The 57,069-nt window shown below is 71.2% G+C and carries 50 protein-coding genes, 3 tRNA genes and 1 pseudogene (1 of these 54 running past the window's edge); 23 read left to right on the top strand and 31 right to left on the bottom strand.

The features are described 5' to 3' along the window. The first annotated feature begins 87 nt into the window (after positions 1–87). Positions 88–552 carry a MarR family winged helix-turn-helix transcriptional regulator gene (locus AB0E83_RS00790; RefSeq protein ID WP_362104003.1) on the top strand — a complete coding sequence of 155 codons (465 nt, stop codon included), beginning with the start codon at positions 88–90 and terminating at the stop codon, positions 550–552. A gap of 34 nt (positions 553–586) precedes the next feature. Here AB0E83_RS00790 and AB0E83_RS00785 read toward each other — a convergent pair whose 3' ends face one another. The 3 genes from AB0E83_RS00785 to AB0E83_RS00775 all read right to left on the bottom strand — a co-directional run bounded on the left by AB0E83_RS00785 (position 587) and on the right by AB0E83_RS00775 (position 3,385). Further along, complete coding sequence (locus tag AB0E83_RS00785; RefSeq protein ID WP_362104001.1) at positions 587–1,267, bottom strand: response regulator transcription factor; 681 nt, start codon at positions 1,265–1,267, stop codon at positions 587–589. Positions 1,268–1,310: 43 nt separating this feature from the next. Continuing rightward, positions 1,311–3,080: a histidine kinase gene (locus tag AB0E83_RS00780; protein ID WP_362104268.1), complete on the bottom strand. Its 1,770-nt coding sequence runs from the start codon at positions 3,078–3,080 to the stop codon at positions 1,311–1,313. A gap of 218 nt (positions 3,081–3,298) precedes the next feature. After that, a tRNA-Leu gene (locus AB0E83_RS00775) sits at positions 3,299–3,385 on the bottom strand. A gap of 633 nt (positions 3,386–4,018) precedes the next feature. On the opposite strand from AB0E83_RS00775, the gene AB0E83_RS00770 reads away from it, so the two are divergent. The 6 genes from AB0E83_RS00770 (at position 4,019) to pknB (ending at position 12,092) form a co-directional block, all read left to right on the top strand. Further along, positions 4,019–4,849 carry a DUF3662 and FHA domain-containing protein gene (locus AB0E83_RS00770; RefSeq protein ID WP_362104000.1) on the top strand — a complete coding sequence of 277 codons (831 nt, stop codon included), beginning with the start codon at positions 4,019–4,021 and terminating at the stop codon, positions 4,847–4,849. 10 nt (positions 4,850–4,859) lie between these two features. Continuing rightward, positions 4,860–5,384: an FHA domain-containing protein gene (locus tag AB0E83_RS00765; protein WP_362103998.1), complete on the top strand. Its 525-nt coding sequence runs from the start codon at positions 4,860–4,862 to the stop codon at positions 5,382–5,384. 96 nt (positions 5,385–5,480) lie between these two features. Then, a complete protein-coding gene (locus AB0E83_RS00760) occupies positions 5,481–6,977 on the top strand; it encodes a Stp1/IreP family PP2C-type Ser/Thr phosphatase (RefSeq protein WP_362103996.1) in 1,497 nt (498 codons plus the stop codon). A 26-nt stretch (positions 6,978–7,003) separates the two neighbouring features. Further along, positions 7,004–8,443, top strand: a complete 1,440-nt coding sequence (locus AB0E83_RS00755) for an FtsW/RodA/SpoVE family cell cycle protein (protein WP_362103994.1) — start codon at positions 7,004–7,006, stop codon at positions 8,441–8,443. After that, on the top strand, positions 8,440–9,900 hold the full coding sequence (locus AB0E83_RS00750) for a penicillin-binding transpeptidase domain-containing protein (RefSeq protein WP_362103992.1): 1,461 nt from the start codon (positions 8,440–8,442) through the stop codon (positions 9,898–9,900). The genes AB0E83_RS00755 and AB0E83_RS00750 overlap by 4 nt, the downstream gene beginning before the upstream one ends. Positions 9,901–10,058: 158 nt before the next feature. Beyond that, complete coding sequence (pknB, locus tag AB0E83_RS00745) at positions 10,059–12,092, top strand: Stk1 family PASTA domain-containing Ser/Thr kinase (protein ID WP_362103991.1); 2,034 nt, start codon at positions 10,059–10,061, stop codon at positions 12,090–12,092. Between the two features lie 79 nt (positions 12,093–12,171). Here the strand turns inward: pknB and AB0E83_RS00740 are convergent, their stop codons facing one another. The 5 genes from AB0E83_RS00740 to AB0E83_RS00720 form a co-directional block, all read right to left on the bottom strand. Then, a complete protein-coding gene (locus tag AB0E83_RS00740; protein ID WP_362103989.1) occupies positions 12,172–12,849 on the bottom strand; it encodes a class E sortase in 678 nt (225 codons plus the stop codon). A 36-nt stretch (positions 12,850–12,885) separates the two neighbouring features. Next, positions 12,886–14,220 (bottom strand): class E sortase, encoded by a 1,335-nt coding sequence (locus AB0E83_RS00735; protein ID WP_362103987.1) that lies wholly within the window; start codon positions 14,218–14,220, stop codon positions 12,886–12,888. Further along, complete coding sequence (locus tag AB0E83_RS00730) at positions 14,217–14,855, bottom strand: aminodeoxychorismate/anthranilate synthase component II (RefSeq protein WP_362103985.1); 639 nt, start codon at positions 14,853–14,855, stop codon at positions 14,217–14,219. Before AB0E83_RS00730 ends, AB0E83_RS00735 begins: the two co-directional genes overlap by 4 nt. Beyond that, positions 14,852–15,013, bottom strand: a complete 162-nt coding sequence (locus tag AB0E83_RS00725) for a hypothetical protein (RefSeq protein WP_030493741.1) — start codon at positions 15,011–15,013, stop codon at positions 14,852–14,854. The genes AB0E83_RS00730 and AB0E83_RS00725 overlap by 4 nt, the downstream gene beginning before the upstream one ends. Before the next feature lie 105 nt (positions 15,014–15,118). Continuing rightward, positions 15,119–15,898, bottom strand: a complete 780-nt coding sequence (locus AB0E83_RS00720; RefSeq protein WP_362103983.1) for a DUF881 domain-containing protein — start codon at positions 15,896–15,898, stop codon at positions 15,119–15,121. Positions 15,899–16,038: 140 nt separating this feature from the next. On the opposite strand from AB0E83_RS00720, the gene crgA reads away from it, so the two are divergent. Next, positions 16,039–16,293, top strand: coding sequence for a cell division protein CrgA (gene crgA / locus AB0E83_RS00715; RefSeq protein ID WP_362103981.1), 255 nt, complete (start codon positions 16,039–16,041; stop codon positions 16,291–16,293). Between the two features lie 302 nt (positions 16,294–16,595). Here the strand turns inward: crgA and AB0E83_RS00710 are convergent, their stop codons facing one another. Together AB0E83_RS00710 and AB0E83_RS00705 are read right to left on the bottom strand one after the other, a co-directional pair. Next, positions 16,596–17,462 carry a rhomboid family intramembrane serine protease gene (locus AB0E83_RS00710; RefSeq protein ID WP_362103979.1) on the bottom strand — a complete coding sequence of 289 codons (867 nt, stop codon included), beginning with the start codon at positions 17,460–17,462 and terminating at the stop codon, positions 16,596–16,598. A gap of 22 nt (positions 17,463–17,484) precedes the next feature. Next, on the bottom strand, positions 17,485–18,003 hold the full coding sequence (locus AB0E83_RS00705) for a peptidylprolyl isomerase (protein WP_362104266.1): 519 nt from the start codon (positions 18,001–18,003) through the stop codon (positions 17,485–17,487). A gap of 252 nt (positions 18,004–18,255) precedes the next feature. Between AB0E83_RS00705 and AB0E83_RS00700 the strand changes: the two genes are divergently transcribed. Next, a complete protein-coding gene (locus AB0E83_RS00700; protein WP_362103977.1) occupies positions 18,256–19,008 on the top strand; it encodes a DUF5324 family protein in 753 nt (250 codons plus the stop codon). 201 nt (positions 19,009–19,209) lie between these two features. On the opposite strand, the gene AB0E83_RS00695 is transcribed toward AB0E83_RS00700, so the two are convergent. Further along, positions 19,210–19,584, bottom strand: a complete 375-nt coding sequence (locus tag AB0E83_RS00695; protein ID WP_362103975.1) for a DUF6344 domain-containing protein — start codon at positions 19,582–19,584, stop codon at positions 19,210–19,212. Between the two features lie 261 nt (positions 19,585–19,845). Between AB0E83_RS00695 and AB0E83_RS00690 the strand changes: the two are divergent. The 3 genes and pseudogenes from AB0E83_RS00690 to AB0E83_RS00680 form a co-directional block, all read left to right on the top strand. Next, positions 19,846–20,232, top strand: a pseudogene (locus AB0E83_RS00690) (FAD-dependent oxidoreductase); the annotation flags it as partial. Between the two features lie 453 nt (positions 20,233–20,685). Then, positions 20,686–21,585, top strand: a complete 900-nt coding sequence (locus AB0E83_RS00685; protein WP_362104264.1) for an RNA polymerase sigma-70 factor — start codon at positions 20,686–20,688, stop codon at positions 21,583–21,585. 28 nt (positions 21,586–21,613) lie between these two features. Beyond that, complete coding sequence (locus tag AB0E83_RS00680) at positions 21,614–22,018, top strand: hypothetical protein (protein WP_362103973.1); 405 nt, start codon at positions 21,614–21,616, stop codon at positions 22,016–22,018. A 68-nt stretch (positions 22,019–22,086) separates the two neighbouring features. On the opposite strand, the gene AB0E83_RS00675 is transcribed toward AB0E83_RS00680, so the two are convergent. After that, a tRNA-Ala gene (locus tag AB0E83_RS00675) sits at positions 22,087–22,159 on the bottom strand. A gap of 128 nt (positions 22,160–22,287) precedes the next feature. Here AB0E83_RS00675 and AB0E83_RS00670 point away from each other — a divergent pair. Together AB0E83_RS00670 and AB0E83_RS00665 are read left to right on the top strand one after the other, a co-directional pair. Then, on the top strand, positions 22,288–22,839 hold the full coding sequence (locus tag AB0E83_RS00670; RefSeq protein ID WP_200424982.1) for a DNA-binding protein: 552 nt from the start codon (positions 22,288–22,290) through the stop codon (positions 22,837–22,839). A 52-nt stretch (positions 22,840–22,891) separates the two neighbouring features. Next, the gene (locus tag AB0E83_RS00665; protein ID WP_362103971.1) at positions 22,892–24,208 is read left to right on the top strand and encodes a serine/threonine-protein kinase; all 1,317 of its coding nucleotides are present in this window, start codon (positions 22,892–22,894) and stop codon (positions 24,206–24,208) included. Between the two features lie 4 nt (positions 24,209–24,212). Here AB0E83_RS00665 and AB0E83_RS00660 read toward each other — a convergent pair whose 3' ends face one another. The 12 genes from AB0E83_RS00660 to dnaA form a co-directional block, all read right to left on the bottom strand. Continuing rightward, a complete protein-coding gene (locus AB0E83_RS00660) occupies positions 24,213–25,544 on the bottom strand; it encodes a hypothetical protein (RefSeq protein ID WP_362103969.1) in 1,332 nt (443 codons plus the stop codon). A gap of 22 nt (positions 25,545–25,566) precedes the next feature. Further along, positions 25,567–27,474: a VWA domain-containing protein gene (locus AB0E83_RS00655; protein WP_362103967.1), complete on the bottom strand. Its 1,908-nt coding sequence runs from the start codon at positions 27,472–27,474 to the stop codon at positions 25,567–25,569. Between the two features lie 232 nt (positions 27,475–27,706). Further along, complete coding sequence (locus AB0E83_RS00650) at positions 27,707–27,841, bottom strand: DLW-39 family protein (protein WP_208809277.1); 135 nt, start codon at positions 27,839–27,841, stop codon at positions 27,707–27,709. A 147-nt stretch (positions 27,842–27,988) separates the two neighbouring features. Further along, a tRNA-Ile gene (locus AB0E83_RS00645) sits at positions 27,989–28,062 on the bottom strand. 101 nt (positions 28,063–28,163) lie between these two features. Next, positions 28,164–28,733 carry a DUF3566 domain-containing protein gene (locus AB0E83_RS00640; RefSeq protein WP_362103965.1) on the bottom strand — a complete coding sequence of 190 codons (570 nt, stop codon included), beginning with the start codon at positions 28,731–28,733 and terminating at the stop codon, positions 28,164–28,166. 105 nt (positions 28,734–28,838) lie between these two features. Next, complete coding sequence (gyrA, locus tag AB0E83_RS00635) at positions 28,839–31,454, bottom strand: DNA gyrase subunit A (RefSeq protein WP_362103963.1); 2,616 nt, start codon at positions 31,452–31,454, stop codon at positions 28,839–28,841. 41 nt (positions 31,455–31,495) lie between these two features. Continuing rightward, positions 31,496–33,526, bottom strand: a complete 2,031-nt coding sequence (gyrB, locus tag AB0E83_RS00630; RefSeq protein ID WP_362103962.1) for a DNA topoisomerase (ATP-hydrolyzing) subunit B — start codon at positions 33,524–33,526, stop codon at positions 31,496–31,498. Between the two features lie 354 nt (positions 33,527–33,880). Continuing rightward, positions 33,881–34,441, bottom strand: a complete 561-nt coding sequence (locus AB0E83_RS00625; protein ID WP_362103960.1) for a DciA family protein — start codon at positions 34,439–34,441, stop codon at positions 33,881–33,883. After that, entirely contained in the window at positions 34,438–35,559 is a 1,122-nt protein-coding gene (recF, locus tag AB0E83_RS00620) for a DNA replication/repair protein RecF (RefSeq protein WP_362103958.1), read from the bottom strand. The genes AB0E83_RS00625 and recF overlap by 4 nt, the downstream gene beginning before the upstream one ends. Before the next feature lie 59 nt (positions 35,560–35,618). Next, positions 35,619–36,494 (bottom strand): phosphogluconate dehydrogenase (NAD(+)-dependent, decarboxylating), encoded by an 876-nt coding sequence (gene gnd / locus AB0E83_RS00615; RefSeq protein ID WP_362103956.1) that lies wholly within the window; start codon positions 36,492–36,494, stop codon positions 35,619–35,621. A gap of 182 nt (positions 36,495–36,676) precedes the next feature. Next, positions 36,677–37,807 (bottom strand): DNA polymerase III subunit beta, encoded by a 1,131-nt coding sequence (gene dnaN / locus AB0E83_RS00610; protein ID WP_189953483.1) that lies wholly within the window; start codon positions 37,805–37,807, stop codon positions 36,677–36,679. A 1,174-nt stretch (positions 37,808–38,981) separates the two neighbouring features. Then, positions 38,982–40,790 (bottom strand): chromosomal replication initiator protein DnaA, encoded by a 1,809-nt coding sequence (gene dnaA, locus AB0E83_RS00605; protein WP_362103954.1) that lies wholly within the window; start codon positions 40,788–40,790, stop codon positions 38,982–38,984. Between the two features lie 357 nt (positions 40,791–41,147). On the opposite strand from dnaA, the gene rpmH reads away from it, so the two are divergent. From rpmH to AB0E83_RS00560, 9 genes are all read left to right on the top strand, one after another. Next, positions 41,148–41,285 (top strand): 50S ribosomal protein L34, encoded by a 138-nt coding sequence (rpmH, locus tag AB0E83_RS00600; RefSeq protein ID WP_015659252.1) that lies wholly within the window; start codon positions 41,148–41,150, stop codon positions 41,283–41,285. Between the two features lie 20 nt (positions 41,286–41,305). After that, the gene (rnpA, locus tag AB0E83_RS00595; protein WP_362103952.1) at positions 41,306–41,677 is read left to right on the top strand and encodes a ribonuclease P protein component; all 372 of its coding nucleotides are present in this window, start codon (positions 41,306–41,308) and stop codon (positions 41,675–41,677) included. Continuing rightward, positions 41,674–42,000, top strand: coding sequence for a membrane protein insertion efficiency factor YidD (gene yidD / locus AB0E83_RS00590; RefSeq protein WP_282695017.1), 327 nt, complete (start codon positions 41,674–41,676; stop codon positions 41,998–42,000). The genes rnpA and yidD overlap by 4 nt, the downstream gene beginning before the upstream one ends. A 3-nt stretch (positions 42,001–42,003) precedes the next feature. Then, positions 42,004–43,290 carry a membrane protein insertase YidC gene (yidC, locus tag AB0E83_RS00585; RefSeq protein WP_362103950.1) on the top strand — a complete coding sequence of 429 codons (1,287 nt, stop codon included), beginning with the start codon at positions 42,004–42,006 and terminating at the stop codon, positions 43,288–43,290. Between the two features lie 29 nt (positions 43,291–43,319). After that, on the top strand, positions 43,320–43,829 hold the full coding sequence (locus AB0E83_RS00580; protein WP_282695015.1) for a R3H domain-containing nucleic acid-binding protein: 510 nt from the start codon (positions 43,320–43,322) through the stop codon (positions 43,827–43,829). 118 nt (positions 43,830–43,947) lie between these two features. Further along, complete coding sequence (gene rsmG, locus AB0E83_RS00575) at positions 43,948–44,664, top strand: 16S rRNA (guanine(527)-N(7))-methyltransferase RsmG (RefSeq protein WP_362103948.1); 717 nt, start codon at positions 43,948–43,950, stop codon at positions 44,662–44,664. Positions 44,665–44,902: 238 nt separating this feature from the next. Next, the gene (locus tag AB0E83_RS00570; protein WP_362103946.1) at positions 44,903–45,982 is read left to right on the top strand and encodes an AAA family ATPase; all 1,080 of its coding nucleotides are present in this window, start codon (positions 44,903–44,905) and stop codon (positions 45,980–45,982) included. After that, positions 45,979–47,043 carry a ParB/RepB/Spo0J family partition protein gene (locus AB0E83_RS00565; protein ID WP_362103944.1) on the top strand — a complete coding sequence of 355 codons (1,065 nt, stop codon included), beginning with the start codon at positions 45,979–45,981 and terminating at the stop codon, positions 47,041–47,043. Before AB0E83_RS00570 ends, AB0E83_RS00565 begins: the two co-directional genes overlap by 4 nt. 239 nt (positions 47,044–47,282) lie before the next feature. Further along, positions 47,283–47,900, top strand: coding sequence for a GNAT family N-acetyltransferase (locus AB0E83_RS00560; protein ID WP_362103943.1), 618 nt, complete (start codon positions 47,283–47,285; stop codon positions 47,898–47,900). Positions 47,901–47,966: 66 nt separating this feature from the next. Here AB0E83_RS00560 and trxA read toward each other — a convergent pair whose 3' ends face one another. The 7 genes from trxA to AB0E83_RS00525 form a co-directional block, all read right to left on the bottom strand. Next, on the bottom strand, positions 47,967–48,302 hold the full coding sequence (gene trxA / locus AB0E83_RS00555; RefSeq protein WP_362103941.1) for a thioredoxin: 336 nt from the start codon (positions 48,300–48,302) through the stop codon (positions 47,967–47,969). 44 nt (positions 48,303–48,346) lie between these two features. Further along, positions 48,347–49,312 (bottom strand): thioredoxin-disulfide reductase, encoded by a 966-nt coding sequence (gene trxB / locus AB0E83_RS00550; RefSeq protein WP_362103939.1) that lies wholly within the window; start codon positions 49,310–49,312, stop codon positions 48,347–48,349. A 162-nt stretch (positions 49,313–49,474) separates the two neighbouring features. Continuing rightward, positions 49,475–50,404, bottom strand: a complete 930-nt coding sequence (locus tag AB0E83_RS00545; RefSeq protein ID WP_362103938.1) for a hypothetical protein — start codon at positions 50,402–50,404, stop codon at positions 49,475–49,477. Continuing rightward, complete coding sequence (gene sigM / locus AB0E83_RS00540; RefSeq protein ID WP_362103936.1) at positions 50,401–51,102, bottom strand: RNA polymerase sigma factor SigM; 702 nt, start codon at positions 51,100–51,102, stop codon at positions 50,401–50,403. Before sigM ends, AB0E83_RS00545 begins: the two co-directional genes overlap by 4 nt. A gap of 25 nt (positions 51,103–51,127) precedes the next feature. Then, positions 51,128–52,819 carry a protein kinase family protein gene (locus tag AB0E83_RS00535; RefSeq protein ID WP_362103934.1) on the bottom strand — a complete coding sequence of 564 codons (1,692 nt, stop codon included), beginning with the start codon at positions 52,817–52,819 and terminating at the stop codon, positions 51,128–51,130. 117 nt (positions 52,820–52,936) lie between these two features. Next, positions 52,937–55,291, bottom strand: coding sequence for a murein biosynthesis integral membrane protein MurJ (gene murJ / locus AB0E83_RS00530; protein ID WP_362103932.1), 2,355 nt, complete (start codon positions 55,289–55,291; stop codon positions 52,937–52,939). Positions 55,292–55,336: 45 nt separating this feature from the next. Continuing rightward, positions 55,337–57,069: the 3' portion of a DUF6049 family protein gene (locus AB0E83_RS00525; RefSeq protein ID WP_362103930.1), read on the bottom strand. The gene runs 685 nt beyond the window's last position; 1,733 of the gene's 2,418 nt are visible here — the last part of the coding sequence; its start codon lies off the right edge, out of view — the gene reads right to left on this strand; the stop codon is at positions 55,337–55,339.

The raw sequence follows: 57,069 nt of genomic DNA, 5'->3' as shown, positions 1-57,069 counted from the left end.
AAGACAGTGGTTGGCATTTACAACTAAATAACCGTTGTACTATACAACCGAAATCCCGTGGGGGGCGAGCTCGGCAAGGGAGCCCACATGTCCGACGCCGGTACCGAGGCGCCGCGCGAGGCGTCCGTGGACGTCATCCAGCGCGAGCTGACGGCCTTCGCGCGCCGGGCCCGCGCCGCCGCGGCCCGCGTCCACCCGGAGATCCCGCTGGTCTCGTACACGCTCCTGTCCCACATCGAGGACCGGCGCGGCTGCCGTGCCACGGATCTCGCGGCGCACTACCTGCTGGACAAGTCCACGGTCAGCCGTCAGCTGGCGGGCCTGGAGAAGCTGGGCCTGGTGGAGCGCCGGCCCGCCCCCGAGGACCACCGGGTGCAGGTGCTGCACCCGACCGAGGCCGGTCTCGCGGTGCTCGCCACCGCCCAGGCCAACCGCCTCGCCGCCTACCGGGAACGCCTCCAGGACTGGTCGGACGAGGATCTGGCCCGCTTCGCCGGCTACCTCCTCCGCTACAACTCCGCAGGCCCCTCCCCCCTCCCCGACCCCAGCTGAGCCACCGCCCTCCGCCGCCCCGCAGTCCGCGCGCCTACAGCCCCGCGTCGCGGGCGAGGAGGGCCGCCTGGACGCGGTTCTCGCAGTTCAGCTTGGCGAGGATCCTGCTCACGTACGTCTTCACGGTGGCCTCGCTCATGTGCAGCCGACGGCCCGCGTCGGCGTTGGAGAGCCCTTCGCCGAGGAGGGCGAGGACCTCGCGCTCCTTCTCGCTGAGCGCCGCGATCCGCCTGCGGGCCTCTTCGGCGCGGGCGGCCTCGCGGCCGGAGGCGAGCCGTTCGACGACGTGCCGGGTCGCCGCCGGCGAGAGGTAGGCGTCGCCCGCGGCGGTGGCCCGGACCGCTCCGATGAGTTCGGCGGGCGCGGTGTCCTTCAGCAGGAAGCCGGCGCTGCCGTGCTCCAGCGCCCGGAGGACGTTCTCCCGCTCGCCGAACGTGGTGAGGACGATCACCCGGGCCGCCGGTGCGGCCCGGCGCAGCTCCGGGAGGGCGGAGAGCCCGTCGAGGAGCGGCATCTGGATGTCGAGCAGCACGACGTCGGGCGCGTGGGCGCGGGCCGCGTCGACGGCCTCCCGGCCGTTCGCGGCCTCCGCGACCACGTGGATGTCCGGATCGGAGTCGAGGATCATCCGGATCCCCATCCTGATCAGCGGTTCGTCGTCGGCGACGACGACCTTCACGGCCCGCCCGGACCGTCCCGCCTGCCCTGACAGCACTGCTCTCGTCCCCCCACGTTTCCGGTACGGGTCGGTCGTGACGCTACTGCCGCACCTCGTACGCCTTCTTCTCGATCAGCTTGCCGTCCTTGAAGCAGAACCGGAAAACGGGATCGACGTTGAAGTCGTCGCCCATCTCCGTGGAGAGCAGGGCGAGGCAGTCGGCGCCCCGCGGCTCGGGGGGCGCGCCCTCGCCCGTCGTGGCTATGTTCGCGAAGGAATCGCCGTCGGGCAGCATGGACCGGACCTCCTCCTCGTCCATGCCGACCTCGATCGACGCGTACTTGGCGGGTTCGACCATCGTGTCCTGAACGGATCCGACGAAGTAGGAGAGTCCGAAGCCGGCCGCGACGAGGAGGACGACGAGTGCCGCGAACGCGATGCCGCAGCCGATCGCGATCGATCCCCCGGTGCTCCGGGTCTTGCCCCCGCGCAGTGCCATCGCCAGCTCCCGTTCCGTGAAGGTCCAGTCGGGCTCTCCGACCGGTACGGAACGACCCTCGCCGCCGAAGGGCCCGGTGGACTGCTGCCGGAAGTCGTCGGCCGCGTCGACCAAAGGCGCCGCTTCGCCGGTCGGCGCGGAACCGTACGGCAGCATTCCGGCGACCCGGAAGCCTCCGCCGTCGGCCGGTCCCGCGTGGCACATGCCGCCGACGAGCCGGGCCCGTTCGGCGAGGCCGGCCAGTCCTTGGCCGCCGCTGACGACGTCCTTCGCGGGCCCTGTGGTCGGCTCCTCGTTGAAGATCTCGACGACGAAGGTGTCGGGCTCGTAGCGCAGTTCGACGCTGATGGGGGCGCCGGGCGCGTACTTGTAGGCGTTGGTGAGCGCTTCCTGGACCATGCGGTACGCGGCGTGCCCGGCGGCCGGTTCGAGTGGCCGCTCGTCTCCGATCTGCCGCAGTTCGACGCGGTTTCCGGCGGCGTGCGCGGAGGTGACGAGTCCTTCGATGCCGCGGATCCCCCGGGACGCCCGCCCGCTCTCGTCGCCGGCGGCCACCGGGCCGGTGTCGGGGTCGGGGGCCTCGGTGCCGTCCCGGAGTATGCCGACGACCTCCCGGAGTTCGTGCATGGCCGTCACGGACGCGTTCCGGAGCACACCGACGACCTCGCGCTGCCGGTCGTTCAGCTCGCGGTCGACCTCCAGGGCGCCGGTGTGCACGGCGATCAGGGCGAGTTGGTGGCCGAGGCTGTCGTGCATGTCCTGGGCGATGCGCTGCCGCTCCCGCAGCCGGGCGTTGCGGCCGATCATGGCCCGCTCGCGCACCAGCCGCAGGTTGCGCTCCTGGAGGGCGTGGAGGAGGGTGCGGCGCTGGGTCCAGTAGCGGTGGGCGAGTCCGGGGGCGAGGGTGGTGCCCAGGTAGTAGAGGGTCGCCATGAAGGCGAGGGTGAGCAGCCGCTGCTGGTCCCAGGTCTCGATCAGGGTGGCGCCGACGTTGAGGACGTAGGCGGCGATGAAGGCGTGCAGGGCCCGGCCGACGCCGACGATGTAGCCGCCGGCGGACCAGCCGAGGACGAGCATCAGAGGGCCGAGGCCGGGCACGAGGGGGGAGAGCGCGGCGGTGACGACGAGCACCGTGGCAGGAAGCCTCCGGCGCAGCAGCGACAGCACGGCCGAGGCGACGGCGACCGCGACGAGCTGCGCTCCCTCTCCGCCGAGCAGTTCCTCGGTGCCGGCGGCGAGCAGGGCGACGACGACGGCGAGGGCCGCCTCGCCGACGGTCCTGCGCCGTGACCATTCTCCGGCGGGCGCGAGCCATCTCCACGCGGCGGCCGTCCTGGCTCCGATCCCGCGCCCGGCCTCCGCCCCCGTCATGGTTTCCGCGCTCGTCGCGCTCGTCGCTTCCACCCTCGCACCCTAGGCAGCGCCGTCTCCCCCGGTCGTCCGCCTTTCGTCGCGGCCCTGCACGACGAAAGGAGCGGAGCGAGCCTCAGACCGAGGGCAGAAGCGAGAGCAGGAGTGGGAGTGGGAAGCGTCACATACGCCGGACAACGCGGAAGCCCCGTAGGTCTGGGACCTACGGGGCTTCCGTCTGGTGCGCGAGGGGGGAGTTGAACCCCCACGCCCTTGCGGGCACTGGAACCTGAATCCAGCGCGTCTGCCTATTCCGCCACCCGCGCATTGGGTGGTCTCCCGGTCTCTCACCTTTCGGTGGGAGCGCCTGGCGACATCTGAAGATTAGCACGTCGCGGACGGTGGATTCACATCCGTTGTTTCGGGCCCCCACGAGCAGAACAGGGAGAGGGGAGAGACCCGGCGGAAGGGGGAGGGAGACGGGGACCGAGAGGAGGACGGCCATGGCGACACCGAGCACCGAGCACCGACACCGACAAGGAGAAGCGGGCACCCCTCGGAAGAGTCCCCCACCGAAGAGCCCGCCCCACCGGAGACCCCAACCCTCCCCACCCACCCCTCCTCCCTCGCCTCCCCTCCCCCTCCCCGAGGGAGAAGTAAGGAGAAGAAGGAGAGAAGGGACACAGAGGAGAGAAGGGAGAGATCGGAGAGACGGGGGAGAAGCGGGAGGTTGCGGCGCCGGCCGCCCCGCTCGGCGCCCTCGCTCCCGCACTCCGCCCCTCCTGTCGGACAGCCGCGTGCGGGACACTGTCCACAGGCCCCCTCTACGATCCCTGGGGGGAGGGCCTGTGAGAGGTGACACTCGTCCACAGGGCAGAGAAGGGGAACCAGCCGATTTCCCGACGCGTGGATACGATCAGTAAGCAGTACCAGGACGGCAACGACGGAGGAGGTGCCCCATGGGAGTCCTGAAGCGTTTCGAGCAGCGTCTCGAAGGTCTGGTCAACGGCACCTTCGCCAAGGTGTTCAAGTCCGAGGTCCAGCCGGTCGAGATCGCCGGCGCGCTCCAGCGCGAGTGCGACAACAACGCGCAGATCTGGAACCGCGAGCGGACCGTCGTCCCCAACGACTTCATCGTGGAGCTGAGCGCGCCCGACTACGAGCGCCTGAGCCCCTACTCCGGCCAGCTGGGCGACGAGCTCGCCGGTCTGGTCCGGGACTACGCCAAGCAGCAGCGGTACACCTTCATGGGGCCGATCAAGGTCCACCTGGAGAAGGCCGACGACCTCGACACCGGCCTGTACCGGGTGCGCAGCCGTACGCTCGCGTCGAGCACGTCCCAGCCGCAGCCGCCGCACGGCGGGCAGCACCAGCAGCAGGGCCACGGCGGCGGTTACGGGTACCCGCAGGGGGCCCCGGCCGGCGCTCCGCCGATGCCGTCCTCCCCGCCGCCCGGTGCCGGCCCCCGGCCGCCCGCCGGCGGTCGCCCGCCCGTTCCCGGCGGCGCCCAGGTGCGCCGCTGGATCGAGATCAACGGCACGCGCCACCAGATCTCCCGCCCGACCCTGGTCCTCGGCCGCAGCACCGACGCGGACGTGAGGATCGACGATCCCGGCGTCTCCCGCCGGCACTGCGAGATCCGGACCGGAACGCCCTCGACGATCCAGGATCTCGGATCCACCAACGGCATCGTGGTGGACGGGCAGCACACCACCCGCGCTACGCTCCGCGACGGCTCGCGGATCGTCGTGGGCAGCACCACCATCGTTTACCGGCAAGCCGAAGGGTGAAGCGGGGGCAATGTCAGAGCTGACCCTGACGGTCATGCGGCTGGGTTTCCTGGCCGTTCTGTGGCTGTTCGTCATCGTGGCCGTCCAGGTCATCCGTAGCGACCTGTTCGGTACGCGGGTGACCCAGCGCGGTTCCCGCCGCCAGGAGGCGCGCCCCCAGCAGGGCGGTCGCCAGCAGGCCGCGCCGCCGCAGCAGCGCGGCCAGCAGCAGCCTTCGGGCGGCGGCCGGTCGCGCCGCGGCGCCCCCACCAAGCTGGTCGTCTCCGAGGGCACCCTCACCGGTACCACCGTGGCGCTCCAGGGCCAGACGATCACGCTGGGCCGGGCGCACGACTCGACGATCGTGCTCGACGACGACTACGCGTCGAGCCGGCACGCCCGGATCTACCCCGACCGGGACGGCCAGTGGATCGTCGAGGACCTCGGGTCCACGAACGGCACCTACCTGGACCGGACCCGCCTCACCACCGCAACGCCGATTCCGCTGGGGGCGCCGATCCGCATCGGCAAGACCGTCATCGAGCTGCGGAAGTAGTACGACAATGAGCGAGCTGACCGGAGCGACCGGAGGGCGGGCAGTGTGGGTCGAGACCGGCTGTACCCCGATGCAGCGGCGACAGGGCAGGTGGGCATGAGTCTCTCCCTGCGATTCGCCGCGGGCTCGCACAAGGGCATGATCCGCGAGGGCAACGAGGACTCGGGCTACGCCGGTCCCCGGCTGCTCGCGATCGCCGACGGCATGGGCGGCCAGGCCGCCGGCGAGGTCGCCTCCTCCGAGGTGATCTCCACGCTCGTCACGCTCGACGACGACATCCCCGGCTCCGACATCCTCACCTCGCTCGGTACGGCGGTGCAGCGCGCCAACGACCAGCTCCGGATGATGGTCGAGGAGGACCCGCAGCTGGAGGGCATGGGCACCACGCTCACCGCCCTGCTGTGGACCGGGCAGCGGCTCGGCCTCGTGCACGTCGGCGACTCGCGCGCGTACCTGCTGCGCGACGGCATCCTCACCCAGATCACCCAGGACCACACCTGGGTCCAGCGGCTCGTCGACGAGGGCCGGATCACCGAGGAGGAGGCCACCACCCACCCGCAGCGCTCGCTCCTCATGCGCGCGCTCGGCAGCGGCGACCACGTCGAGCCCGACCTCTCCATCCGGGAGGTCCGCGCCGGCGACCGGTACCTGATCTGCTCCGACGGCCTGTCCGGCGTGGTCTCGCACCAGACCCTCGAGGACACCCTCGCCAGCTACCAGGGCCCGCAGGAGACCGTGCAGGAGCTGATCCAGCTCGCGCTGCGCGGCGGCGGCCCCGACAACATCACGGTGATCGTCGCCGACGTCCTCGACGTCGACGGCGGCGACACCCTCGCCGGCCACCTCAGCGACACCCCGGTCGTCGTCGGCGCGGTCGCCGAGAACCAGGCGCAGCTGAACGACGGCGGCGCCATGCAGACCCCGGCCGGCCGCGCCTCCGGGCTCGGCCGCCCCTCGCACCACCAGCCGCCCGCGGGCGGCTTCGGCCCGCCCGGCAGCGGCGACGACCACGGCTACGGCGCCGTGCCGCCGCACGGCGCCTTCGACGCGTACACCGACGACGACTTCGTGAAGCCGCGGAAGAAGCGGCGGTGGATCGGGCGCACCCTGATCCTCGTCCTCGCGCTCGGCGTCCTCGCCGGCGGCGCGTACGGCGGCTGGCGCTGGACCCAGACCCAGTACTACGTGGGCTCCAAGGACGAGCACGTGGCGCTGTACCGGGGCATCAGCCAGGACCTCGCGTGGGTGAAGCTCTCGGAGGTCGAGAAGGACCACCCCGAGATCGAACTCAAGTACCTCCCCGCCTACCAGCGGAAGCAGGTCGAGGACACCATCGCGGGCGGCAGCCTCGCCAAGGCCCAGACGAAGATCTCCGAGCTGGCGGTCCAGGCCTCGGCCTGCAAGAAGACCGAGGAGCGCCGCGTGGCCAAGGAGAAGGCCGACAAGGAGAAGGCCGCCGCCGAAGCGGCCGAGAAGCCGGCCGACGGTGCCGAGCCCAAGCCCGATTCCAAGCCCACCACAGCCGCTCCGACCCCGGGTCCCACCCTCACCGCGGAGGAGCAGAAGCTGGCCTCGAACTGCGGCAAGCAGTAAGCACCCGTAGGGGGCCTTTCACCACCATGAGCGTTGTCACCAACACGACCACCATCGGCGCGATCGAAGCGCCGAGCCGCCGCAACACCGAGCTGGCGCTGCTCGGCTTCGCCGTCGCCATCCCGGTGTTCGCGTACCTCAACGTGGGCCTCGCGCTGGACGGCGAGGTCCCGTCCGGCATGCTCGGGTACGGACTCGGCCTGGCCCTGCTCGCGACCGTCGCCCACCTCGTGGTGCGCAAGTGGGCCCCGTACGCCGACCCGCTGCTGCTCCCGCTGGCGACCCTGCTCAACGGCATGGGCCTGGTGCTGATCTGGCGGCTGGACCAGTCGCCGCGGCTGATCGCCCAGTCGATGAACCGGTACGGCTCCTTCAGCCCCGACGCGCCCAGCCAGATGATGTACTCGGCGATCGGCATCGCCATGTTCGTCGGCGTGCTGCTGCTGCTCAAGGACCACCGGGTCCTCCAGCGCTACACGTACATCTCCATGGCCGCCGCCCTCGTCCTCCTGCTGCTGCCGCTCGTGCCGGGGCTCGGCACCGACAGCTTCGGCGCCAAGATCTGGATCCGCATCGGCGGCTTCTCGATCCAGCCCGGTGAGTTCGCCAAGATCGTCCTCGCCGTGTTCTTCTCCGGCTACCTGATGGTGAAGCGGGACGCGCTGGCGCTGGCCAGCCGCCGCTTCATGGGGCTCTACCTGCCGCGCGGCCGTGACCTCGGTCCGATCCTCACGATCTGGGGAGTCAGCCTCCTCATCCTGGTCTTCGAGAACGATCTCGGCACCTCGCTGCTGTTCTTCGGCATGTTCGTGATCATGCTGTACGTGGCGACCGAGCGGACCAGCTGGATCGTCATGGGTCTGCTGATGGCCGTCGCCGGCGCGGTGGCCGTCGGTTCCACGGCCGGCCACGTGAAGTCGCGTGTGGCGGCCTGGCTCGACCCCTTCGGCTGCCTGGAGACCGCCACCGACCAGAACATGCTGAACGCCTGCGACCAGATGACGCAGGTGCTCATGTCGTTCGGTTCCGGCGGCATCCTCGGCACCGGCCTCGGCCAGGGCAACTCGGACCTGATCCAGTTCGCCGCCAACTCCGACTTCATCTTCGCCACTGTCGGCGAGGAGCTCGGCCTGACCGGCGTCATGGTCTTCCTGCTGCTGTACGGCCTGATCATCGAGCGCGGCATCCGTACCGCCCTCGCCGCCCGGGACCCGTTCGGCAAGCTGCTCGCGATGGGCCTGTCCGGCGCCTTCGCGCTGCAGATCTTCGTCGTCGCCGGCGGTGTGATGGGCCTCATCCCGCTCACCGGCATGACGATGCCGTTCCTCGCGTACGGCGGTTCGTCCGTGATCGCCAACTGGGCCCTGATCGGCATCCTGATCCGGATCAGCGACACCGCGCGCCGTCCGGCGCCCTCCCCCGCCCCGAATCCCGACGCCGAGATGACCCAGGTGGTCCGTCCGTGAACAAGCCGCTGCGCCGGGTCGCGATCTTCTGCGGCCTGCTCGTCCTCGCCCTGCTCGTGCGCGACAACTGGCTCCAGTTCGTCCGCGCCGACGAGCTGAACGCGCACCCGAAGAACACGCGCGTCCGCATCGAGCGGTACGCCAACGAGCGCGGCAACATCATCGTCGACGGCAAGCCGATCACCGGCTCCGTCGACTCCGGGGGCAATTACTACAAGTACAAGCGGACCTATGTGAACGGCCCCATGTGGGCGCCGGTCACCGGCTACGCCTCGCAGGTGTACGACGCCAACTTCATCGAGAAGATCGAGGACGGCATCCTCACCGGCAACGACGACCGGCTCTTCTTCGACCGCACCCTCGCCATGTTCACCGGCGAGAAGAAGAAGGGCGGCGACGTCGTCACCACCCTCAACGGCGCCGCCCAGAAGGCCGCCTTCGAGGGCCTCGGCGGCAACACCGGCGCCGTCGTCGCCATCGAGCCGTCGACCGGCAAGATCCTGGCGCTGGCGTCCACGCCCTCGTACGACCCGTCGACCATCGCGGGCAGCAACGACGAGAAGGCCTGGGTCAAGCTCACCGAGGACAAGTCGAAGCCGATGCAGAACCGCGCGCTGCGCGAGATCTACCCGCCCGGCTCCGTCTTCAAGGTGGTGACGGCCGCCGCCGCGCTGGAGGCCGGCAAGGTCACGGACATCGACGCGGCGACGGACACCCCCGAGGGCTGGAAGATCCCGCTCTCCACGATCCCGATGAAGAACCACTCGGGCGGCTGTGCCAACGCCAGCCTCAACGAGGCGCTGCGGATCTCCTGCAACTCGGTCTTCGCCAAGCTCGGTGACGACGTCGGCGTCGAGAAGATGAACGAGATGGCGGAGAAGTTCGGCTTCAACGCCGAGCAGTTCACGCCGGTCCGTTCCTCCGCCTCGGTCTACGACAAGAAGGCCGACCGCGGCGGCAACGCGCTCTCCTCCATCGGCCAGTTCAACACCGCGACCACCCCGCTCCAGATGGCGATGGTCACGGCGGCGATCGCCAACGACGGCAAGCTGATGAAGCCGTACATGATCGACCAGCTGCGCGCGCCGAACCTGGACGTGATCAAGCAGAACGAGCCGGAGGAGATGAGCCAGCCGGTCTCCCCGGAGAACGCGCAGAAGCTCCAGGCCATGATGGAGAACGTCGTCTCCAACGGCACCGGCGGCAAGGCCGACCTGAACATGGACGGCGTGAAGGTCGGCGGCAAGACCGGTACCGCGCAGCACGGCGAGAAGAACGCCAAGCGTCCCTACGCGTGGTTCATCTCGTACGCCAAGACCGACCAGGGCTCGCCCGTCGCCGTCGCCGTGATCGTCGAGGACGCCGAGGGTGTCGGCCGTGAGGACATCAGCGGTGGCGGTCTCGCCGCGCCGATCGCGAAGGCGGTCATGAAGGCCGTTCTGAAGAGCCGCGGCTGATCTTGCAAAGGGCCGGTGCCCGCCAGGTACCGGTCAGGTATCAGCTGCCCCACGCGGGCGGTACGGCTCCCCGGGGCCGGTAGCGTATGCGCGGACAGCACACACCGCCGGACCACCCATGGGTGCGGTCGGGACAGACGGAGAGGGCTGGATTAGCTATGGAAGAGCCGCGTCGCCTCGGCGGCCGGTACGAGCTGGGCTCGGTGCTCGGCCGCGGTGGCATGGCCGAGGTGTACCTCGCCCAGGACACCCGGCTCGGCCGCACCGTCGCCGTGAAGACGCTGCGGGCCGACCTCGCCCGTGACCCGTCCTTCCAGGCCCGGTTCCGCCGTGAGGCACAGTCCGCCGCCTCCCTGAACCACCCGGCGATCGTCGCCGTCTACGACACCGGCGAGGACTACGTCGACGGGGTCTCCATCCCGTACATCGTGATGGAGTACGTGGACGGGTCGACGCTGCGCGAGCTGCTGCACTCCGGCCGCAAGCTGCTGCCCGAGCGCACCCTGGAGATGACCGTCGGCATCCTCCAGGCGCTGGAGTACTCGCACCGCGCCGGCATCGTGCACCGCGACATCAAGCCCGCGAACGTGATGCTGACCCGCACCGGCCAGGTCAAGGTCATGGACTTCGGCATCGCGCGCGCCATGGGCGACGCGGGCATGACCATGACGCAGACCGCCGCGGTCATCGGCACCGCCCAGTACCTCTCCCCCGAGCAGGCCAAGGGCGAGCAGGTCGACGCCCGCTCCGACCTGTACTCCACCGGCTGCCTGCTGTACGAACTGCTCACCGTCCGGCCGCCGTTCATCGGCGACTCCCCGGTGGCCGTCGCCTACCAGCACGTCCGGGAGGAGCCGCAGCCGCCGAGCAACTTCGACGCCGAGATCACGCCCGAGATGGACGCCATCGTCCTCAAGGCGCTGGTCAAGGACCCCGACTACCGCTACCAGTCCGCCGACGAGATGCGCGCGGACATCGAGGCGTGCCTCGACGGGCAGCCGGTCGCGGCCGCCGCCGCGATGGGCATGGCGGGCGCCCCGGCGTACAACGGCTACGGCTACCCGCCGGAGGACCAGCAGACGACGGCGCTGCGCCAGGCCGACCCGGTCGGCCAGACCTCGATGATGCCGCCGGTCCCGCCGGACGGCGGGGGCTACGGCGGGTACGACGGCTACGACGACCGTCCGGACCGCCGCCGCGGCAACCAGAAGAAGTCGAACGCCTCGACGATCCTGCTGGTGCTCTGCGGTGTCCTGGTGCTCGTCGGTGCGATCTTCATCGCCCAGTACCTCATGAACACCAACGACACCCCGCAGCAGACCACGGTGCCGCAGCTCGTCGGCCAGACCATGGACGAGGCGAAGCGGGCCGAGGCCAACGCGCAGGTGAAGGTGGTGGAGGCGGGCAGCGAGCGCTGCGAGCAGCCCACCGGCGCGATCTGCCGCCAGAACCCGGTCGCCGACGGCGTCTCCAAGATGGAGGTCGACGGCACCATCCAGGTGTGGGTCTCCGAGGGCGCTCCGCTCGTGGAGGTCCCGGACGTCCAGGAGCAGTCGCTCCAGCGGGCGAAGGAGACCCTGGAGGGCAAGGGCTTCAAGGTCAAGGTCGAGGAGGAGGAGTCCGACGAGGACCCGGGCACCGTCCTGCGGCAGAACCCGCAGAACGGCACCAAGGCCGAGAAGAACTCCGAGGTGACCCTCACCATCGCCAAGCAGAAGCTGACGAACCTGCCGCTGGTGACGGACCGCGACATCAGCCTGGCGCTCCAGCAGCTGAACGGCCTCGGCTTCGCCAACGTGAAGCAGGAGGAGGTCGACAGCGACAAGCCCAAGGGCACGGTCCTGGAGCAGAACCCGCCGGGCAACACCAACCAGCCGGTGAGCGTGGAGATCACCCTGAAGGTCTCCAAGGGCCCCGCGGTGCCGCAGATCACGATCCCGGCCGACATCATCGGCAAGACGCTCAAGGAGGTCCGGGACAACCTCCAGGGCCAGGGCGTCACGGTCGTCGTGGCCGGTGTCGACAAGGACGACGCCCGGGTCTTCCAGTCGAACCCGCCTGCCGGGTCGACGGTCAAGCCGGGCGACACGGTCACCTTGCTCACCGCGGAGGCGAACGGCGGCAACGGCGGCCAGCAGCCCGGTGGTGGCGACAACAACGGCGACGGCAACATCGGCGGCTGGTTCGACTAGCCGGCCCCCGCGCGAAGGGGAGAGCCCCGGAGTCCTGTCGAGGACTCCGGGGCTCTCCCCTTTCCGCCGGCCGCGTCCGTCAGCGGAGCTCGGCCGGCGGCGTGCGGTTCGCGTCGACCTTCTCGGTGCGGGCCAGTTCGCCCCAGACGATGTAGCGGTAGTCCGAGGTGTACATGGGGGTGCAGGTGGTGAGGGTGATGTACCGGCCGGGCTTCTTCTTCCCGGACTCCTCGGGGACCGGCTGGAGGACGTCCACGTTGTACTTCGTGGTCTCCGGGAGGGTCTTGTAGACCTTGTAGACGTACCAGGTGTCCTTGGACTCGAAGACGATCGGATCGCCGTTCTTCAACTTGTGGATGTTGTGGAACTTGGCGCCGTGGCCGTCGCGGTGGGCGGCGAGCGTGAAGTTGCCCTTCGCGTCCTGCGGGAGGGCCGACTTGACCGGCTCGGTGTAGTAGCCGGCGACCCCGTTGTTGAGGACGGAGCTCTCGGTGCCCCGCTTCACGAGGATCTCGTCGTCGCCGAAGGCGGGGACGTGGAGGAAGCCGAGCCCGCCCTTGGTGTCGAGAGCGCCGGGGCCCTGGTCGGCCCACTCGCCGCGGACCTGCGCGCCCTCCTTGTCGGCCGCGCGGTCGGCGAGGACGTTCGTCCACCACAGCGAGTAGACGACGAAGAGCCCGAGCACGAGGCCGGCTGTGATGAGGAGTTCGCCGAAGACGCTGATGAGCCCGGCGATCCGGTTGCGCGCGCGTGACACTGGGTCGGCCCTCGTCCCTTCTGGAGGTGTGGGGTCTCAGCCTACGAGCGCCGTCGGCTTTCCCTTGCTGCGCGGGCGTTCCTCGACCAGCTTTCCCCAGACGATCATCCGGTAGGTGCTGGTGAACTCGGGGGTGCAGGTGGTCAGCGTGATGTACCGGCCGGGCTCGGTGAAGCCGGAGCCCTTGGGGATCGGGTCGATGACGGCGATGTTCGAGGGCGCGGTCTGCGGCAGGATGCTCGCCATCTCGTAGGTGTAGTAGGCGTCCTGGGTCTCGACCACGATGGGGTCGCCGGGCTTGAGGCGGTTGATGTAGCGGAACGGTTCGCCGTGGGTGTTGCGGTGGCCGGCGACCGCGAAGTTGCCCTCCTTGTCGGAGGGCATGGCGGTCTTGAGCCTCCCCTCGGCGTAGTGGCCGACCATGCCCTTGTCGAGGACCTTGGTCTTGTCGATGCCCTCGGCGACGGGGACGACGACGTCCAGCTTGGGGATGTACATGATGGCGAAGCCCTCGCCGGGGGCGAAGACGTCCGGCTTGGTCTCGCCCTTGGCCCAGGTGTCCTCGATCTTCTCCTTGGCCTGGTTGGTCTCCTGGCCGGCGAGGACGTTGGTCCACCACAGCTGGTAGGCGACGAAGAGGAGCATGACGACGCCGAGGGTGATGAACAGCTCGCCGACGACGACGCCGAGGCTGTCCTTGGCCGCCTTGGCCTCCCTGGCGGCGCGCCGGGCCTCGACCCGCGAGAGGGGCCGCTCGGCACCGCCGGGGCCCGGTCCGCCGCCGCTTCCGGGGGCCGGGGCGGCGGCCCGGCGGCCCTTGCCGCGGCCCTGCTTGGCGGCGGCCCGGCGCCGCTCGGCCCGCCCGGGCCCGGGAAGGGGCTCCACGGGCCTCGGAGCCTCCTCGGCGACCTCCGGCAGCTCCTGGGTCTCCCCGGCCCGGTACGGCTCGCGTACGGGCTCGTACGCGGTCTCCCGGGGCACCTCCGGGGCCGCCGCCGGGTTCCCCGGGGCCGCCGGGCGCGCCGGGGCCGGCGGCGCCCCGTAGGCCGCTGGCGGGGCCTCGTACGCCGTCGTCGGGGTCTCGTACGCCGTGGGGGCTTCGTAGGCCGTCGTCGGGGCCTCGTACGTCGGGGCCGTCGTCCCGTACCCGGGGGGCGCCGTCTCGTACCCGTACGCGGCCCGGTCGCCGTAGCCGTTCTCATACCCGGTCCCGAGCCCGCCCCCGTGCGTCGGCTCGGGCCGGTACGGGTGCGGGTCCGGCCGGCCGTGGTCGTACGGGTCCCGCTCGTACGGCCCGGGCGCGGGCTCCTGGGGTATCGGCTCGGTGCCGGGCGGCTCGGAGGCCCGGAACCACGGCGAGCCCGTGGTCACGCGACGGCCTTGCCCACCACCGGCGCGAGCCCCGCCGACCGGCCGACCGCTCCCTCGTCCCCGCACCGCTCCAGCCAGTTGGCGAGCATCAGGTGGCCGTGCTCGGTGAGCACCGACTCGGGGTGGAACTGGACGCCCTCGACGGGCAGTTCGCGGTGACGGAGGCCCATGATGATGCCGTCCTCGGTCCGCGCGGTGACCTCCAGCTCGGCGGGCAGGGCGGCCGGCTCGGCGGCGAGCGAGTGGTAGCGGGTGGCCGTGAACGGCGAGGGGAGGCCCGCGAAGACGCCCTTGCCGTCGTGGACGACCGGCGAGGTCTTGCCGTGCAGCAGCTCGGGGGCGCGGTCGACGACGCCGCCGTAGGCCACCGCCATCGACTGCATGCCGAGGCAGACGCCGAAGACCGGCACCCCGGTGGCGGCGCAGTGCCGCACCATGTCGACGCAGACCCCGGCCTCCTCGGGGGAGCCCGGGCCGGGCGACAGCAGCACGCCGTCGAAGCCGTCCTGGGCGTGGCTCAGCTCCACCTCGTCGTTGCGGAGCACCTCGCACTCGGCGCCGAGCTGGTACAGGTACTGCACGAGGTTGAAGACGAAGCTGTCGTAGTTGTCGACGACGAGAATTCGCGCGCTCACTGGCCGTCCACCGTCACATCGTTGAACGGAAGCAGGGGCTCCGCCCAGGGGAACACGTACTGGAAGAGGACGTAGACGACCGCCAGGACCAGCACGACCGAGATCAGCGCCTTCACCCAGGCGTTGCCCGGCAGATGCCGCCAGATCCATCCGTACATGACGTCCGCCGCCCCTTCCGTTCGTTACGGGCACCAGAGTACGGGGCGAGGGCGCCGTCGGGGGGACGCTGTCCGAAGCCTGTGGACGACCCGTCCCCGGAGGTTCTACGCGGCGGGCCTCGCGTGGTGGAGGTCGACGGCGCCGGTGTAGCCGGGGAGGGTGACGTCCTTGTGGTCGTCGACCTTCCAGCCGAGCCCGTAGGCCTTCACGTAGAGCTGGTAGTTCTGGAGCGCCGGGGAGTCGGCGAGGGCCTTCTCCAGCTTTCCCCGGTCACCGACGGCGGTGATCCTGTAGGGCGGCGAGTAGACGCGGCCCTGGAGGATGAGGGTGTTGCCGACGCAGCGGACCGCGCTGGTGGAGATGAGCCGCTGGTCCATGACGCGGATGCCCTCGGCGCCGCCCGCCCACAGGGCGTTGACGACGGCCTGGAGGTCCTGCTGGTGGATGACGAGGTCGTTGGCCTGCGGTTCGGGGTAGCCGGGGGCGGCCTGGGCGCCGGGCGGGGCGTCGTTCAGGGTGACGGTGAGGCCGGGGCCGGAGATCCCGGTGGTGCCGGCGGCGGTCTCCAGGGCCTTCAGGCGCCGGTCCTCGGCGGCCGTGGAGCCGTCGTCGCGGGCGGCGAGGGCGTCGACCTCGCCGCGCAGGGCGGCGGTGGTCTCGTCGAGGCCGGCGTTCTTGTGGCTGCGTTCCTCGATGAGGTCGGAGAGCCTCAGCAGGGAGGCGTCCGTGCGGATGTTGGTGCCCTTGGCGGTGTTGAAGCTGGTGACGAAGATCAGGCCGGCGAGGGCGAAGACGGCGAGGGTGAGCAGCCGGACGGGGCGCCAGCGAGTGGTGCGGCCCGGTCCGGCGGGGGGTTCGCCCGGAGTGTCGGCGGAATTGCTCAACGTACCCTGATCCCCTTCTGCGCCGCGGAACCACTACGCTAACGGACGCCCGGGGGGCGCAGTCGACCTGCTACGTCACATCCCGGCGACAGCCACAGTTCCCTGCGCGGTCACGCAGCGCATCGACAGGAGAGTCCCTCGTGCCGAAGTCACGGATCCGCAAGAAGGCCGACTACACGCCTCCGCCGACGAAGCAGGCCGCCAACATCAAGCTGACGAACCGCAGCTGGGTCGCCCCGGTGATGCTGGCCCTGTTCGCCATCGGCCTGGTGTGGATCGTGGTCTTCTACGTCACCGACGGTTCTCTTCCGGTCGAGTCGATCCGGAACTGGAACATCGTGGTCGGCTTCGGCTTCATCGCGGCCGGGTTCGGCGTCTCCACCCAGTGGAAGTGAGCCCCTTAGCGGCGTGTAGCGGGTCCGCCTGTCCGCCGTCAAGCTCACCCCAGAGTTTATCCACAGCATTGTGCACAGCACTGGATAACTTACGAAGATCTGTGGATAACTCACACCGGGTTGACGCCGGTATGACCGCGAACACTTTTCCACAGCAGTGCGGAGCCCCCTACCTCCTGGGAGAATCCCCAGGTCAGAGGTAGGGGGCTCAATCGTTCCTCACGCACTGGGGAGAACTCGCCACACACTGTGGATAACTCTGGGGAAAGCTCGGCTCCCAGCTCTTCCACAGCCCTGTGTGCTCAGCTGAGCGCCGCCGTTCGGGCCAGGACGATCCCCACCTCGATCAGCAGCAGCAATCCACAGGCGCCGTACTGCACGAGGTTCCGGCGGGCCCTGGGCGCGTACACGAACACGAACGTCACCAGGGCGCCCGCCAGGAGACCGCCGATGTGTCCCTCCCAGGAGATCCCCGGACGGGTGAACGTCATCACCAGGGAGAGGGCCACGAAGAGGGCCACCGGCCCCATGTCGTGGCGCAGCCGCCGGTCCAGCACCGCCCACGCGCCGATCAGGCCGAAGACGATCCCCGAGGCGCCCAGCGAGGGCTGGTTCGGGGCGGCGACGACATAGGCGAGGACCGAGCCGGACAGGCCGGAGAGCAGGCACAGCAGGGCGTACCGGGACCGGCCCAGCTCGGGCTCGACGACCCCGCCGATCATCCACAGGCCGAGCAGGTTGAGGAGGATGTGCCACGGCTCCTGGTGCAGGACCGTGGCGGTGAGCAGCCGGTACCACTCCCCGAACGCGACCCCGATGTTCTCGCCGAGCAGCGGCTCGAAGGCGCGGCCGACCAGTTCGAGCTCGGCGACGATCCGGTCCCCGCCGACCAGGACGAGGACGTAGACGAGCAGGTTGATCCCGATGAGGACCTTGGTGACCAGCCGGTCGTCGCTCCTGACCCGGCCGCCGGCGAGCGTCCTCGGCCGGTTGGCGCCGGCCGCGTGGCCGGTGCCCGAACCGCCGCGGACGCAGTCGGGGCACTGGAAGCCGACCGAGGCGGAGATCATGCACTCCGGACAGACGGGCTTCTCGCAGCGGGTGCAGCGGATGCCCGTCTCGGTTCCGGGGTGGCGGTAGCAGGGCTGGAGTCCGGACTGCGCGTCCATGGGCGGGGCCCGTCCTTCCGGGTCAGCGCTGCTCGATCACCACGGACTCGACCACGACGTCCGTCAGGGGCCGCTGGGTCTGCGCGTCGGTGGGGACCGCCGCGATGGCGTCCACCACCGCCCGGCTCTTGGGATCCACGACCTCGCCGAAGATGGTGTGCTTGCGGTTCAGCCAGGTCGCGGGGCCGACCGTGATGAAGAACTGGGAACCGTTGGTGCCCGGCCCCGCGTTGGCCATCGCCAGCAGGTACGGCCGGTCGAACCACAGCTCGGGGTGGAACTCGTCGGCGAACTCGTACCCCGGGCCGCCCGTTCCGGTGCCCAGCGGGTCGCCGCCCTGGATCATGAAGTCGCCGATGACCCGGTGGAAGACCGTGCCGTCGTAGAGGGGGTCCCGGGAGACCTGCCCGGTGCCCGGGTGGGTCCACTCGCGCGCGCCGGTGGCGAGCTCGACGAAGTTCCGCACCGTCTTCGGCGCGTGGAACGGCAACAGGCGCACCTCGATGTCGCCCGCGCTGGTCTTGAGGATCGCGTACGGCATGGCCACGGTCCGCCTTCCCTCCCTGATCGTGCGTCACGCCACGGAGCGGAACGCCTCACGCGCCCGCGGCTCTGGCGGGACGATCCTCGCATGCCCGGCGCCGCGCCCCGGCATGCCCGTCTCCGCCGTCCGGCACGCCCGCGTGCCCCGGATGCCCGCCCCGCATGCCGGAGTCCGCTCCGGCAGGCATGATGCCGAAAAGGGTGGAAAGGTGAAAAACCGATATCGCTCGCCACCGAGGAGGAGGAACCCGTGACTCGCATGGACAGCGTGCGCGCCGCGACGGATTCGGCGAAGGAGAGCGTCCTGCACGCCGCGGACGTGGTGGCGCCGTACGCCGGCACGGCCAAGGACCAGGCCGCGCACTATGCGCACGAGGCGCGGGTGCGGCTCGCACCCAAGGTGTCGAGCGCCGCTCGGCAGGCGCGCGCACAGGCCCGTGCGCAGTACGCCGCGTACGTGGCGCCTCATGTGCCGCCGGGGGTCGACGAGGCCGCGCATCGCGCGGCGGCCCGGACCCGCTCGGTCGCCCATCAGGTGGCCGACTACACCGTTCCGCGTGTCGAGCACGCGGTCGCCGCGACCGGTCCCGTCCTGGAGGAGGCCGGGTCGCGTTCCACTGCCGCCTGGGCCGCGCTGCGCGGTCAGGTGACGCCGGACGACGTCCGGAAGATCGTGAGGAAGCATGAGCGCCGGGCCAGGGCCGGGCGCCTCTTCAAGGGGCTCGCCGTCTTCGGCGTGCTGGTCGGCGCCGCGTGCGCCGCCTGGAAGTGGTGGGACAAGCAGGCCAACCCCGACTGGCTGGTCGAGCCGCCCGCTCCCACCGAGGTGGACGAGGGCTCGGGCATGCCGTCCGCGTCGGAGGTGCTCACGGGCGCGGAGGCCGAGGCCGGTACGGCGGTGGTCACGGAGGCCGACGGTGACGTCGAGGTCGAGACCGGGACCGTGTCCGGGATCGAGGCGGAGACGGAGACCGAGTCCACGGAGCCCGACGAGCGCCGCTGACCTGGAACCGTTCCCCGGTTTCCCCGGGTCTGGTTGATCTGGCTGATCTGACTGTGCCGGTTGATCTGGCTGTGCCGGCTGAACCGACTGTCGCGCCTGTTCCGGGTGGTCCGTCCGTTCGGCCGGTCGGCCGTCCCGGGCGGTCCGGGGTACGGGGCGGTCCGGGGCGCGGGGAGGGAGGCTTCGCGCTCTCCTCGCGCCCTAGGCGGCCGCCGCGAGGGCCAGTTCGGTCAGCGCGACCGGGTCACCGGCGAGCGGCGCGGCGGCCCGCAGGTGCCGGGCGGAGGGCGAGGAACCGTGCGCCTCGGCGGCGATGCGCTGCTTGATGGTGGGCGGCAGCGAGCCCTGCGGGAGGGGGTACCAGGGCTCCGCGCGCCTCTGCTGCCCGATGGTCGCGGCGCGCTCCGCGGCGGCGACGGGGGCGGCGGGGGCGGCGGGAGTGGCCGGCTCCTCGGGCTGGGAGACCGGTGCCTGGCCCTGGGCGGCGGCCGGGGCCGCCAGGCCGACGGAGGCGAGCAGGGCGAAGAGGACGGAGATGAAGGCGGTCCAGAACTGCTTGACCTTGGCGGCGGCCATGGCCCCTCACTTTCGCTTCTGTGGCGTTCTCGGATGGTTCATTTCAGGTTGCGCGCTTTACATACCTTTCTCATGATCTGTACGAGCCCTGGTTTCCGGCTGAGCGACGCCGTGGCCGCGCAGTTCTTCCGATGAACACCACCCGTCCGGCGCAACCACGCTCCGCCCCGTCCCCCTGTCGGTGATCCCCGTCACACCTACGTCACAGGCGACGACCCCGCGGTGTCTTGAGGTCGACCCCCTGAAGACGGAGGAGACACCATGGGCGGCAGCACCGAAGTGGCCGTGATCGGCGGCGGGTACGCCGGAGTCATGGCGGCCGACCGGCTCACCCGGCGCGACGACGTGACCGTGTCCCTGATCAACCCGCGCCCGTCGCTCGTCGCCCGGCTCCGCCTCCACCAGCTGGTCGGCGGCAGCCACCCCGCGGTCGTCCGGTACGACGAGGTGCCGGCGGAGCGGGTCCGGCCGGTCGTCGGCTCCGTGGACCGGATCGACGCCCACGCGCGCGTGGTGACCCTGGAGTCGGGCGCCACGCTCTCCTACGACCACCTGGTCCACGCGGTCGGCAGCACCGCCGCGCGCCCCGAGGTGCCCGGCGCCGCCGAGCACGCCCACCACGTCGCCGAACCGGAGCCGGCCGAACGGCTGCGGGACGCCGTCGCGGCCGGGGACTCCGCGGCCCCCTCGGACCTGCCGTTCCGGATGAGCGCCCACGTCGCCGGCTGCCTCGGCGCCCACGCCGCCGACACCGTGCCGGCCCGGATCGCGGGCCGCCGCCCCGAGCCCGTGGACATGGCGTTCCACGCGATGTGCCTCAGCTTCGGCCGGCGCACGGCGATCTTCCAGATCGCCCACAAGGACGACCGGGCGATGAGACTCTTCGTCGGCGGGCGCGCGGGGGCGAAGCTCAAGGAACTCGCCTGCGCGCTCAGCGTCAAGCACCTGGCCGACGAGGCCCGTGAGCCCGGCGCGCACTCCTGGCCCAAGGACGGCAAGCACCGGCCCCGGCGCCTGCGGGAGCGCGCGGTCCGCACCGCGGACGTCGCCGGGCGCGCGGCCCAGCCGGCCCGGACCGAGGAACGGGGAGACACCGGGAACATGACCAGCACGCCCAGCACCGATCCGGCGACCGAGACCTTCGTCGCCCACCGGAACCTGCTCTTCACGGTGGCCTACGAGATGCTCGGCTCGGCCGCCGACGCCGAGGACGTCCTCCAGGAGACCTGGCTCCGCTGGACCGGCGTCGACCTCGCCCAGGTCCGCGACCAGCGGGCCTACCTCGTCCGCATCACCACCCGCCAGGCCCTCAACCGGCTGCGCGCCCTCCAGCGCCGCCGCGAGTCCTACGTCGGCCCCTGGCTGCCGGAACCGCTGCTCACCGCCCCGGACGTGGCCGAGGACGTCGAGCTCGCCGAGTCCGTGTCGATGGCGATGATGCTGGTCCTGGAGACCCTCACCCCCACCGAACGCGCCGTCTTCGTCCTGCGCGAGGTCTTCGACGTCGGCTACGACGAGATCGCCGCCGCCGTCGACAAGACCCCGGCCGCCGTCCGCCAGATCGCCCACCGCGCCCGCCGGCACGTCGACGCCCGCCGCCCCCGCACCACGGTCTCCGCCCGCGAGGCGCGGGCGGCCGTGGAGTCCTTCCGGCGGGCGATCGAGACCCGCGACCCGCAGGAGTTCCTGGACCTGCTCGCGCCCGACATCGTCCTCGTCAGCGACGGCGGCGGGATCAAGCGGGCCGCGCTCCGGCCCGTCGTCGGCGCCGACAAGGTCACCCGCTTCTACCTCGGCGGCTCCCTCAAGGCCGAGGCCACGGTCACCACCGAGCTCACCGCCGTCAACGGCGGCCCGGCGCTCGCCGTCCTCGTCGACGGCGAGCTGGACGGCGTCCTGGCGATGCACGTCGAGAACGGCCGGATCAGCGGCCTCTACTACGTCCGCAACCCCGAGAAGCTCGCCCGGGTCACCGCCGAGACCCCCCTCACCCTCCGCTGACGCCCTCCCCGCTCGAAAGGATCACCGGATGTCCGGTCCGATCATGACGGCCGCCCCGCGCGGCACGGCCCTCCCCAGGACGGTCAGGGCCGCGGTCGCCCTCCAGACGCTGGCCCTGTTCTTCCAGGCGGGCACCGCCGGCGCCCTGCTCACCTCCCCGACGGGCGCGCTGCTCCACGACGTCGGCTCGCGGGTGATGTACGCCGCCTCGATGCTGTACGTGCTGGCCGCGATAGTGGCCTGGCGCCCGGGCGGCGGCAGCCCGCGGCCGATCCTGTACGCCTCCGGGCTCCTCGTCCTCGCGTCGGCGCAGGTCGCCCTGGGCGTCGCCCACCGGCCCGAGTTCCACGTGCCGCTGGGCGTCGTGATGGTCGTCCTCAGCACCCTGGACCTGGTCCGCGTCCTGGCCACCGGCCCCGGCCGGGCCCGCTGAGGGACCCCGGCACACGAAAATCCCCTCCGCCCCGCGTATCCGCAGGTCGGAGGGGATTCTGCGTCCGGTGGAGCCTAGGGGAGTCGAACCCCTGACATCTGCCATGCAAAGACAGCGCTCTACCAACTGAGCTAAGGCCCCGGAACGAGGACAGCGTACCGGTTCTCCCCCTGTCCCGGGCAAAAGGTGGGGACTCCCGAGGAACGACCACGCTCCGTAAGATGCTGACCGAGGTTCGCAGTGGCGAACCGCAGGGATGGGGAGAAGTGATGGACGCAGCGCAGCAGGAAGCCACGGCAAGAGCCAGAGAGCTTCAGCGCAGTTGGTACGGGGAGCCGTTGGGGGCGCTCTTCCGCCGGCTGATCGACGACCTCGGGCTCAATCAGGCCAGGCTGGCCGCCGTGCTCGGGCTCTCCGCGCCCATGCTCTCCCAGCTCATGAGCGGTCAGCGCGCCAAGATCGGCAACCCGGCCGTGGTCCAGCGCGTCCAGGCTCTCCAGGAGCTCGCCGTCCAGGTCGCCGACGGCAGCGTCAGCGCCGCCGAGGCCACCGACCGCATGGACGAGATCAAGAAGTCCCAGGGCGGCTCCGTCCTCACCGGCACCAGCGGCCAGAGCACCAACGGATCCGGCGCCCCGACCGTGCGCCGCGTGGTCCGCGAGATCCAGTCGCTGTTGCGCTCCGTGGCCGCCGCGGGGGACATCATCGACGCCGCCGACTCCCTCGCCCCGGCCCACCCGGAGCTGGCAGAGTTCCTCCGGGTGTACGGCGCCGGGCGCACCGCCGACGCGGTCGCCCACTACGAGTCGCACCAGAACTGACACGACACGCACGACTGACGACTGACGACGGACGGGGAGCGGGCGCAGCGCGATGGGTGAGGTCTTCGCCGGCAGGTACGAGCTGATCGATCCGATCGGGCGGGGCGGGGCCGGCGCGGTCTGGCGCGCCTGGGACCACCGCCGCCGCCGTTACGTGGCGGCCAAGGTGCTCCAGCAGAGCGACGCGCACACGCTGCTCCGCTTCGTCCGGGAGCAGGCGCTGCGGATCGACCATCCGCACGTCCTCGCCCCGGCCAGCTGGGCCGCCGACGACGACAAGGTCCTCTTCACGATGGACCTGGTCGCCGGCGGCTCGCTCGCCCATGTCATCGGCGACTACGGGCCGCTGCCGCCCCGCTATGTCTGCACCCTCCTCGACCAGCTGCTCTCGGGCCTGGCGACGGTGCACGCGGAGGGCGTCGTCCACCGGGACATCAAGCCGGCCAACATCCTGATGGAGGCGACCGGCACGGGCCGGCCGCACCTGCGGCTCTCGGACTTCGGCATCTCGATGCGCAAGGGCGAACCCCGGCTCACCGAGACCAACTACGTCGTGGGCACGCCCGGCTACTTCGCGCCGGAGCAACTCCTCGGTGCCGAGCCGGACTTCACGGCGGACCTGTACGCGGTCGGTCTGGTCGCCCTCTATCTGCTGCACGGCACCCGGCCGGACTCGCAGGCCCTCGTGGAGCACTTCGTGAACCACGGCACCCCGCCGGCGCCCGCGAGCGTCCCCGAGCCGCTGTGGCAGGTCCTCGCCGGGCTGCTGCAGCCCGATCCGCAGGCCCGGTTCCGGACGGCCACGGGCGCGCGGAAGGCGCTGAACGCGGCCGTGGAGATGCTGCCCGAGCCGGCGGCCGACGAGGAGCCGGTCGAGATCTTCGACCAGCTCGGCCCGCTGCCGGCCGGCTTCGGCCCCGACGGCCCGGCCGCCCGCCCGGCCCAGGACGCCCCGCCGCAGGTCCAGGACGCCCCGCCGGCCCCACCGGTCCCCGCCGCCGCCCCGGTCCCGGCCGCCACCGCCCCGGCCCCGCAGCCACACACGCAGCCGCCCACGCCGCCCCACCACGAGCCGTACCAGCCGGCCTACCAGGACCAGCAGCACAACCCGTACCAGCAGCCGGTTCCGGGCCCCTCCGAGACGGGCAGCTTCCACCTGCCCCCGCCGGTCGCCCATCCCGTGCCCCCCTTCGACCCCGCCGTGCCGCCGACCCAGCCGCAGCGGCACACCCCTACTGATCCATACACCGGACAGCCCGTTCAGGTTCCCGGACGGCGTCCGGGACCGCCCCCGAAGGTGGCGGTCCCGGTGCTGCTGCTGGCGCTGGTGTCGCTGGCGGTCGGCTTCTGGGCGCTGACGCGGGTCTGAGGGGTCAGCGGGCCGCCCGGCGGGCCAGCAGGGTCCAGGCACCGAGCCCGACGAGCAGGACGGTGCCGAGACCGAGGCCGCCCGCGGCGAGCCCGACCATCAGCGCGCCCCCGCCGTCCGCCTCGTCGGCGCCGGCACCGCTCGCCGCCGCCTCCCGGTCGTCGCCGGTCACCTGGAAGATGCCCGGGTCCGAGGCGTAGGCGGGCGCGTCCTTCTTCTCGCCCCGGACGTTGACCCGCAGGATCAGCGGCAGGGCCTCGTTCCCGTACTCCTCGGCGATCTCGGGGCTGAGGGTGGCGGTGAGGTAGTACCAGCCGGCGAACCGCATGCCACTGGTGGCGGTCTCGGACGAACCGCGGTTCTCGTGGGCGACGGGCCGCTGCGGGGCGAGGGCCGCGGTGGCCGGGTCGCCGCTGTAGCTGACCGTCTGGAGGTCGACGTAGCCGCGCGCCGGGTTGTCGAGGCCGAGCGCGAGCGCGTTGCTGACGGAGTCGTCGCCGGCGGTGCTGCTGCCCAGCTCGGCGGTGGCGAAGATCTGCTGGCCCCAGTCGACCGGAACCCGCCAGAAGAGCGTCTGGCCGGGCCGGATGTCCGCCCGCCACTCGCCCTCCCGCAGCGAGACGGCCGTGTGGAAACCGTCCCCGCCCTGGCGGACCTGCGGCTCTCCGGCGGGCGGCCCGGGCGTCCCGGACGGCCAGGACTCGGGCAGCTTGTCCGGGCCGTTCTCGCGCAGCAGCGGCTCGGTGACGTGCTGGAGCTCCAGCTCCCAGTCGTCCGGGGTGGAGGTGGCGTCCGACTCCCGCTCGACGAGCACGTAGTACGTCCCGGCGTCCTGGCAGGCGGACTCGTCCGGGTCGACGATCCGGCGCGCGTACCCCGCCAGCGGGCGGACGTGTTCGCCGGTGGCGAAGTTGACCTCCTGGTAGCCGCACTGGACGCCGCTGCCGTCCTGGATCTCGATCCGGAAGCCGTCGCCGTACGCGGCCTTGCCGCCCGGCTTGGGGACGGCGACGGCGGAGACGTACGAGTTCTTCGTGGTGTCCAGGTTGAGCCGGTAGTAGACCTTGCCGTCCTTCTTGAGGGTGTCCCGGTAGGTCCTGCCGGGCTCCAGCACGTCGGCGTCGGCGCTGGACGCGGCGCCCTCGATCCGCTGCCCCGCGGGGTCGAAGGCGTACGCGGGCAGGGGAGGCCCTTCGGCCGCCCACGCGGGCAGCGCGGTGAGCGTGCCCACCGCGGCGGCGGCCGTGAGGAGCGCCGCGGCCTTCCGTGTCCTGGCCGCGGTCCTCCTCCGCCGTCCGGTCCCTGCCCCGGCCGTGGCCCCCGCCTGCGTGCTCACGCGCTTCTCCTCGTCGTGTCCGTCATCGCGCCCGGCCCCGGGCCCGCCGGACGCCGAGGAGGACCCCCGTGAGCAGGAGGAGCGCCCCGCCGCCGACCGCCAGGGCCGTCGTGCCGGACCATCCTGCCCCGCTCGTGCCCCCGGTGTCCGCATCGGGGGCGGATTCGCCCCCGGCCGCCGGCGACTCGGGGGCCACCACGCGCGCGTGGTGCTCGGGACCGGCCTTCTCCTCGCCGAGGACGCTGATCCGCAGCACGAAGCCGATCTCGGGGTCGCCGGGGATGCGGGCGGCGTCGGCGCCGAGGGTGACGGCGATGTAGTGGGCGCCCGGGAGGTGGACGGCGGTCACGTTCGGGTCGGGCTCGTAGCGGTTGCTCCAGGCGACGGGGACCGTAGCCATGCGCAGCTCGGCCGGTTCGCCCGTGTACGTCGTCCGCGAGGCGAAGCCGGAACCGGTGCCGACCGGGTGCCGGGTGGGCGTGTACACCTCGGTGGCGACGTAGGAGCGGACGGTTCCGCCGGTGCCGCCGGCGGCCGGTACGTTGCCGAACTCGACGTCGTAGCGCAGCTGTCGGCCCCAGCCGACGGGCACCTTGTACCAGCGGGTCTGGGCGGGCAGCAGCCGGTCGCGCCAGGCGCCGGCCGAGAGTTCCGCGGCGTCGTTGAAGCCGGTGCCGCCGTGGACCTCGCGCGGCTCGCCCGCGGGCACCGGGGCTTCGATCCCGCCGGCGCCGTACTCGGGCTCCGACTGCGCGGGCACGGTCCCGGCCGGCAGCGGCTTCTCGACGTCGAGGAGCAGCTCCAGCGGCCAGCGGGCGGCGTCCGAACCGGGCTTGCTGGTGCGCTCGACGGTCAGCCAGTAGCGGCCGGGCCGGTCGCAGGCGGAGTACCGCTTCTGGGTGGGGACGCGGGCGACGGAGGAGGTGAGCGGCACCGCGCCCTCGCCCTGGTGGAAGATCTCGCTCCGGGTGGCGCAGGAGCCCTCGTCGCCGATGGAGGAGAGCCAGACGACGCTGGTGGTGATCTTGTCGACGGTGTCGACGGCGGAGCCCGGCTGCGGGACGGCGGTGGCCGAGAAGTGGGCCGTGGAGTCGGCGTCCAGGTCGGTGGCGTAGTAGCGCTTCTCGCCGGGGCCGATGGTGTCGAGGTACTGACCGGGGGCGAGGTCGGGCGCGCCGGAGCGTCCGGGGGTGCCGCGCACCGGGGTGCCGTCGAGCCGGTAGCCGTCGGCGGAGAGCCGGGCGGCGCGCTGGAGCTGGCGGGCGAGGGCGTCGGCGTCCGGGGCGTCGTAGTAGCGGCCGTTGCCGGCCTCGGCGACGCACTCCAGCTGCTCGCGGGCCTTGCCGGCGACCTGGAAGCCGACGGCGTCGACGCGCAGGCCGACGCCCTGGCGGGCGAGGTCGGCGGCGACCTCGCAGGGCTCGGGGGTGCCGCAGGTGTCCTCGCCGTCGGAGACGAGCAGGATCGTGCGGGTGGCGGGGGCGCCTCCGGACGGCTTCGGCAGGTCCTCCGCGGCCTTGCGGAGGGAGAGGCCGATGGGGGTGTCGCCCTTGGGGGTGACCGCGGCGACGGCGGCCTTGAGGCCGGCCCGGTCGAGCGGGGCGACCGGGCGGGCGAGGCGGGTGTCGTCGCAGCCGCTCGTCTTGTCGGCGCCGTAGACGCGCAGTCCGGTGGGGTGGCCGTCGGGGAGGCCGTCCACGACGGTCCCGATGGCGTCCCGGGCCGCCGCCATCCTCGTACGGCCCCCTGAGCCCGGGCCGCCGACCGGCTCGGCCATGGAGCCGGAGGAGTCGAGCACCATCACCAGGGCTCCGCCGGGGGCGGTCCCGGGGCCCTCCTCGGCCGCAGCCTGCGGCGCCGGGCCGAGCAGCAGCGCGAGCACGCCGGCCAGCGCGCCTCCCGCCGCGGTCCTTCGTCGTCCTGTCGTCACGGTGTCCCCCTGGGCGTCCTCGACCGCGAACGGACGCGTCCCTGTTCCCGTCCGGACACGCCCTTGTTCGCGAGCACTCAACTTTGCCATTGCAAGCTAGTGATTTGCTCAGGCGAATTCAAGGACTTTCTGTCACGACCGCGCAACAGCCCGTTCCCCAGGCGGGTCCGGAAACGCCGAGATCCCGGCCGCGCCTCGCGCGACCGGGATCTCGGTTTCAGATGGGTGGGTCTCAGACACCGGAACCGGACGGCACGGAGTCGGTCGCCTCCGTCCACAGGTCCTGCTCGGCGCGATCCGCCTGGATCTGGCGGTACACGAGGAGCCCGCCGATGGCGGCCAGTGCGACCAGGAGCAGCTTCTTCACCGCGCGACCTCGTCTTTCGTTGACGTAGGAGACTTCTGACGCCCACTCTACACATCGACCGATACCGATCGGTGACCTGTCCGGGCGCCAAACCTCACACAACGAGATCGACCCGGACGGGTGAACCGTCCGGGTCGATCTCTTCTGTGGGGCTAACAGGATTTGAACCTGTGGCCTCATCCTTATCAGGGATGCGCTCTAACCAACTGAGCTATAGCCCCGCCGCGCTTCTCGGTTTGTTTCCCGTCGCGCTGACTCCTGAACATTAGCGCACGTGGGGGCCAGTCCCAAAATCGGTTCCGGCACCGGCCCCCGGCGCGGGCTACTCGTCCTCGGCCAGCGTCAGCTCGACGCCGCCGACGAAGCCCGCCGACAGGTTGTAGATGAACGCGCCCAGGGTCGCCAGGGCGGTCATCAGGACCACGTCGATCACGGCGATCACCGAGGTGAACATCAGGACCCGCGGCAGCGACAGGAACGACTGCAGGTCGAAGCCGTTGGACTCGTTCGAGCCCGTCGCCTCGCTGATCGTCCCGCCGACCGTCGAGAAGACGCCCATGGCGTCCATGACCATCCACAGCACGGCCGCCGCGACGACCGTGCAGATGCCCAGCGCGATGGAGAGCAGGAAGCTCACCTTCATGACCGACCACGGGTCGGCCTTCGCCACCCGCAGCCGCGCCTTGCGGGTGCGCGGGGTCGTCCGCGCGCCCGTCCGGGGCCGGCGCACCGCGGAGGCGGACTGGCCGCCCTGGGTGTGGCCGCCGCCCTGAGGGCCCTCGTAGGCCCTCGGCGGGTGGTAGGCACCCGCAGGCTGCGCCGCGGGGCGCTCGCCGGGCAGGGCGCCGTTGTAGCCCTGGTAGGGGGGCTGCTGCCCCCGAGTGTCCGTCACCGCAACCCCCTGGGAGTCCGTGGCCGAGCCACGGGCGCCGTGCGCTCCAGCACCTGCAGAAGCTCCGGCTGCCGCCGAACCGGCGCCCGTGGCTCCACTCACGCTCTACTCCTCGTGCTCCCCGGCCGCGGGCTCCGTGCCCTCGGCCGCTGCCGTCGCCGGGGCCGTCCCGGAGGCGCCTTCGGCGTCGACGGCGTCGTCGCCGTCCTCGTCCTCGCTGCCGGCCTCGGCGTTCCGTGCGATGCCGACGACGGCATCGCGCTTGCCCAGGTTGATCAGCTGGACGCCCATGGTGTCACGGCCGGTCTCCCTGACTTCGCTGACTCGCGTGCGAATCACACCGCCGGACAGCGTGATGGCGAGGATCTCGTCGGTCTCCTCGACCACCAGCGCGCCGACCAGCGAACCGCGGTCCTCCACGATCTTGGCGGCCTTGATGCCGAGGCCGCCGCGGCCCTGGACGCGGTACTCGTCGACGGGGGTGCGCTTGGCGTACCCGCCGTCCGTCGCGGTGAAGACGAACGTACCGGGCCGGACGACATTCATCGAGAGCAGTTCGTCGTCCTCGCGGAAACTCATGCCCTTGACGCCCGAGGTGGCGCGGCCCATCGGACGCAGCGCGTCGTCCGTCGCGGTGAAGCGGATCGACTGCGCCTTCTTGGAGATCAGCAGCAGGTCGTCCTCGGCGGAGGCCAGCTCGGCGCCGATCAGCTCGTCGGCGACGCCCTCGGCGCCGTTGTCCCGCTCCCGCAGGTTGATGGCGATGACGCCGCCGGAGCGCGGCGAGTCGTAGTCCTTCAGCGCGGTCTTCTTCACCAGGCCGGAGCGGGTGGCGAGGACCAGGTACGGCGCGGCCTCGTAGTCGCGGATCGCCAGGATCTGGGCGATCTGCTCGTCCGGCTGGAAGGCCAGCAGGTTGGCCACGTGCTGGCCGCGCGCGTCCCGGCCGGCGTCCGGCAGCTCGTACGCCTTGGCCCGGTAGACCCGGCCCTTGTTGGTGAAGAAGAGCAGCCAGTGGTGGGTGGTGGAGACGAAGAAGTGGTCGACGATGTCGTCCTGCTTCAGCTTCGTGCCGCGCACGCCCTTGCCGCCGCGCTTCTGCGAGCGGTAGTCCTCGGTCTTGGTCCGCTTCACGTAGCCGCCACGCGTGATGGTGACGACGATGTCCTCCTCGGCGATGAGGTCCTCGATGGACATGTCGCCGTCGAAGGGCACCAGCTTGGAGCGGCGGTCGTCGCCGAACTTCTCGACGAGGGCGGCGAGCTCCTCGCTGACGATGGCCCGCTGCTTCTCCGGCGAGGCCAGGATCGCGTTGTACTCGTTGATCTTCGCCTGGAGCTCGTCGTGCTCGGCGATGATCTTCTGCCGCTCCAGGGCGGCGAGCCGGCGGAGCTGCATCTCCAGGATCGCGTTCGCCTGGATCTCGTCGATCTCCAGCAGGCCCATGAGGCCCTCGCGCGCGACCTCGACGGTGTCGCTGCGCCGGATGAGGGCGATGACCTCGTCGATGGCGTCCAGGGCCTTGAGGAGGCCGCGCAGGATGTGGGCGCGCTCCTCGGCCTTGCGCAGCCGGAACTTCGTCCGGCGGACGATGACCTCGATCTGGTGCGTCACCCAGTGGCGGATGAACGCGTCCAGGGAGAGGGTGCGCGGCACGCCGTCGACGAGCGCCAGCATGTTGGCGCCGAAGTTCGTCTGGAGGTCGGTGTGCTTGTACAGGTTGTTGAGGACGACCTTGGCGACGGCGTCCCGCTTGAGCACGATGACCAGGCGCTGGCCGGTGCGCGAGGAGGTCTCGTCGCGGACGTCGGCGATGCCGCCGATCTTGCCGTCCTTGACCAGGTCGGCGATCTTCTGCGCGAGGTTGTCCGGGTTGACCTGGTAGGGCAGCTCGGTGACCACCAGGCACTGGCGATTCTGGATCTCCTCGACCTCGACGACCGCGCGCATGGTGATGGAGCCGCGGCCGGTGCGGTACGCCTCCTCGATGCCCTTGCGGCCGACGACGAGCGCGCCGGTCGGGAAGTCGGGGCCCTTGATCCGCTCGATGAGCGCGTCGAGGAGCTCCTCGTGGCTGGCCTCGGGGTGGGTCAGGTACCACTGGGCGCCCTCGGCGACCTCGCGCAGGTTGTGCGGCGGGATGTTGGTCGCCATGCCGACCGCGATGCCGGCGGAGCCGTTGACCAGCAGGTTCGGGAAGCGCGACGGGAGGACCGTCGGCTCCTGGTTGCGGCCGTCGTAGTTGTCCTGGAAGTCGACGGTCTCCTCGTCGATGTCCCGGACCATCTCCATCGACAGCGGCGCCATCTTGCACTCGGTGTAGCGCATGGCGGCGGCCGGGTCGTTGCCCGGGGAGCCGAAGTTGCCGTTGGAGTCGACGAGCGGCATCCGCATCGACCAGGGCTGGGCGAGGCGGACGAGCGCGTCGTAGATCGAGGTGTCGCCGTGCGGGTGGTACGTGCCCATGACGTCGCCGACGACGCGGGCGCACTTGTAGAAGCCCTTCTCGGGCCGGTAGCCGCCGTCGTACATCGCGTACAGCACGCGCCGGTGGACGGGCTTGAGGCCGTCCCGCACGTCGGGCAGCGCGCGGGACACGATGACGGACATCGCGTAGTCGAGGTACGAGCGCTGCATCTCGGTCTCGAGCCCGACGGGCTCGATCCGCAGCTGCGGGCCCTCTTCTTCGTCGGTGGTCACGGGGGTGTTCTCGTCGGCCATTGCTGGTCGTCAGTCCTTTCGTACGGTCAGCTGAGACCGACTCAGATGTCGAGGAAGCGAACGTCCTTGGCGTTGCGCTGGATGAAGGAGCGCCGCGCCTCGACGTCCTCACCCATCAGCACCGAGAAGAGGTCGTCGGCCTGGGCCGCGTCGTCCAGGGTGACCTGTCCGAGGACGCGGTGCTCGACGTCCATGGTGGTGACGCGCAGCTCCTCGGCGTTCATCTCGCCGAGACCCTTGAAGCGCTGGATCGAGTCGTCCTTGATCCGCTTGCCGTTCCGCTTGCCCAGCTCGACCAGGGCGTCGCGCTCGCGGTCGGAGTAGGCGTACTCGAAGTCCTCCCGGCCCCACTTGATCTTGTAGAGCGGCGGGCGGGAGAGGTACACGTGCCCGTGCTCGATCAGCGGCCGCATGAAGCGGAAGAGGAAGGTGAGCAGCAGGGTGTTGATGTGCTGGCCGTCGACGTCGGCGTCCGCCATCAGGATGATCTTGTGATAGCGGAGCTTCTCGATGTCGAAGTCCTCGTGGACCCCGGTGCCGAAGGCCGAGATCAGCGCCTGGACCTCGGTGTTCTGGAGGATCTTGTCGACGCGGGCCTTCTCGACGTTCAGGATCTTGCCGCGGATCGGCAGGATGGCCTGGTACATCGGGTTGCGGCCGGACTTGGCGGAGCCGCCGGCGGAGTCGCCCTCGACGATGAAGATCTCGCACTTGGTGGGGTCGTTCGACTGGCAGTCCGAGAGCTTGCCCGGCAGGGAGGCCGACTCCAGGAGGCCCTTGCGGCGGGTGAGGTCGCGGGCCTTGCGGGCGGCCACGCGCGCGGTGGCGGCCTGGATGCCCTTGCGGACGATGTCCGCGGCCTCGTTCGGGTTGCGGTCGAACCAGTCCGTCAGGTGCTCGTGGACGACCTTCTGGACGAAGGTCTTCGCCTCGGTGTTGCCGAGCTTGGTCTTGGTCTGGCCCTCGAACTGCGGCTCGCCGATCTTGACCGAGATGATCGCGGTCAGACCCTCGCGGATGTCGTCGCCGGTGAGGTTGTCGTCCTTCTCGCGGAGCAGCTTCTTCTCGCGCGCGTACTTGTTGACGAGCGTCGTCAGCGCGGCGCGGAAGCCCTCCTCGTGGGTGCCGCCCTCGTGGGTGTGGATCGTGTTGGCGAAGGAGTACACGCCCTCGCTGTACGACGAGTTCCACTGCATCGCGATCTCGGCGGAGAGCAGGCGGTCCTTGTCCTCGGCCTCGATGTCGATGACGGTCGGGTTGATCAGGTCGCCCTTGCGCGAGTTGAGGTACTTCACGAAGTCGACGATGCCGCCCTCGTAGTGGTACGTCACCGTGCGCGCGGCGTGCTCGGCGGAGGCCTCGACGTCCGGGTCGTCGGCGCCGACGGTGGCCTTCGCGGACTCGCGCTCGTCGGTGAGCGTGATGGTGAGGCCCTTGTTGAGGAAGGCCATCTCCTGGAAGCGGCGCGAGAGCGTCTCGAAGGAGTACTCGGTCGTCTCGAAGATGTCCGGGTCGGCCCAGAAGGTGACCGAGGTGCCGGTCTCGGCGGTCTCCTCGTGCTGCGCGAGGGGTGCGGTGGGGGCACCCATCTTGTAGTCCTGGGTCCAGCGGTGGCCGTCGGTCTTGATCTCCACCGCGACCTTGGTGGAGAGGGCGTTGACGACGGAGACGCCGACGCCGTGCAGACCGCCGGAGACCGCGTAGCCGCCGCCGCCGAACTTGCCGCCCGCGTGGAGCACGGTCAGCACGACCTCGACGGCCGGCTTGCCCTCGGACTCGACGATGCCGACGGGGATGCCGCGGCCGTTGTCGACGACGCGCACGCCGCCGTCGGCGAGGATCGTCACGTCGATGGTGTCCGCGTGCCCGGCCAGGGCTTCGTCGACCGAGTTGTCGACGACCTCCTGCACCATGTGGTGCAGGCCGCGCTCACCGGTCGAGCCGATGTACATGCCGGGGCGCTTGCGCACCGCATCCAGGCCCTCGAGGACCTGGATGTTGCTGGCGGTGTACTGAGTGTTCTCGTTGGGGTTGCCGGAATCGGCCACGAAGCGCCCTTTCTGGCACAGCACAGGCCGTGCTCCGGGCATAGGGGAGCCGGCTGCGTCGTTCGACAGTTCCGCAGTGTGGCGGGATTGTCTTCCAGTCTACCGGTACCGCCGACACTCATGGGGGTTTGCGGGTACCTGAATGCGCATGTGCCGCCCTCAGCGGCCCCGAGACGACTCCCCATATCCGGGCAGGGGCTCCAGGGGCCCCTGACGGCCACCTAGCGCTTCGGGCGGTGACGGGTAGTGGCACCCGTCTGCGGGCATGCGTTCCGCCTCGTCGTGGGCAGGCGTTCCGCAGGGCGGAACGGGTGGGCACAACACCCCGCGCGACGGCGCCCGACCGCTTGGACCCGCACCCCGAGGGCCGTCCCCGCACTACCCGTACGTGTCCCCGGGCCCCGTGGACCCGGGCGCCCGAAGAGGCCCGTACCGCCGCGGCCCGCTCCCCGGCCCCAGCACCTTGATCATCCGCACGGTCCCGTGCCCCAGGTCCTCGTTGAGCCGGGCGACCAGCGTCGGCGCCAGCAGCCGCAGCTGCGTCGCCCACGCGGTGGAGTCGCACTGCACCGTCAGCACGCGCGCGTCCGGCTCCTCCTCGTACTTCACCGGTACGCAGTGCTTGGCCAGGTCCTCGCCGACGATCTGCGGCCAGCGCCCCATGACCCCGCCGACGGCCGCCGGCGTCTCCCAGCCGCGCTCGGCGAGCAGCCGGTTGATCGCGGCGCCGAGCGCCATGGGGTCGCGTCCGTCGGCACGCGCCCCGGAGCGCAGGCCGCCGCCCCGCCGGGCCTGCTTCTTCTGCTGCGCGGCCGCCCCACGCGCGCGTGCCTGCTCCTTGGCGGCGCGCAGCGCGACCCGGGCGAGGTCCACGCCCGAGGGCTCGGGGGCCGCCGGCTTGTCCACAGGCTGTGGGGAAGTTTCCCCGGTCCCGCTCATACCCGCTCCACCGTCCCTCCGGCCACCGCGTACCGGGCCCCGGCCAGGACGTCTGGCACGTCGTCGTCGACCGCGGCCGTCACCAGCACCTGCTCGCCGTGGGCCACCAGCTCCGCGAGGCGCTCGCGCCGGCGCGCGTCCAGCTCGGCGAAGACGTCGTCGAGGACGAGGACCGGTTCGTTGCCCTCGGAGCGCAGCAGGTCGTACGAGGCGAGGCGGAGCGCCAGCGCGTACGACCAGGACTCGCCGTGGCTCGCGTACCCCTTGGCCGGCAGCTCGCCGAGCCGCAGCAGCAGCTCGTCGCGGTGCGGACCGACGAGGGTGACCCCGCGCTCGATCTCCTGCTTGCGGGCCTCCGCGAGCGCGGCGATCAGCTGCTCGTACAGCTCCTCGCGGGTCTGTCCGGTGCCGGGGGCGGAGGGCCGGTACTCCAGCAGAATCGGTCCGCCGCCGGGTGCGAGCTGTTCGTACGCCTTGTCCGCGAGCGGCTGGAGGGTGTGGACGAGGTCCAGGCGCTGCGCGAGGAGCTCGGCGCCGGCCCGGGCCAGGTGCTGGTCCCAGACGTCGAGCGTGGACAGGTCCATGCCGCGGCCGCCGTGGCGGCGGGCCATCGCCGCCGACTTCAGCAGGGTGTTGCGCTGCTTCAGCACGCGCTCGTAGTCGGAGCGCACGCCCGCCATGCGCGGCGCGCGCGCCGTGATCAGTTCGTCGAGGAAGCGCCGGCGCTCGCCGGGGTCGCCCTTGATCAGCGAGAGGTCCTCGGGCGCGAAGAGCACGGTCCGCACGATGCCCAGCACGTCACGGGGTCTGACCTGCGAGGACCTGTTGATGCGGGCGCGGTTGGCGCGGCCCGGGTTGAGCTCCAGCTCGACCAGCTGGGAGCGCTCGCCCTGGGTGACGGCGGCGCGGATGACGGCCCGCTCGGCGCCCATCCGCACCAGCGGGGCGTCCGAGGCGACCCGGTGGCTGCCGAGGGTGGCGAGGTAGCCGACGGCCTCGACGAGATTGGTCTTGCCCTGGCCGTTCGCCCCCACGAACGCGGTGACGCCCGGGTCGAGGGACACCTCGGCCCGGGCGTACGAGCGGAAGTCGGCCAGCGAGAGATGCGTGACGTGCATGGTGGGCGCCGGCCTTCCCCCGGTCGCTGTGCACCGGACGGTGCACAGCCTGTGGATTGCTACTTCTTCTCGACCGCGTGGCCGCCGAACTGGTTGCGCAGCGCGGCGATCATCTTCATCTGCGGCGAGTCGTCCTGGCGGGACGCGAACCGCGCGAACAGCGACGCGGTGATCGCCGGCAGCGGTACGGCGTTGTCGATGGCGGCCTCGACGGTCCACCGGCCCTCGCCGGAGTCCGACGCGTAGCCGCGCAGCTGGTCCAGGTGCTCGTCCTCGTCGAGGGCGTTGACCGCGAGGTCGAGCAGCCAGGAACGGATGACCGTGCCCTCCTGCCAGGAGCGGAAGATCTCGCGGACGTTCTCCACGGAGTCGACCTTCTCCAGGAGCTCCCAGCCCTCGGCGTACGCCTGCATCATCGCGTACTCGATGCCGTTGTGGACCATCTTCGCGAAGTGGCCCGCGCCGACCTTGCCGGCGTGGACGGAGCCGTACGGGCCCTCCGGCTTGAGCGCGTCGAAGATCGGCTGGACCTTGGCCACGTTCTCGGCGTCGCCGCCGTACATCAGCGCGTAGCCGTTCTCCAGGCCCCAGACGCCGCCGGAGACGCCGCAGTCGACGAAGCCGATGCCCTTGGCGGCGAGCTCCTCGGCGTGCTTCTCGTCGTCGGTCCAGCGGGAGTTGCCGCCGTCGACGACGACGTCGCCGGGGGAGAGCAGCTCCGCCAGCTCGTCGATGGTGGACTGGGTCGCCGCGCCGGCGGGGACCATGACCCACACGACGCGCGGACCCTTGAGCTTGCCCACAAGCTCTTCCAGGCTGTGGACATCGGCGAGGTCCGGATTGCGGTCGTATCCGATGACGGTGTGGCCTGCGCGGCGGATGCGCTCGCGCATGTTGCCGCCCATCTTGCCGAGACCGACGAGACCGAGCTCCATCAGAGTGTTCCTTTAGCGTCGTGTGCGGTTGCTACCCGGGTCCGAGCCTACGCCCGGACCCGGCCGCACACCTGTGGGGTCAGCCGCTCAGTCGAACCCCCTGGAGTAAGGGTCAGCCGCCCAGACGCACCGGCGTACCGCGCCACCCCGGGGGGCACCCCTGAGCCCCCCGGCAGAGGGCGTCAGCCGCTCAGCCGCACCGGCATGATCAGGTACTTGTACGCCTCGTCCGCCTCCGCGTCCACGGCCGGGCGGCCGCTCAGCAGCGCCGGCTTGGTGGAGGTCGTGAAGGAGAGCTGGGCGACCGGGGAGTCGATCGCGCTCAGGCCGTCCAGGAGGAAGGTCGGGTTGAAGGCGATCGAGATGTCGTCGCCGTCCAGCTGCGCGTCGACCCTTTCCACAGCCTGTGCGTCGTCGCTGGAACCGGCCTCCAGGATGAGCACGCCCTGCTCGAAGCTGAGGCGGACCGGCGTGTTGCGCTCGGCGACGAGGGCCACGCGCTTGACGGCCTCCACGAAGGGGGCGGTCTCGATCACCGCGACCGAGTTGAACTCGGTGGGGAAGAGCGTGCGGTACTTCGGGAGGTCGCCCTCCAGGAGGCGGGTGGTGGTGCGGCGGCCCGCGCCCTCGAAGCCGATCAGGCCCTCGCCCTTGCCGGAGCCGGAGAGCGCCAGGGTGACGGTGTCGCCGCTGGTGAGCGCCTTGGCGGTGTCCAGGAGGGTCTTCGCGGGCACCAGGGCGACCGCGGAGGCGTCCGGGGACTCCGGCTTCCACAGGAACTCGCGGACCGCGAAGCGGTAGCGGTCGGTCGAGGCCAGGGTGACGGTGTCGCCCTCGATCTCGATGCGCACGCCGGTGAGGACGGGCAGCGTGTCGTCACGGCCGGCGGCGATGGCCACCTGCGCGGCGGCGGCGGCGAAGACCTCGCCGGGCACGGTGCCGGTGGCGGTGGGCATCTCCGGCAGCGCCGGGTACTCCTCCACAGGGAGGGTGTGGAGGGTGAAGCGGGAGGAGCCGCAGACCACGGTCGCCCGTACACCGTCTGTGGAGATCTCCACCGGACGGTTGGGGAGGGCGCGGCAGATGTCGGCGAGGAGGCGGCCGGAGACGAGGACGGTGCCGTCCTCCTCGACCTCGGCCTCGACGGAGACGCGGGCGGAGACCTCGTAGTCGAAGCTCGAGAAGCTCAGCGCGCCGTCCTCGGCCTTCAGCAGAAGGCCCGCGAGTACGGGCGCCGGCGGACGGGCCGGAAGGCTGCGGGCCACCCAGGCCACCGCCTCCGCGAGTACATCGCGCTCCACCCGGATCTTCACCGGAACCGCCTCCTGCTTGTTGCTGGCTCTTCGTCGACTGCGGGATCCAGTCTGACGTACGCCGCCGACACTCGGTGCGGCTCGGGGTCAAGTCGTGACGAGAGCATGCCGGGGCTCCGGCGCCGAGTTGTGCACAGGCCCTGCTTCAAAACGATTCCCGAGCTAACTATGAGTGGGAGTAGTAGTAGGGCCTGTGGAAACCGTGGATAACGTCGTCCACGCAGGTCAGCGCAGGTTTTTTGTCCACTGCCCCTGTGGGTGGAACCCGTGGACAACCAGGGTCCTCTGTGGACATTCGAAAGTTCTGCACACCCGATACACAGGCGAGGGGTAGTTCTCCCCAGCGCTGTCCCCAGCTTTCCCCAGGTTCCCCACAGCCCAAACGTCTTCGTTGGTGTGACGGCTTTCACTCTCACCGGTGAGTGGGGGTGTTTTGTTGCCGAACAGTGGACAGCGGTGTGGAGAAGCTGTGGGCAACGTACCGGTCCCTGTGGGCAGCCGGTGGACAACTCTCAGAGCCCCCTGTGGACGGAGGATTCATCCACAGCCTGTGGAGAACGTTTGCCAACAATTCCACACCCCCCTGAGCTGGGCCGATGAGCTGTCACCAGCCCCGCCTGTGGACACGTTCCGGATAACTCAGCAGTCCCCACCCTGTGGACGGGTGATCATCCCGCAATCTGTGGAGAACCCGCCACCAGAAGGGCGCAATCGAACAGACCGGTCCGGGAGCCGGCGTCCCCACGCCACCGCGGAGCCCGGCGCAGAGGCGTCGCAGAGCCGTCCTGAGCCGTCGCGGGCCCGTCGCGCGGGCCGTTCCGAGCCGTCTCGGAGCCGCTCCGGAACCGTTGTAGAGGCGCTCCGGAACCGTCGTGGAGCCGTCGCGGCGGTCTCCAGGCAGCCTCCACAGAGCCGACAAGGCAGCCACCCGAGGCCGACAAGGGAGCCACCCAAGGCCCGCCGGAGCCACCGGCCCGCCCGGGGAGCGCCCCGGAGCCCTCTCGGGACCGCCCCGCGAACGCCCCGGAATCACCTCGGAGCCGCCCCGGGAACGCCGAAGGGCGCCCCGGGAGGTCGTCCCGGGGCGCCCTTCGGAGGCCGAGGCCGCGCGGAGGCCGTACACAGGCTGTGCAGAGCCGCGCGGCTGTCGCTCGACCACCGCGCGGAGGCGTCGTCAGCCGTTCTTGATGCGGTTGGTCAGCTCGGTGACCTGGTTGTAGATGGAGCGCCGCTCCGCCATCAGCGCCCGGATCTTCCGGTCCGCGTGCATGACCGTCGTGTGGTCGCGGCCGCCGAACTGCGCGCCGATCTTCGGCAGCGACAGGTCCGTGAGCTCCCGGCACAAGTACATGGCGATCTGGCGGGCCGTCACCAGGACGCGGCTGCGCGAGGAACCGCAGAGGTCCTCCACCGTCAGCCCGAAGTAGTCGGCCGTGGACGCCATGATGGCCGGCGCCGTGATCTCCGGCGACGAGTCCTCGCCGCCCGGGATCAGGTCCTTGAGGACGATCTCCGTCAGCCCCAGGTCCACCGGCTGCCGGTTGAGGCTCGCGAAGGCCGTCACCCGGATCAGCGCGCCCTCCAGCTCACGGATGTTCCGCGAGATCCGGGAGGCGATGAACTCCAGCACCTCCGGCGGGGCGTTCAGCTGCTCCTGCACCGCCTTCTTGCGGAGGATCGCGATGCGCGTCTCCAGCTCCGGCGGCTGCACGTCGGTGGTGAGCCCCCACTCGAAGCGGTTGCGCAGCCGGTCCTCCAGGGTTACCAGCTGCCGGGGCGGCCGGTCCGAGGAGAGCACGATCTGCTTGTTCGCGTTGTGCAGGGTGTTGAAGGTGTGGAAGAACTCCTCCTGCGTCGACTCCTTGCTCGCGAGGAACTGGATGTCGTCGACCAGCAGGATGTCCACGTCGCGGTAGCGCTTGCGGAAGGCGTCGCCCTTGCCGTCGCGGATCGAGTTGATGAACTCGTTGGTGAACTCCTCCGAGCTCACGTACCGCACGCGCGTGCCCGGGTAGAGGCTCCGCGCGTAGTGCCCGATGGCGTGCAGCAGGTGCGTCTTGCCGAGCCCCGACTCGCCGTAGATGAAGAGGGGGTTGTACGCCTTCGCCGGCGCCTCGGCCACCGCGACCGCGGCCGCGTGGGCGAACCGGTTCGAGGAACCGATCACGAAGGTGTCGAAGAGGTACCGCGGGTTCAGCCGCGCGTGCTGTTCGCCGGGACCGCCCGCGCCGGAGCCCGTACCGGAACCGCCGGCGGAACCCTGGCCGACGCCGGGCCCCACGCCCTGGCCGCCCGTGCCCAGGCCCGGGCGCGGGACGGCGCCGGGAGGCTCGGGCAGTTCGGCGCGCTCGGGCAGCTCGGCGCGGTCGGGCCGCTGCGGCTGCTCGTAGCCGCGGGAGGGCTCGTCGTACCGCGGCCGCCCGGACTGCTCCGGGGCGGCCGGGCCGGTGTACGGGGCGCGCTCCGGGAAACCGCCGAGGCGCGGCTGCTGCCAGGAGAGGTCCTCCTGGGTGCGCGGCCAGGCGCCCGGCTCGGGGCGCGGCGGTTGCGGGTAGTCCGGGTAGGCCGGGCGCACGGCGGGCAGCCCGTCGTCGGGCAGCGCGCGGTGGCCGTAGCCCTCGTACTTCTCGTACGGCTCGGGCTGCGGGCGCTCGTCGTAGCGGGGCTGCTGCGGCGGCCGGCCGGGGGAGGGCACCGGGGCCTGCTCGCCGACGGAGTCGTCGACGGTGATCGCGATCCGGATCGGGCGGCCGCACTCGCGGCTGAGGGTCTCGCTGATCAGCGGGGCCAGCCGGCCCTCCAGGACGCGCTTGCCCCATTCGTTGGGGACGGCGAGCAGAGCCGTGTCGGCGACCAGGGCGAGCGGCTGGCAGCGCTCGATCCACTGCTTGTCCTTGGGCTCGATGCCCTGCTGTCCTTCTCCGAGCAGCTGATCGAGCACGCGTGGCCACACTGCGGCAAGATCGGCAGGTACGTCAGCCACAGGGCACGCTTTCTCGCAGGTCCCATGAAACTGTGGTTCTCGGGACGATAAGAACAGAACGGAAGAGATGGTCGAGTCCAGCCACGGTAGTCGGGGCGGCTGACGTCGTTCAAGTTGTTGTCCACAGCCTGTGCACAAAGGGGCCCTGTGACGGGTCGGTTTGACCGGATGGCGTAACCGCGCGTACCGTAACCAGGTCGAGTTGTCGATGGCTGCTGCCGCCTGCCTCCGATGGGCAAAGATCACCCTAGGTGATCACGAAGCGGTGCACTCGGGCGTATTGCGAGCTACTCGTGGGCGCACGGTGACAGCCAGGCGATGTCCCGCCACCACCCGAATCATTTCTGGAGCCCCCGAGTGAGCAAGCGCACCTTCCAGCCGAACAACCGTCGTCGCGCGAAGACCCACGGCTTCCGCCTGCGCATGCGTACCCGTGCCGGCCGCGCCATCCTGGCGAACCGCCGCGCCAAGGGTCGCGCGAGCCTGTCCGCCTGATCCACTAAACAGGTCATGACGTGCTGCCTACCGAGAATCGGCTGAGGCGGCGCGAGGACTTCGCAACCGCGGTACGCCGAGGGCGCCGGGCCGGTCGCCCGCTCCTCGTCGTCCACCTGCGTAGCGGTGCCACGGACCCGCACGCGCCTGGGGAGAGCGCTCCCCCGACGCGTGCGGGTTTCGTCGTGAGCAAGGCCGTGGGCGGTGCGGTCGTCCGCAACCGGGTGAAGCGCCGTCTGCGTCACCTCGTCCGCGACCGGCTGTCCGCGCTGCCCCCCGGTAGCCTGGTGGTCGTACGGGCGTTGCCCGGAGCCGGTGACGCCGACCACGCCCACCTGGCCCGAGACCTGGACGCCGCTCTTCAGCGGCTGCTGGGAGGGGGCACGCGATGAAGTACCCGCTCCTCGCCCTCATCAAGCTGTACCAGTGGACGATCAGCCCTCTCCTGGGTGACGTCTGCCGGTACTACCCGTCGTGTTCCCACTACGGATTCACGGCCATAGACCGGCATGGCGCGATCAAGGGCACCGCCCTGACCGCCTGGCGCATCCTGCGGTGCAACCCGTGGTCGCCCGGCGGAGTGGACCATGTCCCCCCGCGGAAGCGTCCGCGCTGGCACGAGATGCTCAGGAACGCGCTGCGCGGCGACAAGGGCGGGATCTCCGCCGAGACGAGCCCGGCCGCAGAGACCTCGCCCAATGCTCAAGGAGCCTGATTAGTGGACACGATTGCCAGTCTGTTCAGCTTCATCACCTGGCCCGTTTCCTGGGTCATCGTCCAGTTCCACAAGCTGTACGGGGCCGTCTTCGGCCCTGACACGGGCTGGGCCTGGGGCCTGTCGATCGTGTCCCTCGTGGTGCTGATCCGTATCGCGCTGATCCCGCTCTTCGTGAAGCAGATCAAGGCGACCCGGAACATGCAGGCGCTCCAGCCGAAGATGAAGGCGATCCAGGAGCGCTACAAGAGCGACAAGCAGCGTCAGTCCGAAGAGATGATGAAGCTGTACAAGGAGACGGGCACCAACCCGCTCTCCTCGTGCCTTCCCATCCTGGCCCAGTCGCCGTTCTTCTTCGCGCTGTACCACGTGCTGTCCAACATCGCGTCGGGCAAGGAGATCGGCGTCCTCAACCAGGACCTGGTCAACAGCGCCCGTGAGGCGCACATCTTCGGCGCCCCCATCGCCTCGAAGTTCATGGACTCCCCCGAGGCCGTCGCGGCCCTCGGCGCCTCGCTGACCGACGTCCGCATCGTCACCGCGGTCATGATCATCCTGATGTCGGCCTCGCAGTTCTTCACCCAGCGCCAGCTGATGATGAAGAACGTCGACCTCACGGTGAAGACCCCGTACATGCAGCAGCAGAAGATGCTCATGTACATCTTCCCGGTGATCTTCGCCGTCATGGGCATCAACTTCCCCGTCGGTGTCCTCGTCTACTGGCTGACCACCAACGTGTGGACCATGGGCCAGCAGATGTACGTGATCAACCAGAACCCGACCCCGGGCAGCAAGGCGCAGGACTCCTACCTCCAGCGCCTGCTGAAGAGCGCCACGCACCACGGTGAGATCCGCAGCCGGCGCCACAGGGCCGTCGTCAAGGCGATCGTCGCCAAGGGCTCCGACCGCAACGAGAACGAGCGCCGCTTCATCGGCGCCCTCGCCAAGGCCGGCTTCGCCGCCCAGGCCGACGGCACCATCGTGAAGAGCGACACCATCGCCGCCGAGACCGAGGGCACCGCCTCCAAGCGTCAGCAGCCCAAGCGCCAGAGCAAGGCCCGGCGCCAGGCCTCCGGCACGCAGGCCAAGGGCGACGAGGCCGCGGGGGAGACCGCCGAGGAGTCCGCGGGCGAGGCCGCCCAGGACACCGCGACGAAGCCCTCCCTGGAGAAGAAGCCCGAGACGCCCGCCAAGGGCGGTGCGCAGGGCGGCCGCAGCCGCGCCAACTCCGGCGGTTCCCGTCAGCGCAAGGGCCAGCAGCGGCCCAAGCACCCGTCCTCCAAGAAGTAAGCGTCCACGTAGCTAGAAGGAGTCCATCCGTGACGGAAGGCACCACCTCCGCCGCCGAGGGTGGCGACACCCTGACCCGCCTGGAGCAGGAGGGTGAGATCGCGGCCGACTACCTTGAGGGCCTGCTCGACATCGCCGACCTCGACGGCGACATCGACATGGACGTCGAGGCGGACCGGGCCGCGGTCTCGATCATCAGCGACTCCGGCAGCCGGGACCTGCAGAAGCTCGTGGGCCGCGACGGCGAGGTGCTGGAGGCGCTCCAGGAGCTGACCCGCCTGGCCGTGCACCGGGAGACCGGCGACCGCAGCCGGCTGATGCTCGACATCGCCGGGTTCCGCGCGCAGAAGCGCACCGAGCTCGCCCAGCTCGGCGCCAAGGCCGCGGACGAGGTGAAGTCCACCGGCCAGCCGGTCAAGCTGGACCCGATGACCCCGTTCGAGCGCAAGGTCGTGCACGACGCGGTCGCCGCCGCCGGTCTGCGCAGCGAGTCCGAGGGCGAGGAGCCGCAGCGCTTCGTCGTCGTCCTCCCTGCCTGACCCCTCCCCTCGCGTCGGCCCCGTCTGTTCGCAGACGGGGCCGATCTTTGTCAGCCTGATAGTTCAGCCACCACAGTGCGCTCGCACGCTACGCGTGCGGTACGGAAGGACGGTTCCCGTGACGGAGGCAGCGGAGCTCCCCGAGGCGCCTGAGCAGGCGCGGAAGGTCTTCGGCGAGTACTTTCCCGAGGCCGTGCGGTACGCGGAGCTGCTCGCGGACGCCGGTGTGAAGCGCGGGCTCATCGGCCCTCGCGAGGTCCCGCGGCTGTGGGAGCGCCACCTGCTGAACTGCGCGGTCCTCTCCGAGGTCGTTCCCGAGGGCGTGACGGTCTGCGACGTCGGCTCCGGCGCCGGCCTGCCCGGCATCCCGCTGGCCCTGGTGCGGCCCGATCTGAAGATCACGCTCCTGGAGCCGCTGCTGCGCCGGATCAACTTCCTCCAGGAGGTCGTGGAGCTGCTCGGCCTCGACCACGTGACCGTCGTGCGCGGCCGTGCCGAGGAGATGCTCGGCAAGCTGCAGCCGGTCCACGTCGTGACCGCCCGCGCCGTGGCTCCCCTGGACCGGCTGGCCGGCTGGGGCGTGCCCCTGCTCCGTCCCTACGGCGAGATGCTGCTGCTGAAGGGCGACACCGCGGAGGAAGAGCTCGACGGGGCGCGCGCCGCGCTCTCCAAGCTGGGCGTTGTGGAGACCTCGGTGCTCCACGTCGGTGAGGGGATCGTCGATCCGATGTCCACGGTGGTGCGGGTCGAGGTCGGCGAGAGCCCCGGCGGGGTGCGGTTCGCGGCCAAGCGGGCCAAGGCCGCCCGGACGAGCAAGACCCGCCGGCGCCGCTGAGCGTCGCATTCGTCCGCTTTCACGGAGTGTCGGACGGTCCCCGCAGGGCCGCAGGGGCATCGTGTTTCACGTGAAACATCGCTCACTGCTCCAGGGGATCATCAGTCGCGGGCGCGCGGCTGCCACCCCCCGGGACCGCCGACCCCGTGTGAAGCCACCCGCGAGGGTTACGGAGTTTTCCACAGAGGTGGATTCACCCACAGATCCACCGACCTCGCTGGTTCAGGACCCCGGGGGCATGGCAGGCTCTTCCCATCGCGAGCTTGATGCCGAGGAGAGTGAATCCTTGCGGTCCGACGCCAACATCGCGGGACCGATGACCGATCCGGTCCCCGGTCCCCGAACCGAATCGGCGGGGGAGGATGTTTCACGTGAAACACTGCCCCCGATGGACGACACCCCCATTGGCCGTGCTGCTCAGCTGGCCGTAGAGGCGCTGGGGCGCGCCGGGGAGGGGCTGCCCCGTCCCGAGCAGACCCGCATCATGGTGGTGGCCAACCAGAAGGGCGGCGTGGGCAAGACGACCACGACCGTCAACCTGGCCGCTTCCCTGGCCCTGCACGGCGCCCGGGTCCTCGTCATCGACCTGGATCCGCAGGGCAACGCCTCCACGGCGCTGGGCATCGACCACCACGCCGACGTCCCCTCCATCTACGACGTCCTCGTCGACAGCCGGCCCCTCTCCGAGGTGGTCCAGCCGGTCCTGGACGTCGAGGGCCTCTTCTGCGCCCCCGCCACGATCGACCTCGCCGGCGCCGAGATCGAGCTGGTGTCGATGGTGGCGCGCGAGAGCCGGCTCCAGCGGGCGATCCAGGCGTACGAGCAGCCGCTGGACTACATCCTCATCGACTGCCCGCCCTCCCTCGGCCTGCTCTCGGTGAACGCCTTGGTGGCGGGCGCCGAGGTGCTGATCCCGATCCAGTGCGAGTACTACGCGCTGGAAGGACTGGGACAGCTCCTGAAGAACGTCGACCTGGTCCGTGGCCACCTCAACCCGACGCTGCACGTCTCGACGATCCTGCTGACCATGTACGACGGCCGGACCCGGCTCGCCTCGCAGGTCGCCGAGGAGGTCCGCAGCCACTTCGGGCAGGAGGTGCTCCGGACCAGCATCCCGCGGTCCGTCCGCATCTCCGAGGCGCCCAGCTACGGCCAGACCGTGATCACGTACGACCCCGGTTCCAGCGGAGCCCTCTCGTACATCGAAGCGGCGCGCGAGATCGCCTTCCGGGGCGTCGCCGTCCATTACGAACCCCAGCACCACGCCCGCGTGGGGCACCAGAACAACCAGCACAGCATGGCGGAGGAACTTCAGTGAGCGACCGACGTAGGGGACTGGGACCGCGGGGGCTCGGCGCGCTGTTCGCCGGTGCCCCCCAGGACCCGCAGGCGCCGGAGGGCGGCGCCGTCTCCACGCTCCCCGGGAGCGGCGCGGCACGCCTGTTCCCCCAGGGCGCGCCGCAGCACGAGACCGCGGTCGCACCGGCCGAGCCCGAGCCGAAGCTGGTCGCCGGGGCCTACTTCACCGAGATCCCGATCGGTGCCATCACCCCCAACCAGCAGCAGCCGCGAAAGGTCTTCGACGAGGACGCCCTCGCCGAACTGGTCACCTCCATCAAGGAAGTCGGTCTCCTCCAGCCGGTGGTCGTCCGCAAGATCGAGGGCGGACGCTACGAGCTGATCATGGGCGAGCGGCGCTGGCGGGCCTCCGACGAGGCCGGTCTGCAGACCATCCCCGCGATCGTCCGGGCCACCGACGACGAGAAGATGCTCCTGGACGCCCTCCTGGAGAACCTGCACCGGGCCCAGCTGAACCCGCTGGAGGAGGCCGCCGCCTACGAGCAGCTGCTCACCGACTTCAGCTGCACCCATGACCAGCTCGCCGACCGGATCGGACGCTCGCGCTCGCAGGTCTCCAACACGCTGCGGCTGCTGCGCCTCTCCGCGGCGGTCCAGCGCCGGGTCGCCGCCGGGGTGCTCTCCGCCGGCCACGCCCGCGCCCTCCTCGGCGTGGAGGACCCGGAGGCCCAGGACCAGCTGGCGCAGCGGATCGTCTCCGAGGGCCTCTCGGTGCGGTCCGTCGAGGAGATCGTGCGGCTCATGAGCTTCGAGGAGCCCGCCGTCACCAAGCCGAAGAAGCCCCGGGCCGGCAGCCGGGTCTCGCCGGTCTTCTCCGACCTGGCCACCCGGCTCTCGGACCGTTTCGAGACCCGGGTGAAGGTCGACCTGGGGCAGCAGAAGGGCAAGATCGTCGTCGAGTTCGCCTCGGTGGAGGACCTCGACCGGATCCTCACGACGATGGCCCCGGGCGAGGACAAGGTCCTCCAGCAGATGCTGAGGGACGAGCAGGAGCGTGAGGAGGACGAGGACGAGGAGTAAGCCTCCCCGTCCCTTCCTCTCCGACAGGACTCCTCACCCGGCAGGACCCCTCCCCGGCAGGACTCCTCCGCGGCGCTCCTGCACAGGGCACAGTGGGCGGGCCGCGTTCCGTACGTCATCGGAACGCGGCCCGCCCTTTGCCTGTGTGCGGTGTCGCCCCGATCGCCCGATCGATACGATCCGAAGAGCCGTATCCGTGCTCGACGGCCGGTCGCCGGCCAGGGAAGCGAGGGGCAGCCGTGGGGCGTCGGCTCGTACCGCTCACACTGGACAATCTTCCGCACCTCCCGAACCGCTGCCGGTCCTGTGTCTTCTGGGAGCTCGATCCGGTGAGCGGGGAGGCCGCCGTGAAGGCGGGCCGCCCGGAGGCGGAGAAGGAGGCGTGGATCTCCGCCGTCCTGCTGGAGTGGGGTTCCTGCGGCCGGGTCGTCTACGTGGACGACGTACCGGTCGGCTACGTGCTCTACGCTCCCCCGGCCTATGTGCCCCGGTCGACGGCCTTCCCCACGAGCCCCGTGGCGGCCGACGCCGTCCAGCTGATGACGGCCTGGCTGATGCCGGAGTACCAGGGGCAGGGGCTGGGCCGGGTGATGGTGCAGACGGTCGCCAAGGACGTCCTGCGCCGGGGCTTCAAGGCCATCGAGGCCTTCGGCGACGCCCGCTGGAAGGAGCCGGCCTGTGTGCTCCCGGCCGACCACCTGCTCGCGGTCGGCTTCAAGACGGTACGCCCGCACCACGCCTTCCCCCGGCTGCGACTGGAGCTGAGGACGACGCTCTCCTGGAAGGAGGACGTCGAGATGGCGCTGGACCGCCTGCTCGGCGCCGTCCAGAAGGAGCCGGCGCTCCGGCCCCTGTGAGCCCGGGAACGGAGACGGCCCGCCCCTTCGTCAGGGGCGGGCCGTTTCACGTGAAACAACGACGGGTCACTTCTCCCCGACGAAGTCCTCCAGGTCGCGCAGGATCGCGGCCTTCGGCTTGGCGCCGACGATGGTCTTCACGACCTCGCCGCCCTGGTACACGTTCAGCGTCGGGATCGACATGACGCCGTACTTGGCGGCCGTCGCCGGGTTCTCGTCGATGTTGAGCTTCACGACCTCGATCTTCTCGCCGTACTCGGTGGCGATGGCCTCCAGCGACGGGGCGATCTGACGGCACGGGCCGCACCAGGCCGCCCAGAAGTCCACCAGAACGGGCTTGCCGCTCTTGAGGACGTCCTCTTCGAAGGAAGCGTCGGTCACGTTCTTCAGGGCGCCGGCCACGGCGGCCTCCTTAACTTCGTGGGGTGTGGGGTGGGGAGCTCGGGTCAGACCGCGGGGGTCTCGGCCAGCTTCTCGTTGTCGGCGAGGGCGGCCAGGAAGCGCTCGGCGTCGAGCGCGGCGGAGCAGCCGGTGCCGGCGGCCGTGATGGCCTGGCGGTAGGTGTGGTCGACGACGTCACCGGCACCGAAGACACCCGTCAGGTTGGTGCGGGTCGACGGGGCGGCGACCTTGAGGTAGCCCTCCTCGTCGAGGTCCAGCTGGCCCTTGAACAGTTCGGTCCGCGGGTCGTGGCCCACGGCGATGAAGAGGCCGGTCACCGGCAGCTCGCGGGTCTCGCCCGTCTTGGTGTCGCGCAGGGTCAGACCGGTGAGCTTCTGGTCGCCGTGGATCTCGGCCACCTCGCTGTCCCAGGCGAACGAGATCTTCGGGTCGGCGAAGGCGCGCTCCTGCATGGCCTTGGAGGCGCGCAGGGTGTCACGGCGGTGGACGATCGTCACCGACTTGGCGAAGCGCGAGAGGAAGGTCGCCTCCTCCATCGCGGTGTCGCCGCCGCCGATGACGGCGATGTCCTGGTCCTTGAAGAAGAAGCCGTCGCAGGTGGCGCACCAGGAGACGCCGCGGCCGGAGAGAGTGTCCTCGTTCGGCAGGCCCAGCTTGCGGTGCTGCGAGCCGGTGGTGACGATGACGGCCTTGGCGCGGTGCACGGTGCCGGCGGTGTCGGTGACGGTCTTGATGTCGCCGGTGAGGTCCACGGCGACGACGTCGTCCGGAACGAGCTCGGCGCCGAAGCGCTCGGCCTGCGCCCGCATGTTGTCCATGAGGTCCGGGCCCATGATGCCGTCACGGAAACCGGGGAAGTTCTCGACCTCGGTGGTGTTCATCAGGGCGCCGCCGGCGGTGACGGCTCCCTCGAAGACCAGCGGGTTCAGCGACGCTCGGGCCGTGTAGAGCGCGGCGGTGTAACCCGCGGGCCCCGAGCCGATGATGATCACGTTACGGACGTCGCTCACGGGTTTCTTCCTCGTCTCTGCAGACTGCCTACTGCCTACGGGGCGGTGTCTCGGTCACTCTCACCCCACCCAACGGATCCTAAGGGGCGAGCATTCCCGAGAGCGCCGCGCGGCGCGTGCGTGAGACGAAGGGTGAGACGGCCCGGTGAGACGGAGGGGTGTTCAGGGCCTCGGGTAGGAGTCGGTCCGGAGCAGTTCGGCCGGGGTGTTCCCGGTGCAGGAGGCGCCGACGACGTAGACCTGGACGCGGCCGCCGTCGGTCCGGTCGGGGAGGACGAGGAGGTACGCGGAGGTCCCCTCGTACTCGCCGCGCTCGGAGGCGAGCACCGCGTCCTGGCGGCCGGTGCCCGCGAGGACGCAGTCGGGGAGGGCGCCGGCGCGGTTCCGCTGCGCGGTGCCCGCGTCCGCGGTTCCCTCGGCCGACAGCGACTCGGGCTTCTCGCCCTTCGGGGCCTCCAGGGAGGGGTCGTTCGCGAGCAGGCTGCGGACACGGTCCTCCACCGGTTCCCCGGAGAAGCGGTCCAGGGGCGCGCTCGCGGCGGTGTCGGCCGTGGTGCCGCGCGACTCCCCGCCGTTCTGGGCGAGCGCGTAGAGGCCGTACGCGCCGAAGGCGGCGACGAGGGTGCCGGCGAGGCCCGTGAGCACGGCGATCCGGCGGCGGTGACGGGTGCGGCCCCGCCCGGGGCCGGTGGCGGCCCGGGGAGCCGGAGGCCGTGCGTCGGCGGAGGCGGGGCGGGACTTCGGCGCCGGGGCGGATGTTTCACGTGAAACGTCGGGTGTGGCGGCGGCCGTGGTTTCACGTGAAACAGGCCGGGTGGAGTCCGGGGCGGTGGCGCTGAGGAGCGCCTCGGCGGCGAGGGCGGCGTCGATCCGGCCGGCGATCTCCGCGGGCATGCGCGGGGGCCCGGGCAGGGTGCCCAGGAGTCCGCGGATCTCCTCCAGGGAGTTCCGGACGTCGGTACAGAGACCGCAGCCGTCGAGGTGCCGGCGGATCGTGGCGGAGCGACTCGGCGAGAGCAGCCCCTCGGTCAGGTCGGAGATCTCCGAGACGTCCGGGTGCTGTGCTGTGTCGGCCTTGTCGGTCGTGGTCACGCGCGCCCACCTCCGCCCTTCACAGCAGCTGGATCAGTCGGTCCGGTTTCCGGCGGCTCCGACACCGGTGGGACGGATGCCCCCGGCGTCCGGTTCCTTCCCCCCTCGGGGGGCTCGTTACCCACGGTGTCGGCGCGCAGATGAGTGAGCATCGGCAGCAGCCGGGCCCGGCCGCGTGCGCAGCGGCTCTTCACGGTGCCGGTGGGAACGCCGAGGATACGGGCCGCCTCCGCGACCGGGTATCCCTGCATGTCGACGAGGACGAGCGCGGCCCGCTGATCGGGGGCGAGGGTGGCGAGCGCGGCGAGCAGCTGCCGGTGCAGGTCCTGGCGCTCGGCGGGCGCCTCCGCGGACTCGTGGGGTTCGAGGAGCTGCTCGAAACGGGCGGTGTCGTCCACGGGCGAGGTCCTGCGGGTGGCGCTCTTCCGGACGCGGTCCAGACACGCGTTCACGGTGATGCGGTGGAGCCAGGTGGTGACGGCCGACTGGCCCCGGAAGGTGTGGGCGGCCCGGAAGGCCGAGAGGAGGGCGTCCTGGACGGCGTCGGCGGCCTCCTCGCGGTCCCCGAGCGTACGGAGCGCCACCGCCCACAGGCGGTCGCGGTGGCGCCGTACGAGCTCACCGAAGGCGTCCGGGTCCCCGGCGACGTGACGGGCCAGGAGTTCCCGGTCGTCTGCGGCGTCTATCGGACGGTCCAACGGTGAGCCCCCTCCCCTGCGGTCGTCAGCCCATGACCTTGATCTCGGTCAGCTTGCCACGGTAATGCCCGTCCGAGGCGGGAAGGTCCGTCAACCAGACCAGGACGTAGCGGGTGGCCACCGGCTTGGCGGGCTTCAGGGTCATCGCCGTACCGGTGTCCGAGACCTGGGTGGTGAAGGCGTCGAGCGAGGACGGCTCCGAGGACGTGCCGGCGGGGGCGGTGCGCAGCTCCACCGAGGTGCGGCCGAGGAAGGAGACGTCGACCGAGGCGACCTCCTGCTCCTTGCCCAGGTCGAGGACGACTCCCACGCCGTCCTTCAGGTTCCCGAACTTCGAGTAGCCCCGGTACTCCATGGTCTGCCAGTAGGTGCCGGGGTCCCCGTCGTACGCCTTCGGGACGTCGGAGCCGTTCTCCCGGCCGTCGTCGCTGAACGGGTCGAAGTCGTACGCGGACGCGATGGCGATCGGCTTCGGCGGTTCGGGCTTCTCGTCGGTCGTGGGCTGGACGACCGGCGCCTCGCGCTTGGTCTCCTCCTGGAGGAGGCGGTCCGCGATCTGCCAGCTGCCCAGGCCCAGGGCGGCGATGAGGAGCGCGCCGACGGCCCACTTGAGGGCCTTGCCGGTGCGGCTCTCCAGCGGGGCCGGCGGGACCGGCACCGGCTGGGTGACGACGGGGCGCGGCTGGGGACGCCCGTACGTGCCCTGCTGGTACGTGGTGCGCTGGTACTCGGCGGGGGCCGGGAACTCCGGCTCCGGCGGCTTGACGCGGGGCATCGCGGAGACGGCCCTGGCGAGCTCGTCCGGCGTGGTGCAGGGCGGCTCCTGGCGGGAGGCGGTGGCCCCGTCGTTGGCGAGGGCGCGCATGGCGATCTCGGAGAGGCCCCGGTGGACGCCGGCGCGGACCTGGTCGGGCGGGAGCAGGCCGACGCCCTTGGGCAGGCCGGAGAGGCCGTAGGCGTCGTTCTCGTACGGCCAGCGCTGGGTGAGCGCCGCGTAGAGGAGGGCGCCGATGGCCTCGGTGTCGGTGCGCTGCGGGCGGTCGGCGGTGATGCCGCGCAGGGCGGCGTTCACGGCGAGGCCGCGGATGCGGTACTGGCCGGTGGAGCTGCGCAGCACGGCGCTCGGGGTGAGCCGCAGGTGCGCCAGTCCCTCGCGGTGCGCGGCGGCCATGGCCTGGGAGACCTGGGCGACGAGCTGGTAGGCGTCGTGGGCCGCCAGCGGGCCGTCCGCGAGGAGCGCGGTCAGCTCGGTGGCGTCCGGGAGCCACTCGTGGACGACGTAGACGAGGTCGTTCTCCTCGACGGCGTCGAGGACCTGGACGAACCGGGGATCACCCAGAAGGGCCGCCGAACGGGCGGCGGCCAGGACGGAGCGGGCACGGGGATGATCGGCCGGCAGCAGGTGCACCCCCACGGCCCGGCGCAGCTTCTCGTCGACGGCGCGCCAGCTGCTGAAGCCGTCCAGACGGGTGACGCACTCCTCCAGCCGGTACCGCCGTGCCAGTTTGTGGCCGCTGTGCAGCTCGGGTGCCGTGATGGGGGACTGTTCGCCGTTCTTCCGCTCGACCGCCTTCTGCTCGGGGGCCCCCATGGGCTCCTTCGCCGCCTTACGCTCTTCCGCCACCCCGTCGGTCGCGGCCGTGTCCGCCTGCGCGGTCAGCGGATCGTCACCGCTGTTGTCGGCCACGTCGACGGCAGCCGTGCTACGTTCCGCCACCGTCGTTCCTGCCTCCCCATCCGTTGCGCCACATCCAACAGCCAAGCCAATTGTGCCCACAGTCGGACGCTATGCACGACACACGGTTCCCCCCGATGGTTGCCCAGGAGGGCGGGATCAGCGTCCGAGACGGCCCCGGACCATGCCCACGAGGGTGTTCAGCTCGGCGATCCGCATGCGCCGCGCGGCGACGAAGAAGACCCCGAGGAGCACCGCGCCGCCGACGACGAGCGCGACCAGCGAGCCGAGCGCGCCCTCGCCGAGCAGCCTCAGCAGACCGAAGCCGACGGCGCCGGCCAGGACCGCGGCCGGCAGGGAGGCCATGCAGAGGCGGGCGTAGGTGCGCAGCACGTGGGCGCCGTCCAGGTCGCCGCCGAGGCGGTTGCGCAGCCGGCGCCAGGCGACGCCGACACCGACGGCGTACGCCAGGCCGTAGGCGGCGGCCATGCCGACGACGGCCCACCGGGCGGGCAGCACGACGTAGCAGAGCGCGGAGACCGCCGCGTTGACGGCGGCGACGATGACCGTGTTGTAGAAGGGGGTGCGGGTGTCCTCGTAGGCGTAGAAGCCGCGGAGGACGACGTACTGCACGGAGTACGGGATCAGGCCGAGGCCGAAGGCCATCAGGATGAAGCCCATGCCCTGGGCGGCCTCGACGCCGCTGGAGGCGTACAGCAGGGTGCACATCGGGACGCCGAGGGCCAGGAAGGCGAAGGAGACCGGGACGATGGCGACGGCGGAGTTCCTGAGTCCCTGGGAGATGTCGTCGCGGACGGCGCCCGGGTCGTCGTCGCTGGCGGCGCGGGAGATCCGGGGCAGCAGGGCGGCCATGACGGAGACCGTGATGATGGCCTGCGGCATGCCCCAGATCAGCTGCGCGTTGGAGTAGGCCAGGAAGCCGGCGCCGTTCTTGCCGGACTCCTCGCCGGCCGCCGTGGCGAGCTGGGTGACGACCAGGACGCCCGCCTGGTTGGCGAGGACGAAGAGGACGGTCCACTTGGCGAGCTTGACGGTCTTGCCGAGCCCGTGGCCCTTCCAGTCGAAGCGGGGACGGAAGCGGAAGCCCGCCTCGCGCAGGTACGGGATCATCGCCAGCGCCTGGACGACGAGGCCCAGCAGGGTGCCGATGCCGAGGAGGCGGATGCCCTCGTCGGGGATGGTCGTCACGCCCATGTGGGACTCGGCGGAGGTGCCGTACACCCAGATGAACAGGCCGAAGGTGACGATCATGACGATGTTGTTGAGGACCGGGGTCCACATCATCGCGCCGAACTTGCCGCGGGCGTTGAGGATCTGCCCCATCACCACGTGCACGCCCATGAAGAAGATCGTGGGCAGGCAGTAGCGGGCGAAGGTCACGGCGACGCTGTTCGCGGCGGCGTCGTCGGCGATGGTGTTCGACATCAGCCGGATCAGCACGGGCGCCGCGAAGACGGCGGCGACCACGATGAGGCCGAGCGCCACCATGACGAGGGTGAGCAGGCGGTTGGCGTACGCCTCGCCGCCGTCCTCGTCGTTCTTCATCGAGCGGACCAGCTGCGGCACGAAGACCGAGTTGAGGCCGCCGCCGACGGTGAGGATATAGATCATCGTCGGCAGGGTGTAGGCGACGGTGAAGGTGTCGCCGAGGAGCGCGGCGCCGAGGGCGCCGGTGATGACGAGGGACCGGACGAAGCCGGTGAGCCGGGAGACCAGGGTGCCGGCGGCCATCACGGCGCTCGACTTGAGCAGCCCGGAGGCGCGGCCGGTCTTCTTCGGCGCGGGGGCGGGCAGCGGGTCGGGCTCGGCGGCCGGGGCGGGCACCTGGCCCTGCTGGTCCCGGTAGAGGTGGGCGAAGGCGTCCGGCTCGGGCCGCTCCTCCTCGCTCGCCCGGGTCACCAGGTCGTCGACGCCGGTGAACTGGACCGTACGGGCGTCGTCGCCGTACGGCAGGTGGCGGGAGGGGCCGTCGGGCTCGGGCGCCGGGGTCTGGGCCCAGACGCGCGGGTCCGGGGCGTGCTGCGGCGCGGCCGGCTGCTGGTAGAGCGCCTGCGGGTCCTGGTACGTGCCCGGCGGGGGCGGCGGGTGCGCGGCGCGGTCGTAGAGCGCCTCGCCCACCGGGTCCTGCGCGGACAGGTCCCGCGCCCGGTACGGGTCGTGGGCGTAGGCGTCCTGGACGTAGGGGTCCTGGGCGTACGGGTTCTCGGGGCCCGGGTTCCCGGGGTACGCGGCCGCGTCCTGCGGCTGCGCGGGGTACGGGTTCTGCGCGTACGGCGACCGGCCCTGTGCGTACGGGTCCTGGTCGTACGCCTGGGGGGCCGGGTCCTGGCCCTGGGCGTGCGGGTTCCGCGGCGGGTGGCCGGGGTGCTGTCCCTGCGGCGGGGGCGGCGGGACCGGCTGCCCGTTCGGCCCTGCGGGGGCCGCGGGCGTACCGCCGGACGGTGCGGCGCCGCCCGCACCCTGGCCGCGCTCAGCGTCGTACGGCGCGTTCATGGTTACCCCACCTCATCGTCCCCGGCCGACCGGCCACGACATCGCTCAACGGTCCACTTTCTCACCCGGGCCCGACGGGTCGCCGCTTTCGGCGCCGGTGTCCGCGTCCAGGTCACTCGGGTGCTCGGCTCCGTCGGCCGTGTCGCCGGGGGGCGCGTCGTCCGGGGAACCGGGCTCCCGGGCGGCGTCCCCGGCGTCCTGGGTGTCGCTCCCGGTCTCCGTCTCCGCGGCGGCCTCCGCCCCGGCCCCGGTCTCCGTCTCGACGTCCGTCTCCGTCTCGGCGGCGCGGGCGGCCAGGCGCTTGCGCTGGGTGTACATGCGGACGCCGGCGAGGACGAGGAGCAGGACGCCGCCGGCGATGACCAGCATCACCGTCGGAGTCATCTCGGAGACCTTCACGGAGAAGGACATCGGGGGGCCGTAGGGCGTGCCGTCCACGGTGTAGAGCTGGGCGACCATCGTCACCTGGCCGTTGGCGTTGGCCGAGGCGGGGAACTTCACCGACTGGCTGTGCCCGGCGCGGACCTGGACGGGCAGGTCCGCCGTGCCCTCGCCGTCGACCTTCAGCCGGGCCTTGTTGGTGGAGCGCAGCTGCAGGACGAGCCCCTCCACGTCCTGGAGCAGCTTGTTCTGCACCGTGACGGGGATGGTGGCGCTGCGGCCCGAGAGGGTCAGGTCGGACTTGTCGACGAGCTGGACGCTCTTGGTGAGGCCCTGGAGGACGTCCCGGACCTCGACGCGGTAGATCGCGGCGTCGCCGGTGCGGCCGCGCCAGGACGTGGACATCTCGCGGTTGATCGCGGTGCCGATCGGGGGCACGACGCGGGTCGCGTCGGACAGGATGACCTTGAAGTCGTCCAGTTCGTCGCGGGTGGTCTTCATGTCGCGGAACGCCTGCACCGGAAGCTCGCCGTCACGGAGCTTCTTCGGGTACCGGGAGGCGCGCGGAACCGTCGTGGAGGCGTCGGGGTCGGGCTTGGCCGCCGCCGCGGCGACCAGGTCGAGCGGCTGGGTCCAGCGGCGGGCGCCGAGCCCGCGCACGGCGGCCGCCATCGCCTGGGCCTGTGCCACGCTCGGCATCCGCTGCGGGGCGACCACGACGCTGCGCTGGTCCTCCGGCTGCTCCAGGGTGATCGCGAGGGTCTGCGCCAGGAACTCCTGGACGGCGAGGGTCGACTTCTCGGCCCGGACCATGTCGCCCTGGAAGGCGGTGGACAGCTCCGCGTCGCTCACCACCGCCGTGGTGCCGCCGCCGAGCGGGCGGGCCGCGGTGGGCGTGTAGGAGAGGTCGTCGTCCTGGATGCTGTCGCTGCGGGCGATCACCTTCCGGGCGCCGGCCGAGGTCGCGACCGCCATGATCGACGGGTCGACGGCGCCTTCGACGGGCCAGGCGAAGTCGGTGGAGGGCTGGACGTGGAGGATCGTCTCGACGGTCCGTCCGGCCAGCTGGGTCGCCGACTGGAGGTGCTGGAGCGAGCCGGGGACGGCCTTGCCCCGGTGGGCCAGGGAGGCGAGGTCGGGGTCGGCGAAGGGCAGCGCGACCACCTTGCGGTCCTGCACCGCCTGCTCCAGCATGCCGAGCCAGCGCTCGGCCAGCTTCCGGTTCGCCTCGGTGCCGGCGGTGTGCCCGGTGCCGTCCTTGACCCGGTAGCCGTTGGCCATGGCGTCGACGGAGGCCAGCAGGTCCGGGTCGATCACCCAGGTGACCGGGAGGTCCTTGCCGAGGGTGACCAGTTCGTCCAGGCGGCCGCCCGGGCGCAGCTCCTCCGCCAGGTCGT

Source organism: Streptomyces sp. NPDC035033 (genome assembly GCF_040636735.1).
Classification (GTDB): domain Bacteria; phylum Actinomycetota; class Actinomycetes; order Streptomycetales; family Streptomycetaceae; genus Streptomyces.
The sequence above is the reverse complement of the archived record's forward strand: the minus strand, read 5'-3'. Positions and strand labels throughout refer to the sequence as shown.

What these genes read in the sequence shown, in the direction of transcription:
- AB0E83_RS00790 (WP_362104003.1), top strand. Translation starts at nt 88, where the DNA reads ATGTCCGACGCCGGTACCGAGGCGCCGCGCGAGGCGTCCGTGGACGTC.
- AB0E83_RS00780 (WP_362104268.1), bottom strand. Translation starts at nt 3,080, where the DNA reads ATGACGGGGGCGGAGGCCGGGCGCGGGATCGGAGCCAGGACGGCCGCC.
- AB0E83_RS00770 (WP_362104000.1), top strand. Translation starts at nt 4,019, where the DNA reads ATGGGAGTCCTGAAGCGTTTCGAGCAGCGTCTCGAAGGTCTGGTCAAC.
- AB0E83_RS00765 (WP_362103998.1), top strand. Translation starts at nt 4,860, where the DNA reads ATGTCAGAGCTGACCCTGACGGTCATGCGGCTGGGTTTCCTGGCCGTT.
- AB0E83_RS00760 (WP_362103996.1), top strand. Translation starts at nt 5,481, where the DNA reads ATGAGTCTCTCCCTGCGATTCGCCGCGGGCTCGCACAAGGGCATGATC.
- AB0E83_RS00755 (WP_362103994.1), top strand. Translation starts at nt 7,004, where the DNA reads ATGAGCGTTGTCACCAACACGACCACCATCGGCGCGATCGAAGCGCCG.
- pknB (WP_362103991.1), top strand. Translation starts at nt 10,059, where the DNA reads ATGGAAGAGCCGCGTCGCCTCGGCGGCCGGTACGAGCTGGGCTCGGTG.
- AB0E83_RS00725 (WP_030493741.1), bottom strand. Translation starts at nt 15,013, where the DNA reads ATGTACGGATGGATCTGGCGGCATCTGCCGGGCAACGCCTGGGTGAAG.
- AB0E83_RS00710 (WP_362103979.1), bottom strand. Translation starts at nt 17,462, where the DNA reads ATGGACGCGCAGTCCGGACTCCAGCCCTGCTACCGCCACCCCGGAACC.
- AB0E83_RS00705 (WP_362104266.1), bottom strand. Translation starts at nt 18,003, where the DNA reads ATGCCGTACGCGATCCTCAAGACCAGCGCGGGCGACATCGAGGTGCGC.
- AB0E83_RS00695 (WP_362103975.1), bottom strand. Translation starts at nt 19,584, where the DNA reads ATGGCCGCCGCCAAGGTCAAGCAGTTCTGGACCGCCTTCATCTCCGTC.
- AB0E83_RS00685 (WP_362104264.1), top strand. Translation starts at nt 20,686, where the DNA reads ATGACCAGCACGCCCAGCACCGATCCGGCGACCGAGACCTTCGTCGCC.
- AB0E83_RS00680 (WP_362103973.1), top strand. Translation starts at nt 21,614, where the DNA reads ATGTCCGGTCCGATCATGACGGCCGCCCCGCGCGGCACGGCCCTCCCC.
- AB0E83_RS00670 (WP_200424982.1), top strand. Translation starts at nt 22,288, where the DNA reads ATGGACGCAGCGCAGCAGGAAGCCACGGCAAGAGCCAGAGAGCTTCAG.
- AB0E83_RS00665 (WP_362103971.1), top strand. Translation starts at nt 22,892, where the DNA reads ATGGGTGAGGTCTTCGCCGGCAGGTACGAGCTGATCGATCCGATCGGG.
- gyrA (WP_362103963.1), bottom strand. Translation starts at nt 31,454, where the DNA reads ATGGCCGACGAGAACACCCCCGTGACCACCGACGAAGAAGAGGGCCCG.
- AB0E83_RS00625 (WP_362103960.1), bottom strand. Translation starts at nt 34,441, where the DNA reads ATGAGCGGGACCGGGGAAACTTCCCCACAGCCTGTGGACAAGCCGGCG.
- recF (WP_362103958.1), bottom strand. Translation starts at nt 35,559, where the DNA reads ATGCACGTCACGCATCTCTCGCTGGCCGACTTCCGCTCGTACGCCCGG.
- gnd (WP_362103956.1), bottom strand. Translation starts at nt 36,494, where the DNA reads ATGGAGCTCGGTCTCGTCGGTCTCGGCAAGATGGGCGGCAACATGCGC.
- yidD (WP_282695017.1), top strand. Translation starts at nt 41,674, where the DNA reads ATGAAGTACCCGCTCCTCGCCCTCATCAAGCTGTACCAGTGGACGATC.
- AB0E83_RS00570 (WP_362103946.1), top strand. Translation starts at nt 44,903, where the DNA reads ATGGCAGGCTCTTCCCATCGCGAGCTTGATGCCGAGGAGAGTGAATCC.
- murJ (WP_362103932.1), bottom strand. Translation starts at nt 55,291, where the DNA reads ATGAACGCGCCGTACGACGCTGAGCGCGGCCAGGGTGCGGGCGGCGCC.